This is a genomic window from Aquirufa sp. (genome assembly GCF_044377215.1).
Classification (GTDB): domain Bacteria; phylum Bacteroidota; class Bacteroidia; order Cytophagales; family Spirosomataceae; genus Aquirufa.
In genome coordinates this window covers 172,358-230,028 of sequence record NZ_JBILJM010000001.1, presented here as the reverse complement: position 1 = coordinate 230,028, position 57,671 = coordinate 172,358, and the positions used below count along the sequence as shown (strand labels likewise).

The 57,671-nt window shown below is 37.0% G+C and carries 48 protein-coding genes and 1 tRNA gene (2 of these 49 running past the window's edge); 40 read left to right on the top strand and 9 right to left on the bottom strand.

The window, feature by feature from the left end:
• From ACIQ6T_RS01055 to ACIQ6T_RS00965, 19 genes are all read left to right on the top strand, one after another.
• A protein-coding gene (locus ACIQ6T_RS01055; RefSeq protein ID WP_395783328.1) for a polysaccharide ABC transporter ATP-binding protein crosses the window boundary here: on the top strand, window positions 1–233 show its 3' portion. Its footprint begins 1,033 nt before the window's first position; only the last 233 of its 1,266 coding nucleotides appear in the window; its start codon lies beyond the left edge, outside the window; it ends in the stop codon at window positions 231–233.
• Between the two features lie 155 nt (window positions 234–388).
• Window positions 389–706 carry a hypothetical protein gene (locus tag ACIQ6T_RS01050; protein ID WP_395783326.1) on the top strand — a complete coding sequence of 106 codons (318 nt, stop codon included), beginning with the start codon at window positions 389–391 and terminating at the stop codon, window positions 704–706.
• Window positions 707–1,143: 437 nt separating this feature from the next.
• Complete coding sequence (locus tag ACIQ6T_RS01045) at window positions 1,144–1,917, top strand: FkbM family methyltransferase (protein ID WP_395783324.1); 774 nt, start codon at window positions 1,144–1,146, stop codon at window positions 1,915–1,917.
• Window positions 1,918–2,882: 965 nt separating this feature from the next.
• Window positions 2,883–3,968: a glycosyltransferase family 4 protein gene (locus ACIQ6T_RS01040; RefSeq protein ID WP_395783322.1), complete on the top strand. Its 1,086-nt coding sequence runs from the start codon at window positions 2,883–2,885 to the stop codon at window positions 3,966–3,968.
• A gap of 120 nt (window positions 3,969–4,088) precedes the next feature.
• Window positions 4,089–5,336 (top strand): hypothetical protein, encoded by a 1,248-nt coding sequence (locus tag ACIQ6T_RS01035; RefSeq protein WP_395783320.1) that lies wholly within the window; start codon window positions 4,089–4,091, stop codon window positions 5,334–5,336.
• Window positions 5,337–5,563: 227 nt separating this feature from the next.
• Window positions 5,564–6,382 carry a hypothetical protein gene (locus ACIQ6T_RS01030; RefSeq protein WP_395783318.1) on the top strand — a complete coding sequence of 273 codons (819 nt, stop codon included), beginning with the start codon at window positions 5,564–5,566 and terminating at the stop codon, window positions 6,380–6,382.
• 226 nt (window positions 6,383–6,608) lie between these two features.
• Window positions 6,609–8,228: a glycosyltransferase family 2 protein gene (locus ACIQ6T_RS01025; protein ID WP_395783316.1), complete on the top strand. Its 1,620-nt coding sequence runs from the start codon at window positions 6,609–6,611 to the stop codon at window positions 8,226–8,228.
• Complete coding sequence (gene wecB / locus ACIQ6T_RS01020; protein WP_395783314.1) at window positions 8,225–9,355, top strand: non-hydrolyzing UDP-N-acetylglucosamine 2-epimerase; 1,131 nt, start codon at window positions 8,225–8,227, stop codon at window positions 9,353–9,355. Before ACIQ6T_RS01025 ends, wecB (ACIQ6T_RS01020) begins: the two co-directional genes overlap by 4 nt.
• A complete protein-coding gene (locus ACIQ6T_RS01015; RefSeq protein ID WP_395783312.1) occupies window positions 9,342–10,538 on the top strand; it encodes a glycosyltransferase in 1,197 nt (398 codons plus the stop codon). The genes wecB (ACIQ6T_RS01020) and ACIQ6T_RS01015 overlap by 14 nt, the downstream gene beginning before the upstream one ends.
• Entirely contained in the window at window positions 10,538–11,545 is a 1,008-nt protein-coding gene (locus ACIQ6T_RS01010; RefSeq protein ID WP_395783310.1) for a polysaccharide biosynthesis protein, read from the top strand. Before ACIQ6T_RS01015 ends, ACIQ6T_RS01010 begins: the two co-directional genes overlap by 1 nt.
• Before the next feature lies 1 nt (window position 11,546).
• Window positions 11,547–12,422 carry a dTDP-4-dehydrorhamnose reductase family protein gene (locus ACIQ6T_RS01005; RefSeq protein ID WP_395783308.1) on the top strand — a complete coding sequence of 292 codons (876 nt, stop codon included), beginning with the start codon at window positions 11,547–11,549 and terminating at the stop codon, window positions 12,420–12,422.
• 5 nt (window positions 12,423–12,427) lie between these two features.
• Window positions 12,428–13,549 carry a non-hydrolyzing UDP-N-acetylglucosamine 2-epimerase gene (gene wecB, locus ACIQ6T_RS01000; protein WP_395783306.1) on the top strand — a complete coding sequence of 374 codons (1,122 nt, stop codon included), beginning with the start codon at window positions 12,428–12,430 and terminating at the stop codon, window positions 13,547–13,549.
• Entirely contained in the window at window positions 13,542–14,522 is a 981-nt protein-coding gene (locus ACIQ6T_RS00995; RefSeq protein WP_395783304.1) for a glycosyltransferase family 2 protein, read from the top strand. The genes wecB (ACIQ6T_RS01000) and ACIQ6T_RS00995 overlap by 8 nt, the downstream gene beginning before the upstream one ends.
• Before the next feature lie 64 nt (window positions 14,523–14,586).
• Entirely contained in the window at window positions 14,587–15,627 is a 1,041-nt protein-coding gene (locus ACIQ6T_RS00990) for a glycosyltransferase (protein WP_395783302.1), read from the top strand.
• Window positions 15,624–16,775 (top strand): glycosyltransferase family 4 protein, encoded by a 1,152-nt coding sequence (locus ACIQ6T_RS00985; RefSeq protein ID WP_395783300.1) that lies wholly within the window; start codon window positions 15,624–15,626, stop codon window positions 16,773–16,775. Before ACIQ6T_RS00990 ends, ACIQ6T_RS00985 begins: the two co-directional genes overlap by 4 nt.
• A gap of 76 nt (window positions 16,776–16,851) precedes the next feature.
• Window positions 16,852–17,985, top strand: coding sequence for a hypothetical protein (locus ACIQ6T_RS00980; RefSeq protein WP_395783298.1), 1,134 nt, complete (start codon window positions 16,852–16,854; stop codon window positions 17,983–17,985).
• Entirely contained in the window at window positions 17,986–19,125 is a 1,140-nt protein-coding gene (locus ACIQ6T_RS00975) for a glycosyltransferase family 4 protein (RefSeq protein WP_395783296.1), read from the top strand.
• Between the two features lie 5 nt (window positions 19,126–19,130).
• Window positions 19,131–19,874 (top strand): glycosyltransferase family 2 protein, encoded by a 744-nt coding sequence (locus tag ACIQ6T_RS00970; protein ID WP_395783294.1) that lies wholly within the window; start codon window positions 19,131–19,133, stop codon window positions 19,872–19,874.
• Window positions 19,871–20,776, top strand: a complete 906-nt coding sequence (locus tag ACIQ6T_RS00965) for an NAD-dependent epimerase/dehydratase family protein (RefSeq protein ID WP_395783292.1) — start codon at window positions 19,871–19,873, stop codon at window positions 20,774–20,776. Before ACIQ6T_RS00970 ends, ACIQ6T_RS00965 begins: the two co-directional genes overlap by 4 nt.
• 204 nt (window positions 20,777–20,980) lie before the next feature.
• On the opposite strand, the gene ACIQ6T_RS00960 is transcribed toward ACIQ6T_RS00965, so the two are convergent.
• Window positions 20,981–22,000 carry a hypothetical protein gene (locus ACIQ6T_RS00960; RefSeq protein WP_395783290.1) on the bottom strand — a complete coding sequence of 340 codons (1,020 nt, stop codon included), beginning with the start codon at window positions 21,998–22,000 and terminating at the stop codon, window positions 20,981–20,983.
• Between the two features lie 135 nt (window positions 22,001–22,135).
• Here ACIQ6T_RS00960 and ACIQ6T_RS00955 point away from each other — a divergent pair.
• Together ACIQ6T_RS00955 and ACIQ6T_RS00950 are read left to right on the top strand one after the other, a co-directional pair.
• A tRNA-Phe gene (locus ACIQ6T_RS00955) sits at window positions 22,136–22,208 on the top strand.
• A gap of 229 nt (window positions 22,209–22,437) precedes the next feature.
• Window positions 22,438–23,388, top strand: a complete 951-nt coding sequence (locus tag ACIQ6T_RS00950) for a GDP-mannose 4,6-dehydratase (RefSeq protein ID WP_395783288.1) — start codon at window positions 22,438–22,440, stop codon at window positions 23,386–23,388.
• A 10-nt stretch (window positions 23,389–23,398) separates the two neighbouring features.
• Here ACIQ6T_RS00950 and ACIQ6T_RS00945 read toward each other — a convergent pair whose 3' ends face one another.
• Window positions 23,399–24,205 (bottom strand): class I SAM-dependent methyltransferase, encoded by an 807-nt coding sequence (locus tag ACIQ6T_RS00945; RefSeq protein ID WP_395783286.1) that lies wholly within the window; start codon window positions 24,203–24,205, stop codon window positions 23,399–23,401.
• On the bottom strand, window positions 24,195–25,487 hold the full coding sequence (locus tag ACIQ6T_RS00940) for an ArnT family glycosyltransferase (RefSeq protein WP_395783284.1): 1,293 nt from the start codon (window positions 25,485–25,487) through the stop codon (window positions 24,195–24,197). Before ACIQ6T_RS00940 ends, ACIQ6T_RS00945 begins: the two co-directional genes overlap by 11 nt.
• A gap of 181 nt (window positions 25,488–25,668) precedes the next feature.
• On the opposite strand from ACIQ6T_RS00940, the gene ACIQ6T_RS00935 reads away from it, so the two are divergent.
• The 3 genes from ACIQ6T_RS00935 to asnB are packed head-to-tail and all read left to right on the top strand — an operon-like array spanning window position 25,669 to window position 29,946.
• The gene (locus ACIQ6T_RS00935; protein ID WP_395783282.1) at window positions 25,669–27,138 is read left to right on the top strand and encodes a hypothetical protein; all 1,470 of its coding nucleotides are present in this window, start codon (window positions 25,669–25,671) and stop codon (window positions 27,136–27,138) included.
• Window positions 27,138–28,076: a glycosyltransferase family 2 protein gene (locus tag ACIQ6T_RS00930; protein ID WP_395783280.1), complete on the top strand. Its 939-nt coding sequence runs from the start codon at window positions 27,138–27,140 to the stop codon at window positions 28,074–28,076. Before ACIQ6T_RS00935 ends, ACIQ6T_RS00930 begins: the two co-directional genes overlap by 1 nt.
• 1 nt (window position 28,077) lies before the next feature.
• Window positions 28,078–29,946: an asparagine synthase (glutamine-hydrolyzing) gene (gene asnB, locus ACIQ6T_RS00925; protein ID WP_395783278.1), complete on the top strand. Its 1,869-nt coding sequence runs from the start codon at window positions 28,078–28,080 to the stop codon at window positions 29,944–29,946.
• Here the strand turns inward: asnB and ACIQ6T_RS00920 are convergent.
• The gene (locus tag ACIQ6T_RS00920; protein WP_395783276.1) at window positions 29,938–31,413 is read right to left on the bottom strand and encodes a capsule assembly Wzi family protein; all 1,476 of its coding nucleotides are present in this window, start codon (window positions 31,411–31,413) and stop codon (window positions 29,938–29,940) included. The two genes, asnB and ACIQ6T_RS00920, sit on opposite strands and share 9 nt — an antisense overlap.
• A gap of 101 nt (window positions 31,414–31,514) precedes the next feature.
• Between ACIQ6T_RS00920 and ACIQ6T_RS00915 the strand changes: the two genes are divergently transcribed.
• The 5 genes from ACIQ6T_RS00915 (at window position 31,515) to ACIQ6T_RS00895 (ending at window position 37,791) form a co-directional block, all read left to right on the top strand.
• Window positions 31,515–32,420: a sugar phosphate isomerase/epimerase family protein gene (locus ACIQ6T_RS00915; RefSeq protein WP_395783274.1), complete on the top strand. Its 906-nt coding sequence runs from the start codon at window positions 31,515–31,517 to the stop codon at window positions 32,418–32,420.
• A gap of 122 nt (window positions 32,421–32,542) precedes the next feature.
• Window positions 32,543–33,991, top strand: a complete 1,449-nt coding sequence (locus ACIQ6T_RS00910) for an MBOAT family O-acyltransferase (RefSeq protein WP_395783272.1) — start codon at window positions 32,543–32,545, stop codon at window positions 33,989–33,991.
• 5 nt (window positions 33,992–33,996) lie between these two features.
• Window positions 33,997–34,962, top strand: a complete 966-nt coding sequence (locus tag ACIQ6T_RS00905; RefSeq protein WP_395783270.1) for a hypothetical protein — start codon at window positions 33,997–33,999, stop codon at window positions 34,960–34,962.
• Window positions 34,963–35,049: 87 nt separating this feature from the next.
• Window positions 35,050–37,398 (top strand): glycosyl hydrolase family 95 catalytic domain-containing protein, encoded by a 2,349-nt coding sequence (locus tag ACIQ6T_RS00900; protein WP_395783268.1) that lies wholly within the window; start codon window positions 35,050–35,052, stop codon window positions 37,396–37,398.
• Window positions 37,399–37,608: 210 nt separating this feature from the next.
• Window positions 37,609–37,791, top strand: coding sequence for a hypothetical protein (locus tag ACIQ6T_RS00895; protein WP_395783266.1), 183 nt, complete (start codon window positions 37,609–37,611; stop codon window positions 37,789–37,791).
• A gap of 35 nt (window positions 37,792–37,826) precedes the next feature.
• Here ACIQ6T_RS00895 and ACIQ6T_RS00890 read toward each other — a convergent pair whose 3' ends face one another.
• Complete coding sequence (locus ACIQ6T_RS00890; protein ID WP_395783264.1) at window positions 37,827–38,420, bottom strand: hypothetical protein; 594 nt, start codon at window positions 38,418–38,420, stop codon at window positions 37,827–37,829.
• Window positions 38,421–38,513: 93 nt separating this feature from the next.
• Here ACIQ6T_RS00890 and ACIQ6T_RS00885 point away from each other — a divergent pair, with 93 nt between their 5' ends.
• Entirely contained in the window at window positions 38,514–38,906 is a 393-nt protein-coding gene (locus tag ACIQ6T_RS00885; RefSeq protein ID WP_395783262.1) for a GNAT family N-acetyltransferase, read from the top strand.
• 134 nt (window positions 38,907–39,040) lie between these two features.
• Here the strand turns inward: ACIQ6T_RS00885 and ACIQ6T_RS00880 are convergent, their stop codons facing one another.
• Complete coding sequence (locus tag ACIQ6T_RS00880; protein ID WP_395783260.1) at window positions 39,041–40,780, bottom strand: T9SS type A sorting domain-containing protein; 1,740 nt, start codon at window positions 40,778–40,780, stop codon at window positions 39,041–39,043.
• Between the two features lie 100 nt (window positions 40,781–40,880).
• On the opposite strand from ACIQ6T_RS00880, the gene ACIQ6T_RS00875 reads away from it, so the two are divergent.
• Genes ACIQ6T_RS00875 through ACIQ6T_RS00865 form a run of 3 tightly spaced genes read left to right on the top strand, consistent with a single transcriptional unit; the run spans window position 40,881 to window position 46,398 of the window.
• Complete coding sequence (locus ACIQ6T_RS00875) at window positions 40,881–43,880, top strand: amidohydrolase family protein (RefSeq protein ID WP_395783258.1); 3,000 nt, start codon at window positions 40,881–40,883, stop codon at window positions 43,878–43,880.
• An 11-nt stretch (window positions 43,881–43,891) separates the two neighbouring features.
• On the top strand, window positions 43,892–45,178 hold the full coding sequence (locus tag ACIQ6T_RS00870; protein WP_395783256.1) for an amidohydrolase family protein: 1,287 nt from the start codon (window positions 43,892–43,894) through the stop codon (window positions 45,176–45,178).
• A 50-nt stretch (window positions 45,179–45,228) separates the two neighbouring features.
• On the top strand, window positions 45,229–46,398 hold the full coding sequence (locus ACIQ6T_RS00865) for a glycosyltransferase (protein ID WP_395783254.1): 1,170 nt from the start codon (window positions 45,229–45,231) through the stop codon (window positions 46,396–46,398).
• Here the strand turns inward: ACIQ6T_RS00865 and recF are convergent.
• Window positions 46,373–47,470 carry a DNA replication/repair protein RecF gene (recF, locus tag ACIQ6T_RS00860; RefSeq protein ID WP_395783252.1) on the bottom strand — a complete coding sequence of 366 codons (1,098 nt, stop codon included), beginning with the start codon at window positions 47,468–47,470 and terminating at the stop codon, window positions 46,373–46,375. The genes ACIQ6T_RS00865 and recF overlap by 26 nt on opposite strands.
• Before the next feature lie 111 nt (window positions 47,471–47,581).
• Between recF and pdhA the strand changes: the two genes are divergently transcribed.
• The 5 genes from pdhA to ACIQ6T_RS00835 all read left to right on the top strand — a co-directional run bounded on the left by pdhA (window position 47,582) and on the right by ACIQ6T_RS00835 (window position 52,524).
• Window positions 47,582–48,592: a pyruvate dehydrogenase (acetyl-transferring) E1 component subunit alpha gene (gene pdhA / locus ACIQ6T_RS00855; protein ID WP_395783250.1), complete on the top strand. Its 1,011-nt coding sequence runs from the start codon at window positions 47,582–47,584 to the stop codon at window positions 48,590–48,592.
• Between the two features lie 66 nt (window positions 48,593–48,658).
• Window positions 48,659–49,303, top strand: coding sequence for a DsbA family oxidoreductase (locus ACIQ6T_RS00850; RefSeq protein ID WP_395783248.1), 645 nt, complete (start codon window positions 48,659–48,661; stop codon window positions 49,301–49,303).
• On the top strand, window positions 49,290–50,336 hold the full coding sequence (locus ACIQ6T_RS00845; protein WP_395783246.1) for an NAD(P)-dependent alcohol dehydrogenase: 1,047 nt from the start codon (window positions 49,290–49,292) through the stop codon (window positions 50,334–50,336). The genes ACIQ6T_RS00850 and ACIQ6T_RS00845 overlap by 14 nt, the downstream gene beginning before the upstream one ends.
• A gap of 182 nt (window positions 50,337–50,518) precedes the next feature.
• Complete coding sequence (locus tag ACIQ6T_RS00840) at window positions 50,519–51,943, top strand: DUF2271 domain-containing protein (protein WP_395783244.1); 1,425 nt, start codon at window positions 50,519–50,521, stop codon at window positions 51,941–51,943.
• Window positions 51,944–51,945: 2 nt separating this feature from the next.
• Complete coding sequence (locus tag ACIQ6T_RS00835; protein WP_395783242.1) at window positions 51,946–52,524, top strand: PepSY-associated TM helix domain-containing protein; 579 nt, start codon at window positions 51,946–51,948, stop codon at window positions 52,522–52,524.
• Here ACIQ6T_RS00835 and ACIQ6T_RS00830 read toward each other — a convergent pair.
• Entirely contained in the window at window positions 52,521–53,021 is a 501-nt protein-coding gene (locus ACIQ6T_RS00830; protein WP_395783240.1) for a heme-binding domain-containing protein, read from the bottom strand. The two genes, ACIQ6T_RS00835 and ACIQ6T_RS00830, sit on opposite strands and share 4 nt — an antisense overlap.
• 439 nt (window positions 53,022–53,460) lie before the next feature.
• On the opposite strand from ACIQ6T_RS00830, the gene ACIQ6T_RS00825 reads away from it, so the two are divergent.
• Window positions 53,461–54,279: a sterol desaturase family protein gene (locus ACIQ6T_RS00825; RefSeq protein ID WP_395783238.1), complete on the top strand. Its 819-nt coding sequence runs from the start codon at window positions 53,461–53,463 to the stop codon at window positions 54,277–54,279.
• An 89-nt stretch (window positions 54,280–54,368) separates the two neighbouring features.
• Window positions 54,369–55,850: an NAD(P)/FAD-dependent oxidoreductase gene (locus ACIQ6T_RS00820; protein ID WP_395783236.1), complete on the top strand. Its 1,482-nt coding sequence runs from the start codon at window positions 54,369–54,371 to the stop codon at window positions 55,848–55,850.
• Here the strand turns inward: ACIQ6T_RS00820 and uvrB are convergent.
• A protein-coding gene (gene uvrB / locus ACIQ6T_RS00815; protein WP_395783234.1) for an excinuclease ABC subunit UvrB crosses the window boundary here: on the bottom strand, window positions 55,847–57,671 show its 3' portion. It continues 197 nt past the right edge of the window; the window shows 1,825 of its 2,022 coding nt (coding positions 198–2,022); the start codon falls outside the window, past its right edge; it ends in the stop codon at window positions 55,847–55,849. The two genes, ACIQ6T_RS00820 and uvrB, sit on opposite strands and share 4 nt — an antisense overlap.

The window sequence follows — 57,671 nt, the reverse complement described above, 5'->3', positions numbered from 1 at the left end:
TAAAAATAAAAAAAGGCAAAAATTGTATCACATGTCTTATAGATGAATTTAATTTATGTTCCGGCACTTATCGGTTTGGGTTTGCAATTGATGTGCCATTTGTAAAGTTTTACTTTTTAGAGTTAGATTTATTTTCGTTCGAAGTATTTGAGGTAATGCCTGAATTTGGGGCTTTACCAACATTACCAGCATACGGACATGTTTATCTTGATCATAAATGGATTATTAATTAATATCGAAATGAATGCTTAAGTTTTTTTTACTAAAACATTTGTCGATGTTTTAAAAGTTTTAGATAGGTTAGTCCCTACCTTTAACAAATACAATAGCGATAAATGCCTTTATACATTGTTGTACTAGAATCAGTTATTGAGGTTTTCAGCAATTTTTGAATTCAAACATTTTTTTAAGTGAAGAATTATTTAATAATAAACGTACTTCGGATTCCATTTTTGGATTCAAACTGGGCGATATAAATCTAGAAATAATTAAACTTTCCTTTTGGGAATTAAATCTTTGTGAAAACTATTTTTGCTTGGACTCTGATGGTGAGTTTTCATCAGAGATTTTTTTAACTGATTTTATGTTTGATAATAGCACCCCCTATTCAATACTTTTAGAAGATAATGAACTGAAAGTAGAACCAGCCTACTATAAATCATATTGGGTGCCACCTGAGAAAAAAATTAGGAAAATTCAGGAATGAGTAGGTTTGAAGGAAAAAAAATACTAACCTTTCATGTTGTGGCAATCTTTGAGTTTCTTAGATCCTTTAAATTCGATTCCATGTATGTCAAGAATTTATCCTATGTTGATCTAAATAATTTTCTCCATATGAATTTTCCTGGTGAAACATGTGCCTTTAAAGGTCAAAAGTTATTCCAATTAAAATTTGACTGTTACTATTTAAAGTTTTCATCATGAAAATCAGCTAAGTGATTACATGTGAAAATTAGTGACTCTTTAAAATATTGAAGCGAGCTTTATTGGGATTACAATAAATATAATTTGACGATTAGGTTTGTGGAGTAAAATAAACAATTTTTAAGTGTATAATATTTATGAAAGGAATCTCATACACTAAAGATTTGTTGAATTAGGGTTTAAAATTAAAAATTATTAAATGTAGTAAAAGATAATAACATGAATAATATCGTCAAAAAAGCTATTCTAGCAGGTATTCAGGCGTTCTGTAAACTCACAAATACGAAAATTACTATTCAAAAATTAGATAATAAAAAACATCCATTAGCGGCCTCTTCTGGAGAATCAATGGCAATATTTTGTGACGTTCTTCTTAGTTTGACTACATACAATCCAAAGAATGTTTTTGAAATTGGAGCTAATTTTGGACAGGACTCTGAGTATTTGAGAAAAAGATTTGCCCTTAAACCTTCTGATATATATATATTTGAGCCTCATCCGCAGATTATTAGTGAAGCAAAGCGAATATATAAATTTAATAGTTTTGCTTTAGCCGTATCAGATAAAAATACCAAAATGAAGTTCTTCGCTATTGATCTTATGAAGAATTCCAATTCGGGAATATCTTCATTGAGATCTCATAATTTTAACGATAAGGATGATTATAAAGAAATTGAAGTCAATTGTATCCGGATGGACAAGTTTGTAGTAGAAAATAAAATCCAGGAGATAGATTTTCTTAAAATTGATGTCGAAGGGGCCAATTATGAGGTGATTAGCGGATTTGGTAGTGAATTGTGTAAAGTAAAAGCCATCCAGATAGAGGGCGAAAACATACCTGTCTGGGAAGGACAATTTTTATTTGATGATATATCAGTGTTCTTAAGAAGTAATAATTTTGAGTTGGTATATTTCGAGTTGAAAGACAGTTGCCAGTCTGATTCTTTATTTATAAGGAAGGATTTGATCAAGCAAAGATATATGATTCAATAAAATATGTTCGTTATTTTAAAAGCTTTTCTTCTAATTTAAAAAAGTTATTTATTAAATAAACTCTTATTTACTTATCCCATTGTTCAAAATGCCGACTTTGTTGGAAATAATATTTTGGCTTTCTTGATTCTATTTTATTGGATTTTGGCTTACAATAAATCATATATAAGTTTTGAGCTTATTTATGGAATGAGATTTGCTTCCTTTGAATAGGGAAAATGTATAATTATGGTTCTTAAAAATAAATTTAGATCACTTGAGCATAAACAAAAAGTTTAATCTAGTCTATTAGTTTTGGTCTAAACTAGCCCATGCTTTATGTTTTGTCGTAAAGCACTTGTAAAGTAAATCCATAAATGCGATTCTTCATTCTTCAAAATTATCGGTTTGTCACATTTTTATTTTTCAGAAATTTTAATTCGAGAATTACAATTTATTCGTACTTAATGTAGTTTAGAGAATTACATAGCTTATTTGATTTTAGTTCGGGTAATTAATTAATGGACAAATCTTTTTTGTTCATTATTATATTGCAATTAAACCCATTAAAGAATTTATTAGGGGTGAATTGATTAAAGCTTTAAAGTAAAAATTGAAAAATTTTGTTCTCAAGTGATTATCTTTTCGCTAAATTAGAATTAGACTTTGATTGTTTAAAACCCAGTGATTTAGGTTTTGTAGTTAATAAGTCGATGTATAAATTATTCTTGATACCTTAAATGATTTTAATCTTGTAACTATTATTTGAGCCGCGCTATAAATTTGCCATTTTTCAGATTTTAACACCTCGAATATATAATTTATTTACAATTTCATTTTGAAGAAAGTAATTAGAAGTTCACGTCTAATATCTTCTAGCTTGAATTATCGATATTTATTCTAAATAACTTTAGGAAATAGTTTAATAATTATCTCAATAAATTTTAAGCTTTCAACCTTTTTGAGAAATACACGTTAAATTAATTATGAAAATATTATTAGAATCCTCTGTATTTAATAATGAATTTACAGGTGTTGCAAAATCTACTATTTCTTTATTAAATAGCTGCAGCTCATTAAGAGATATGGAGTTGGATTGTTTCAATCTTGATACAAAAAGAAATTTAGATGTTAAGCATAATAATTTATCTTTTTTTTTAAACTCTAAGTATTCATTTGTTAATAGCTGGAAGTTTAATCAAGGAACAAAAGCAAATTTTTATGATTTAATTTATTTTCCATCAAGTCATATCCCCAATATAAAAATTAAAAATAGTTCATCAATTGGATTAATGATTCACGATGTTTTGCCATTGCAAATTCCAAATTTTTTTAATTCTTATTTTAATGAAAAAAAGTATATTAAAACAATGAACCGCAGTTTGGAGCAGGCGGATTATTTATTTACTGTTTCACATTTTTCAAGAAAATCCATAATTGAATTGTTTGGTATTAAAAAAGAAATTGTCGTTATCCCAAATTCTTCTTCATTACAAAAACCTGATCAAATTGTATTTAAGAAAAAAAAGTACTTTATATATTTTGGAGGTTATCATATGAGAAAAGGTTTTGAAGATATGTTAAAAAGTTTTTTTCTATTTAGGGAAATCTATGATAATAGTTTTCAGCTTTTTATTATAGGTAAGGAGTATTTTGTTTCAAAAGAAACGGATGAATTGATTGCAAAAGGTCGTAATGACGGATCTGTAATTCAAATGGGATATATAAACGATGAGATGTTAGGGAATTTGTTGTTACACTCTCAAGGGTTAATGTATTTATCAAAATATGAAGGATTTGGAATGCCGCCTTTAGAGGCAATGACCTTTGGCTGCCCTGTTATAACAGTAAGCTCTACTTCAATTCCTGAAGTATGTGGTGATTCTGTAGTTTATGTTGATCCTCAGAATTATTATGAGGTTACAAAAAAAATGTTTGAATTGGTAAATGATAATGTTTTAACTTCAAAATTGATATTTAAAGGAGTAGAAAGGACAAAATTATTTACTTCTGTAAATTCAGCAAAATTATTTTTGAAACACATCAGTAAAAAGAGTGAATCTAATAGCTAATTTTAATTTTTTTAATTTAGACAAATTGATTGAAGTTGAGAAGCACACAATTTTTTATTTTAAGCTACAAACCTTTTTTCATTATTTCTTATTTACTAAGCTGATGTTGTTTTATTAGTTATGATAGTACTCATTGAGCCACAGTGCAGGGGATTCGAGCATGAACAGTTTAATGCGGCTTTATTATTTGGCTATAGCTTAGCTTATCCTCAATCTGAAATTATTTTTTTTGCTGAGCGTGGGCATATTGACTGCGTTAAAGCGATTTCACATTCTTCTCAATTATCCATAACTAACGTTCACTTTAAAGAAATTATAATTCCAGAAACAAAGGCACTTGCTAGGCCGAGTGTAATTTTTCAATATTTTAAGTTGTTACAAACTTTATTAGATTTTGCTAAAAGCAATGATTGTAGTAAAATAGCGTTTTTGTCAATTTACACTTATAATTTAATTCCATTAAAGTATTTATTGAGGTATAAATATAAAAATTCATTTAAGGTGCATATTGCAATGCATGGCACATTGGAATTTATCAAAAGGGAAAATTTTGTGATCTGCAGGCAAAATTTTAATAGACTAATTCATTATATAATAAGAAAATTAAATATTAAGACTAAAGTGCTAAAAATTAAGCCTGCAAATAGATTCTTATATGAAAAATTTTTCAAACTTTCTTTAACTTTTATTGGTAATCAGGAAATAACCTATTTCGTATTGAGAAAAGACTCCTTGGCTAAAATTAATAATTATTTACCTAAGGAATTGAAATATTTTAATGCAATTGATCATCCTTATATCTATCGTGAGTTTAACTTTAATAGAGAGGAGACTCCATCAAATAAGTTAACCTTTGCAACTTTTGGTAAATTTAATAAAACCGAACTTCGACAGATAGCAAATTATTTTTCACTCAAAAATTCAAATAATACTGAGATTAAATTGATAATAATTGGAGGTGATGAAAATGATATTTTAGATACTTATGAGAATGTTGAGTATCCAATTAAATTCCGAAGATTTACACGTGAAGAATTTGAGCAGATTTTACGAAGAGTTGATTACTTCATATTTTTATATGAAGAGGATCTTTATGAGCTAACAACTAGTGGCGCTTTTTTTGATGCAATTGCCAATAGCATTCCAATGGTATTTTTAAAGAATTATTGCTTTGATCATTACTACGAAAATTACAATTTTGGATATCAATGTAATGATATTAATGGCATGTTGATGACTTTAGATAAAGTAATTGAGAATCACAAACAGAATTACAAAGGCCTAGTATCAGAGATTAGAAGGATGCAAAATGATACATCAATTAGCCATAATTATTCAAAATTAAATTTTAATAATGTAGGTAGTTAAGTCAATTGTTCACTTTATGTAATATTAATTTTGAAGTTATGTTAACTTATGCCCTCCAATTATAAATTTTATGTGTTATTTCTCTAATTTCATTATTACAATTCTTAATTACCTTTTTAAAATTAATTGCTATAACACGATTTTGAATTAAGTTATTTTTTAATGTAGGATCTATTTACGCCTTACTCCCAATTTTTAAAACCAATTCTTACAATTAAATAAAGTTTATGGATATTAAAAAAACAGTTTTTTATCGTGTATTAAGACAAATATATTTTATTACAAAGCGAGTTATACCTCAAAATTCAGCTTCGGCAGAGGAATATAATCAAGAAAATAAGAAGGATAGAGAAAATAACACATTTTATAATTCGATAACTGAATCTGCAATAAAAGAATTTAAAACTCAAAAGGGAGTGTTTAATGACTTTTCATTAGCTGAGAGCTCTGTAAGAGCTTTCTGCTATCATTTATTAATGCAAAAACAATCATCAGCTTATCATATATGTGAATTTGGAGGGGGGCAATCTACCATTTTTTGGGATATACTTTCGAATTATGTTGGAATAAAAGTTACGACTTATGAGCACGATCCTGAGTGGGCGAAATATTTACAAGAGCGTATCATAAACAAAGATATTTTAATTAGATACTGTAAGTTAATGCAAGTTGAAGATGATTTACGTGAAAGAATGTTTTCAAACCCTAGTGAATCAATTCAAGTTTGGGATAGTTCAAAACATGATATTTCGCCTGATCAATTTAAAAACCCAACTTTAAGAGGGGCTTTTTATAATTTACAACCTTCGGATTTCCCCAAAATTAATATCGATGCTATTGTTCTCGATGGGCCTCATGGAAACGGTCGCTCTATCTGTTTTCCGGTTTTTTTCAAGTATATCAAACCGGGAACATTGATTTTGGTTGACGATTATCATCATTATCCTTTTTTGGATGACTTAAAACGACTTTTTAAATTCGATATTTTAGAAGAAAGGCGTTATCAGAATTCAAATAAGGGCTGGGTAGTTTTGCGAATAGTTTAAATGCTTTAGTTAATCATGCTATGTTAAAAAGATGTTTAGTTAACATTTGCGTAGTTATAAAGTCAAAATAAGGTTTATATTATATAATTAATGGTTCATTACATACATTTTTGTGTACTGATATATTGGTTACATACTTGCTTTGTTGATTAATTTTTTTCGAGTTCACCGTTTTTGAATTTAATTCCTAAAGCTTCTTGTTTAATTTTTTATATAGTATTTTCTGATGATTGGATTCAATTTTAATTCGTTAAAGTCTCTTTTTAATGATTCGAATAAGTATCTTAACAAGGACTTTAATTTCTATTGGAATAAATTGATTAATGGGGAAAATTTCACCTTTTTAAGATATGCCGATGGGGAACGTGCTATAATGACTGGTGTTGCTGTTTCTGCACAGGAAGGGGGCTGGTCATCACCTAACTTTATTTCCAGATTAGGTAAGGATTTATTACAATCGATGACTTTAGTGGACCGTTTAGCACATTATGCTGTGTCTTGTCCTTGCTGTGACGAAGAAGCGTATTACTGGTATAATTCTCGATTGCCGAACAAAGAAAATATCACCTTTGCAAATCTTTGGATCAATAATAATTATGGGAGGTTTGTAAGAGAATTTGATAAATTGACTAGAGACGCGGTAGTAATTACAAACTACCGTGCTTTAAATTCGAAAATTGGTAGTTTAAATATTTTAAAGTTTTACGAGGTAGGTGACGACTGTATAAATTTCTGGGAAGAAAGCGGAGATAAACTAGTGAATCAAATTATTTCGGATTTTGGAGGACGTAATGATTTGTTGTTTGTTGTTTCTGCTGGGCCAATGTCTGAGCCGATAATATATAGATTATTCCAAAATAATCGCAACAATACTTATATTGATTTTGGATCTAGTATAGATAGATATTATAGAGGGGCAAAAACTAGACCTTACGAAAATAGGTGGTCAAAATATGGACGGCGTAATTGTTCTATGCCAAACCCGACGTCGTTTAATATGGATGTCTCATGTGTATTAACCGTTTACAAAAGGCCAGATCAATTGACAGAACAAATTAAAGCCCTAGAAAATCAAACATTAAAACCAAAAGAAATAATTATTTTTCACGATAAAGTAGAGGGGGAGTTGGAGGTTGAAACATCAGTAATAGATTCAGACTTGGTATCTAACCATATTAAAGTAGATCGAAATGTAGGTGTATGGGGACGGTTTGCGGGTGGTTTACTTTCTAAAAGTAAATATGTTTGCTTTTTTGATGATGATACTATTCCTGGCAGTAGATGGTTAGAAAATTGTCATACGCATATTATTAAAAGAAAAGGATTGTACGGGACAATAGGAATCGATTCATGGAATCTAAAAAATTATCCATTTAGAAGTTTCAGGCGTTGGGGATGGGATGGGCCTTCCAAATCTGTCAAAGAAGTTGATCTGGTTGGGCATTCATGGTTTTTAGAAAAAGATTGGCTTGGTGTCATGTGGATAAATTCAAGAAAGTTATATGAGTTTAAATATGTAGGCGAAGATATGTTTTTGTCCTTTTCCTTGAAAAAATGGTTAGGTATAAAAACCTATGTTCCCCCACATCCGCCACAAAAGGTAGAGTATTATGGGTCACAACCAAAAAAAGCATTAGAATATGGGCAACAGAAAGATATTGCCATAGGTTATAATGATGTTCATTTTCGCAAAATGAATAGTGCAATAAATCAAATTCTTAAGATGGGATTTTCTACACGTAATTTTAATTTCATCAATCTTTTTAAACGTGATTCATTTAGTGATTTGATAGCTCCAGATGGATCAATGATTAAGAATTTATTACTTAAAATTTTCAAGTATTGAAGAAGATATTGTTTGTATATGGAACTAGGCCAGAAGCAATAAAAATGGCCCCTTTGATTAAAAAATTTCAAAGTTCAAACAAATTTAATTCAAAGATTTGCGTTACGGCACAGCATCGGGGGATGATGGATTTGGTAAACAATTTTTTTGATATAACTCCAGACTTTGACTTAGATTTGATGAAGGATGGTCAAGATTTATTCAGTTTAACAACTGATATAATTAACCACATTAAACCCGTATTGGAGGAATTTGAACCTGATCTTGTATTTGTACAAGGTGATACAACGTCTGTTTTAGCGGTATCTATAGCTTGTTTTTACAAGAAGATTAAAGTGGCACATTTGGAGGCAGGTCTTCGTTCCGGAAGCCCGTTGGATCCTTTTCCAGAGGAAATGAATCGGAGATTAACTTCGGAAATCTCTACATTGCATTTTGCTCCAACCTCGCTTTCATCAGAAAACTTAAATGCTGAGAATATTGTCAAGAATGTCCACGTAGTAGGCAATACTGTTGTAGATGCATTAATGCTTGGTATAAAAACAATTGAAAATAGGGGGGAAATAGAATTTTTTGAGGGATTTGATTTTTTGGATTTTGGGAAAAAAATAGTGCTTGTCACTTTTCATAGAAGAGAAAGTTTTGGCAAGTCCCTGTTAGATATTTGTAGCGCAATTCGAAAAATAGCAGAAACAAACAAAGAAATACAAATCGTATTTCCAGTACACCCTAACCCAAATGTTAAAATACCCGTTTTTGACAATTTATCTAACATTTCAAATATCTTTTTGATAGAACCATTAGAGTATCCAAAGTTAATATGGATTATGAATAAGTCATATTTCATTATAACCGACTCTGGTGGAATTCAGGAAGAAGCACCCACTTTGGGGAAGCCAGTGCTTGTCTTAAGGAATGTAACTGAAAGACAAGAGGGAGTTGATTCAGGTGTCGCGCAATTAGTGGGAACAAATCCAGATTTAATTATCAATGCGGCTAATTTATTATTGAATGATGTTAAACATTATGATAAAATAGCAAATACAATTAACCCATATGGTACAGGTAATAGTTGTCATTTGATATATGATATTGTGGTAGACTTTTTTGAACATGAGAAAGAATAAAATCTTATTTATTTCTTTTATCAATAGCATACATACGGCTAGATGGATTAACCAACTCAAGGATAACCCGTCAGTTGAACTATTCATTTTCCCTTCAAAATTCGCATTAAAATCACATCCAGATTTAGCACATCTACCTAGTTTGGGCCCATTAAATGGGTTGGGTAAATTACTTTATTTCTTAAAACTTGAAAGACATATTTTTAAGTTTGAGATGGTCATAAATAAGTTATTGGAACTGTATTTCCCCAATTACTTAGCTAATCGACTTTATCGGATGATCAATAGGTATAATCCAGACATTATTCATACGCTAGAGACTCAACATGCAGGGTATTTAATGGAAAGGATTTATTCAAAGCTTGACGCGAAAAAAATAAATTGGTGGCATACAAATTGGGGCTCAGATTTTTATGTATTTCAAAATTTTGATCATCATAAATTATTAATCAAATCGTTATTAAGTCATGTAAATTATTATTCTTGCGAGTGTGAGCGTGATGTTGTGTTGGCTAAAAAACTTGGATATACTGGTATTGTATTTCCGGTTCATCCTAATACAGGTGGATTCGACCTATCAGAACTTGAAATTCTTAACGCAAAATCGTTACGTACTTCAAAAAGGAGAGTTATTTTGTTGAAAGGTTATCAAGGCTGGGCAGGGAGAGCGCTTTTTGGAATAAGAGCCCTTGAAAGATGTAAAGATTTATTAGAAGGATATTCAATTAAACTTTACAGTGTAGCATCGAACGCTGCGGATATTCAAACAGCCGTGGCAATTTTTCGCGCAAATACAGGAATAAGTATAGAAATATTGCCTAATAATCTGTCGCATGATAAAATGATAGAATTACATGCAAGTGCAAGAATTTCAATTGGCTTAAGTATTGGTGATGGAATTAGCACCTCACTTTTAGAAGCCATGGCTGGAGGGTCGTTCCCCATCCAATCAAATTCTAGCTGCTGCTGTGATTGGTTTGAAAATTTCAAGTCTGGCATTTCAGTTCATGCTGAAGATACGGATGAAATTGAAAAAGCGATTCGACATGCCTTGATAAATGATGAAATGGTAGATTTGGCTAGAGAACTAAATTTTGAAAAGATTTCTAAAAGTGCAGAGTATATAATTTTGCAACAAGTAGCGATAGGTAATTATAATAGAATTTTAAATAAAGAAATTTGATGTTCAAGGACAAGACACTTTTAATTACCGGTGGTACAGGGTCATTCGGGAATGCTGTATTGACTCGTTTCTTAAAAACGGATATAGGTGAAGTTCGCATATTTAGTCGCGACGAAAAGAAACAAGACGAGATGCGTCATTTTTATTCCAACGATAAAATCAAGTTTTACATTGGAGATGTTAGAGACTTGTCTTCGTTAAATTCCGCTATGCGAGGAGTTGATTATGTTTTTTCAGCTGCCGCCTTGAAGCAAGTTCCTTCATGTGAGTTTTATCCTTTGGAGGCAGTGCAGACTAATGTAATTGGAACGGGAAATACAATCGATGCCGCAATACAGAATGGTGTTAAAAGGTTAATCGTATTGAGTACCGATAAAGCTGTATATCCTATTAATGCCATGGGAATGTCCAAAGCTATGATGGAAAAAGTTATGGTTGCTAAATCAAGGAATCTATCTGTGGACTTTACTAATTTATCAGGGACTAGATATGGTAATGTGATGGCATCAAGAGGGTCCGTAATCCCACTTTTTGTAGATTTAATTAAAAAGGGATTACCATTAACTGTAACAGATCCAGCAATGACAAGATTCATGATGACCTTAGATGAGGCTGTTGATCTTGTTTTATTTGCATTTGAGAATAGTGAACAAGGAGACATTTTTGTACAGAAAGCTCCTGCTGCGACTATCGGCGATTTAGCTTCAGTTATCAAAGAAATATTTAACGCAGATAATGAGATTAAAATCATTGGCACAAGGCATGGTGAAAAATTATATGAATCGCTCCTGTCTCGTGAGGAAAATGCTAAATCTATTGATTTAGGCAACTATTTTCGTGTCCCTGCGGATACAAGAGATTTGAATTATTCAAAGTATTTTGAGGAAGGAGATTCTAAAATTTCAAATTCTGACGAATATAATTCGCACAATACAACTAGGTTAGATAAATCACAGCTGAAATCATTGTTATTGGGGTTAGATTATATTCAGCAAAATTTAAAGTAATATGCGTATACTTATATTAGGGGCAAGTGGCATGCTTGGATTCCAATTATTAAAATTTGCGAGTAAAATCAGTACGATGTCTGTTTTTGGAACGGTCAGAAATAAGGCATCATTATTTTCGAATCAAAAATATATTAATCTAAATAACATTTTTGAGTTAAATGACATTCAAAATTATTCTGGGCTCAATGAAATTATTCGAAAAATTTCACCTGATGTAATTATTAATGCTATCGGAATAGTTAAACAATCAGATCTGGCTCAAAACTCAATTGCTTCGATAGAGATCAATTCTTTGTTGCCACATAAATTAGCAAAAATCTGCCAAGATAATAGTGCTAAATTCATTCATATTAGTACCGATTGTGTTTTTGATGGACTCAAAGGTAACTACAAACTAACGGATGTTTCTAATGCTAATGATTTATATGGGAGGTCAAAATTTTTAGGGGAAGTCATTTATGGAAATTCGATAACATTGCGCACATCCATAATTGGACATGAAATTAGTGGCCATAATCATGGGTTATTAGATTGGTTTTTGCAGGCAAAATCAACCGTGTTAGGATACAATAAAGCCATATTTTCAGGAGTTACTACATTTGAGCTTGCGCGATTAATTTTCGAAAATATATTGCCCAAAGAAAGCGTTTCGGGGCTTTTTCAAGTCGCATCTTATCCTATAAATAAATTTGATCTCTTAAATATTATAAGAGAAAAATATAATTTAGATATCGAAATTATTGCATCTGATCATGTTCAAATAGATCGATCTTTGGATGGGACATATTTTAATCAAGTTTTCAACTATTCGCCACCTACATGGCCCAAAATGATTGAAGATTTTTATACTGATTGGCATACACAGTCAGATTAATAACTATGAAAGTAATCACACTTATTGGTACTCGTCCGGAAATCATTAAACTTTCTAGAGTTTTAGCCAAATTGGATTCTGCAGTTGAACATCGAATTATTCATACAGGTCAAAATTATGACTTTGAATTGAATAAAATATTTTTTGATGATTTAGGAATACGTAAACCGGACTACTTTTTAGATGCTGCTTCTTCAGGAGCGATTGAGACGATTTCAAATGTATTAGTCAAGGTAGACGAAGTTCTTGAAATTGAAAAACCGGATGCATTTTTACTTTTAGGTGATACCAATAGTGGCTTAGGTGTAATTGCGGCTAAAAAGCGAAAAATTCCTATTTTTCATATGGAAGCAGGGAATCGGTGTTTTGATCAGCGCGTGCCAGAGGAAGTAAATAGAAAGGTTATTGACCACCTCGCAGATATCAATATGCCCTATAGTTCAATTGCGCGAGAATATTTACTTCGGGAGGGTTTATCGCCAGATCAGGTTATTAAAACGGGTAGTCCTATGCTCGAGGTTTTGTCATTTTATAGAGAGAATATTGAAAATTCTAACGTATTAAACATACTAAAGGCTCTGCCAAATCGATATTTTGTCTTAAGTACACATCGGGAGGAAAATGTAGATCAGCCAGAAAAGCTTATAGCGCTAAGTGCTATTTTGCATCAGTTATGCGAATTATATCAATTCCCTATATTTTTTTCATTACACCCGCGAACTCAAAATCGGTTAAAAAGCTTAGGTCTTACACTTCATCCGATGGTACATGTGATGAAGCCTATTGGTTTTTTTGACTATATACATTTACAAAAAAATGCATTTTGTGTCATTTCAGATAGTGGAACAATAACAGAAGAATCTTCTATTTTAGGATTTCCCGCGATTAATATTCGAGATGCACATGAACGACCAGAGGGGATGGAAGAGGGGTCAGTCATTTTGACAGGCATTAATCAAGCTATTATATTGGATTCAATAAGCTATCTCAGAAGTTTGGTAGATTCGGGTATTAAATCCAAAATTGTTTCAGATTATGATGTTGATAATGTTTCGGATAAAGTAGTCAAAATAATTCTCAGTTATACTCATTTTATCGATCGAAAAATCTGGTCAAAAAATGTCTAAACCGTTATTACCATTAGCATCGATCATTATACCTGTGTATAATGGGGCCAATTTTTTAAGAACAGCAATTGAGAGTGCGATTAGCCAAACCTATCCAAATGTTGAAATTATAGTCGTTAATGATGGTTCAACAGATAACGGGGCTTCAGAGGGAATTGCATTAAATTATCCAAATGTTCGATACCTTAAAAAGGAAAATGGAGGAGTTGCCTCTGCCTTAAATTTTGGGGTAATGAATTCTAATGGGCAATGGATATATTGGCTAAGCCATGATGATGTATATAGCCCCACTAGAATTGAGGATGACATGGAATTTGTCTCTCACAATAGAGAAGCTAAAGTTTTATATTCAGATTTTTATAAGATCGACGATTCGGGAGTCATATTCGATGTCGCAAAGTTTAAATTTGATAAAATCGTTTCAGTTAGACAGGTATTGGAACAAAATGGAATGCATTTTTGTGCAATTACACTTCATCGATCAATATTTGAAGAAATTGGGTTTTTTAATGAACGAAATTGGACAATGCAAGATGTTGAAATGGTGATTAAGTTATCGCGAGATTATATTTTCTATAAAGTAGAATCCAAGATAAATACCTCAGTTCGCGCATTACCGTCATTGATGTATGCAAAGTATAATACTAGAATTATTCAAGATATGAATATAATTAGTATGTTATTACTTGAGCCTCAAACGTTGGAGTCCTATTTTTCTTATCATAAAGAGACGCTGTTTGATGAATTTTACGAGTATTATTATCTAGGGAATTATTTTAGATTTTTAGGGGATTCTGAAAGTTCAAAGTTCTTCTTTAAGAAAGCATTTAATGATTTCAATATCCCTCGGTATCAAAAATTTAGTTATTATATCAAGTTTAGAATTTCAAAATTAAAGTCACCTAGGTTAAGGGTATACTTTTATTTCTTTATCTCTCTTTTTTCTAAGTTTAAATTTTTTTTATCAAGATAATTAAATCTTTAACTTAAATCCAATTCAACCTATTTTCTAGAAATATTATATTTTCATATTATCTATGCTTGATTTAGTGATTATAAATAACGTACCGGCATTTTATAAAATTAATTTATATAATGAGTTGTCAAAAAAAATAAATATTCATGTAATCTTTTTAGCATTAACAGATCAAGTTGTTATTAGTGAAAAATTTCGGAGTGAAATAAAGTTTCCATACCATATCATTTCTAACAAGCAGATTGAAAAAAGAAATATAATTATTTCGATGATCAAAGTTGTGGGTTTATTAAACAAGCTTAAGTTTAAAAAAATTATCTTCGGTGGCTATGATAATTTGGAAACCCTATTATTGCCATTTTTTTTATCAAAAAATAAAAATTGCTTGCAATTTGAGTCTTCAATATTTGAAAGTAAGTCAACCGGACCTATTGCTTGGGTTAAAAAAATAATTTTAAGTAGGCATAGAGCCGTTTTGCCTTCTGGAGAAATGCAGTGTCAATTGTTGCGAAAATTAAGTTTTTCTGGTGTTATCATTAAAACATCTGGAGTTGGAATTTTTAATAGAATCCCATTTGATAAAATTGAAAAATCAAATTTCGAAGGAAATTTCAAGTATTTGTACGTTGGCAGATTAATACAAAAAAAAAATCTTTTTATGTTAATCAAGATATTTAATGAGAATAAAAAGCCCTTACTTATTGTTGGTGATGGCATTTTATCAAAAGAACTAAGGTCCAATGCGAATTCGAATATCACATTTGCTAGTTTTGTTGATAATAATCAGATATCAAACATTTATTTAAATAATGATATTTTTATACTTCCTTCTGAAGCTGAACCGTGGGGCTTAGTAGTTGAAGAGTCGGTTTACTATCATTTGCCTGTAATAATTAGTAGTAATGTTGGATGCCAGAACGAAATAGTTGCGAATCCTCAAACAGGCTTAATTTTTGAATCTAGCAATGAGCAAAGTTTGAAGGAATCAATAGATTTAATAGAGTTGAAATTTAATAAATATAGAAATAATTGTTGCTCATTTAATTTTGAATCAAGAGATAATAAGCAAATTCAAGCTTATATCGATTTAGCTAATTTATGAGAATAGTATATTGTATTCCACATTTGCATAAAGCGGGAGGTATGCAGCGAATTTTAACTGAAAAGGTTAATTTTTTTGCTGATATAAAAGAATTTGAGATAACCATAGTTACGACTGATCAGATGGGTAATCTCCCTCATTTTGAACTCAACTCAAAAGTTGATTTAATTCATTTGGATTTAGATTTTGATGGGCATTTTAATTCGAGTCTATTTAATAGAGCGATTCAACATTATATTAAAATTAATAAGTACAGAGTTCAACTAACTAAAATATTAAATGAATTAGATGTTGATATTTGTGTATCATTATGTGGTAAAGAAGTTGATTTTTTATGTAAAATTCCAGGTAGATTTGCAAAAATAGCGGAGTTGCATTTTTCTTCAAATTTTAAAAAACAATTTATTAATGCTAATTATAAGGGTTTAGTTTGGCAGGCTATTGGTAGCTTAGCAAATTTTTTCTTTAAAAGGGCACTCATGAAATTTGACAAAGTTGTTGTTTTAACATTACAAGATTTAATTTCATTAAAAGCTAAACACAAGAATGTAATCAAGATTAACAATTTCACTTCCATTATTCCCACAAAAATGGGGGATTTAAATACAAAGAAAGCTATTAGTATAGGAAAATTGAACTCTCAAAAGGGGTTTGATATCTTAATTGATGTTTGGGAAATTGTTTCTAAATTTTATCCTGAATGGGTACTTGAAATATACGGTGAAGGAGAATGGGAATTATTTTTAATGAACAAAATCGAACAAAAGGGATTAAAAGATCAAATTAAGTTGAAAGGCTTGGCTTCTAATGTAGAGGTAGAACTATTCAGGAGTTCGATATATATTATGAGTTCTAGATTTGAAGGATTCGGTTTAGTATTAATTGAGGCAATGAGTTGTGGAATCCCAGTTGTTTCATTTGATTGTGAAGCTGGTCCTCGTGAGATATTGGAAGATGGTATAAGTGGATTTTTAGTTCAGCCTGGCAATATAGAAGAGTTGGCTGAGCGAATAATTTTTCTAATTGAAAATCCTTCTATTCGGAAGGATATGGGGAAGCGGGCAATTGATAGATCCAAAGATTTTTCAAAGAACAAAATTTTAAATCAATGGTATTCCCTTTTCGTTGATTTACATAATCAATTATAGTAAAATACATATTTAATTATAATTATTACACAGAATTTTGAGGACAAACAAATCAATTGACTTTATTGTAATTCTTATGATTGGATTAACGCCAATCTATACTTTTGGCGAAGTCTTTGCTTTGTTAACTGGATCTATGAAGGATGTAAGCATTGCATTAACTCCAATTTATATTAAGCTTTTGAAAGATTTGTTTTTTGTGATTTTAATTTTAATTGGGGTTTTTCTAAAATTCAAATCTCAAACTATCCCTAGAATTTTTATTTTTTTTATTCCTTTAATTTTATCTTTAATCATAGCTGTATTTTTGACAAAGTTCAATTTATTGCTTTTTCTTGCAGGAATTAGATGGATTTTGCCCATTTTTGCTATGTTTTTTTTAATAGGGCATATTTCAGAAATACTATTATTTAAAATTTCAAAAGTCCTTTTTTTATTATTTATACTAAATTTTATTGTTCAAATTTGGCAATTTCTTTTTATGACTAAATTTTTTGGGCAATCTGCAGATTCCGAATTTAGTTTAAGAAATCCTGGAATTTTTTTTATGCCTGGGCCGAGCTCTTTTTTTGTGGTTATTTGCCTGTTTTTTTCCTATTATTATACGTTTAGTAAAAGCGCTAAAAGTATCGTCGTTATTACTGCTCCAATATCTATATTGTTGACCGCCTCCGGCGCAGGGATTGCTTCTTTTTTTGTGTTAATGTTTTTTCAATATTTCCCTAAATTCATGTTGAAAGCATCTGTATTTGTAATACCATTTATTTTACCTGTTTTTGCGGGATTGATAATTATTGTTAGTGGAAGGGGAGATATTTTTGAAGATTCATTTATGCCGAGAGTTCAAATATTTATTGATTTGTTTTCTGAAATACCTCTTTTTTCAAACAGATTTGGATCAGGTACTTCATCAGCTTATTTAGCATCTAATTTTTCGGGCGAAAACTTAGATGCAATTAGTACGGAGTCCACTTTTGCTACGATTATTGCTAATTTAGGGGTATTGCCATTTTTTATATTTATGTTTTTTTATTTGATTTGGTTGTTTATTGTTTTTTTGAATAATAGAAGAGAATTATGGTTTTTTACGATTATTTTTAGCTTTTTTGGATTGACTACTCAGTTTATGGAAGTCTTCCCTCAATCTATAATCTTTGCCATTCTGATGGCTAAATATCTCCCTTCATATTTTAAATTTGGCGCTAATTAATTGAGAAATTCAGTTAAAATTTTAGTAATTGGCCAGCTACCCCCAGTGATTAACGGGCAATCTTTAGTTACTAAAAGTATATTAGATGTTTTGATTAAGGAAAATTACCATGTGGATTTTCTCCCTTTGACTAGTCTGAATCACAGTAATTCAATTTTATTGCGCCTGAATAAATTTGGATTTTATTTTAAGTCATTTGTAGACTTCATCAGGTTAACTTACTCTGGCAACTACATTGTATATTTAAATGGAGCAAGATCCATTGGTGGAACATTTAGAAATTATCCATTTCTTATGTTTTCCAAGATATTTGGGAATAAAACTGTGTTACATTTTCATTGTGGCGATATTGATGAGTTTTTAGAAAGCCAAAATTTAGTCGTCAGATTTTTACTTAAACTAGTTTATAGACTACCTGATAAAATTATAATTTTAAGTTCGCTTATCAGAAATAATTTTAGGCAAATTGAAAATAGAAATAATATCGTTGTCATAAAGAATGCGGTTGATATAATTGGGAAACCTAAAATACTTTCAGCATCTGAATCGGTCAAATTAATTTACATGTCTAATTTGATCCTTTCAAAAGGTTATTTTGACGTTTTAGCCGCTGTTAATTATATGGTTAATGATTTAGGCCTTAAGAATATTACATGTGATTTCTGTGGTGAATTTTTGACAAGCTTTGATGATCCTAAATCAAATTCTATTGAAAGTATGAAATCAGATTTTTTTGAATTTATACGTAAAAATAATTTAAGTTGTCATGTTAATTACCATAACTTAGTTCTTGATCAACAAAAGGCAGATTTATTGGCTAAAAGTCATTTTTTTATTTTACCTACTAATTATTCAACTGAGGCACAGCCATTATCAATTATTGAAGCTATTGCCAATGGTTGCGTAATCATAACTACAAATTTTAGAGCGATCCCAGATATGGTTATAGACAATTTCAATGGTAAATTTGTTGAGTATGGGAACCCTCTTTCTATAACTCAGAATATTTCGTATTTCGTAAATAATCCATCCGTTTACGAAAGTAGTAGTAGTAACTCTGTATTACATTATCAAAAGTATTTTACTATTGATAATTTTAATAATAAGGTAGTTGAACTTTTCGAACAGATCAGAAATTAATTTGAATGAAAATTTCAATTATAACTGTTACTTACAATTCGGGTCAATATATAGAGAAAACATTGCGTTCTATATTTGCACAGACATACGCTAATATCGAGTGTGTTGTTATTGATGGCAATTCAACTGATGGTACATTAGAAGTACTTAAAAAGTATCAAAATCAATTAACATATATTAGCGAACCTGATTCAGGGATATATGACGCTATGAATAAAGGGGTAGCATTAGCTACAGGCGATATTGTCGGGATACTCAATTCAGATGATGTTTTATATGAATATGATACAATTGAAAAAATTGTAAAATCTTTTTCATTAGATATTGATTGTATTTATGGGAACGTTGTCATTGTTAATAAATTAGATCAAATAGTACGGAAATACAATTCCTCAAATTTCATTTTATCTGATTTCGAATTCGGTCATATGCCTCCCCACCCTAGCTTTTATGTGCGAAAGAATCTATTTCAGAATTTTGGATTTTACAATACATCTTTTAAAATATCAGCTGACTTTGATTTACTTTTAAGGTATTTATATATTCATAAAATCAAGTCTAAGTTTCTAAATCAAAACATTGTTAAAATGCGAGATGGGGGGGTAAGCTCAACGCTTAAAAACAAGTGGCTATTGAATAAAGAAATTTTATGCGCATGTAGGGAGCATAAGATAAGGACAAACCTATTTAAGATATATTTAAAATATTTCTTTAAGTGGAAATCATATATTTCAATTTTGAATAAATGAGGTTTCTTGTAACTGGGTCAAGTGGGTTTGTAGGGAAAAATTTGTTTGTGGAATTTGAAAATCATAAGGATATTGCTTTGACTGCCTATGATAGAGAAAAGGAGATTTGGCCTCAATTAATTTCGGTAGATGGTATAATTCACTTAGCAGGGAAAGCACACGATATTGCCCAAGTAGCAGATCCTAATGCTTATTATGTGTCGAATACAGAATTGACAATTTCCATCTTTGATGCGTACATTAAGTCTTCAGCATCTGTATTTATCTATTTTAGTTCAGTAAAGGCTTGTGCAGATAAAGTTAATGATGAATTAAGCGAATCGGATGTGCCACGACCTCAGACTCATTACGGGAAGAGCAAATTATTAGCAGAGCAATATATTTTAAGTAAACCTCAACCTGAAGGTAAAAGAGTCTATATATTAAGGCCAAGTATGATTCATGGTCCTGGTAATAAAGGGAACTTAAATTTATTATATAATTTTATCAAACGAGGCATTCCATGGCCTTTAGGTTCATTTGAAAATAAAAGGTCATTTTGCAGCATTGACAATGTAGTTTTTGTTTTAAATGAATTGTTAAATCGATCCGACATCCCATCTGGAGTGTATAATTTATGCGACACAAAGCCTCTTTCAACCAATTATGTAGTAAAGGTATTTGGAGAAGTGATTGGAAGGGAAGTGCCCATCTTACGGGTTCCTAAATTTTTGATAAAATTTATGGCCAAAGTCGGGGATTTTTTAGGGTCCTCTTTTAATTCTGAGAGCCTTGAAAAACTTTCAGGCAGTTATATAGTGTCTAATAAAAATTTAATTAATGCCTTAAAAGTACAATTGCCTTGTGATGCAGAGGCAGGTATAAGAAAGACTATGGAACAGCTTAATTTAAAGAAAAATTAATTTTTAAAATTAAATATTGGTAGTGCTTAAATTCCTAGATAAGCATCAATTTTAACTTTGTGTTACCACAATATAGTATATGAATGCCCAGATAATGTCAAAATTTAATGTTTTGATTTGTTCAATTAAATAATCTTAGGGGTCATATATTTTACCAATTGAATCAATAAGCGCTTTATTTTAATCAGGATGGAAGACATTAACTTATGTTTCAATCGTTATTGTAACACCATCAAAATCAATTAGTGCTTCACCGAAACAGCTAAATTTTTCCTTTTTCTGCTGCCCAATTGGAAACCCTATTGCCCCATATTTAAAAAAGTCTAGCGGATAATAATAGTCTTTATCGAATGTTTTAATTGAAGTCCAAGTTTCCGCATCATTTGATGAGATTAATAGATGCGCTTTTTTATGATTCATTGAATAACCATGTTCAACAGTAGTCGCTGCGATATACTGGCCATTTAATAGCCGAGTGCAATACCAAACAGGACCTGGCAATGGGCTTAAAACCTCTATAAGTTCTGATTTTCTATTTAATTTAACCACATAGGATGTTTCAATATGCGAATCCATCAACCAGATAACGGAGTCTTTTTGAAATATCAAATCACAAGTTCGGTAATTTTGGGAACCATCACCAATTACTTTTAGCTTGTTAAATTGCAAATCAAAAATTACTATTTTGCATTCTCCTACTAAATCTCCAGTGCAACACCAGATAGTATCGGTATAATTATCATACTTGAGATTATGAATGTGTTTTATCGCACCCATTGGGAATTCATATGCTACTTCCCAGTTTTGGCCTTCATCTCGTGAAGAATAGATAGGAACAGGAAATCTTTCTTTATTGTTTCCATATTCGCCAAAGCATATCACACCATTAGGTAGCCGGCATATATCTATATGCATTAAATTTCGACAATTTTTCAATTGCAATTTCCCAATTAACCCGGCACCTTTTTTAAAGTAGTATACTATTCCTCTACGAATAATAAGTAAGGTGAGATCTTCTTCATTGATTACGAAGACATTACACTTATCTGTACGAAACAGCCTAGATAAAATGCGAAATTTAGCGGTTATTCTATCTAAAAATGTACTTGGAATTGTTATATTAAATACTGTTCCATTTGAATGCAAAATATAAACATTGTACCCTTTCGAATAAATATTTAATGCTTCAGAATAATAATGATGAATTTCATATTTTGTTTTCATTCACTTTAAGCATTAAAATAAATTTGTTATAAATTTAAACAATAAAGCGTTAAAATTTTATTTATGTCAGCATCAATTTGTGATTAACTAAATTTTCTCCTACTTTTGCATTCCCGTTACACTGCGGGTAATTGAGGTGGATTAGCTCAGTTGGTAGAGCATCGGACTGAAAATCCGTGTGTCCCCGGTTCGAGTCCGGGATCTACCACTTCAATTTTGAAAGGCCCTTGCATTAGCTTGGGCCTTTTGTATTAAATTCATTGTTGCGACCTTGAAGAGTTTTTCATTTTGATATTTAATGGCTAGAAAGTGTTTTTGATTTTTCAAATGTTAATGCCTCTAGATAACTTTTTTAAATCATCCTAAAAACATTATAGATAATTAGTCGTAAATTTCAATCTTGATTTTGTACAATTCTTTTGAAAATGAATTAATTGATGAATACTATTTTAGTAACCGGTGCTGCCGGATTTATCGGAAGTAATCTGTGTGAAAAGTTGGTTAATGATGGCTATCAAGTTATTGGAATAGATAATTTTGATACTTTTTATTCACGCGAAATTAAAAGGAACAATTTGGAGTCATTGATTCCAAATTCTCAATTTCAGTTCATCGAAGGAAATGTTGGAGATATTTCAACACTCCCAATTCAACCAGATATTGATTTGGTTATTCATTTAGCAGCTAAAGCAGGTGTTAGGCCTTCAATTGATTCACCAGCTGACTACATAGAAAATAACATTAATCAATCATATAAATTATATGATTGGATGCAGAGAAAGAGTATTAAAAAACTAATTGTTGCTTCGTCATCTTCTGTTTATGGAAATAGCAGGAAGGTTCCTTTTTCTGAAGAAGATATAGTTGATTTTCCAATTTCACCCTATGCATTTACTAAAAAGTCTGGGGAATTATTGACCCATACATTTCATCATATGTTTAATTTTGATGTGTTGAATTTGCGTTTTTTTACTGTTTATGGTGAACGGCAACGCCCTGACTTAGCTATTCATAAATTTGCGAAATGTATACTACAAGATCTTCCAATCACATTATTTGGCGATGGGTCTACTTCTAGAGATTATACCTATGTTGGTGATATTGTAAATGGCATTTATGGAGCTATCAACTATTTACAAACTAATTCTATTGTTTACGAAACAATTAATTTAGGTTCTAATACACCCATTAAACTTATTGATTTAGTTCGAACATTGGAAAATGTAATAGGGAAAAAGGCTCAAATTAATTGGGGTCCCATGCAAATGGGTGATGTGGAACGCACTTTTGCCGATATACATAAAGCTGAAGAATTACTAGGTTATAAGCCTATAATGAGTTTGGAAATGGGATTAGCTAAATTTATTAATTGGCTCCAAATTCAATAAGTTATAATACTTATTTTAACATTCCCCCGAATTTCCAAGAGTTCCCATTTCTGAAAATAATATAGGTAGTTGATTGATCAATAAGATCACAAGAACTCATCCATTTTTCAATAGTTTTTCTGTCAATATATTTAGTTTGTGGTGTTACTAGCTGATCAAAAGCCACATGCCTAAAAAATAAAAAATCTCGTTTTGAAATCCAGCAACTATATGAATACAAAGGCATAAATGTCAATTTTAGTTTCGTTATCGCATGTGCATACAAAAAATAGATAGCTGATAATGGGGTAGCAATCGCATATTTATTTATCCACCAAGGTAATTTGGAGGCAACTTTTCGGATAGGATCAACTAGTGTTATTATTATTGAATTGCCTTCCTTTGCATATACCCAACAATGAAATTTTCCGCCTTGTTTTGTATTCGTAATGACAGAATCAAAACCATCTTTTGGAGTAAACAAATGATGTATGACACCAATTGAATAGGTTAAATCATACTTATCTTTACTTTGGAATTTTGTAAGATCATCTTTGATAATTTTAAAATTTTCAAATCCCGTACGAATCATATTCGTATTAGCGGATAAAATACTATCACCTAGGTCCACTCCGTGTAAGACAGCAGGTTCCCAATTTGCGACATGAACTAATAAACTTGCATTCCCACAACCAAGTTCTACTATTTTTTTGTTCTTTATGTCCTTTTCAGTTAAGGGAGAAAACCAATCTTCAAACTGATCGAATGTATAAATAGAACCTTCTGGTAAATTGTTCCAGGATGTTGCGAACGCCTGGGCTGTCTTATTATCTTTCATTATTGGAATTGTGAGGGTTGTTACTAGAAGCTATTATGGGTTTCAGATGTAGTTCAATTAATATAATTGAACAGAAGAATATTATCCATGGGACCGCTACTGAAAGTTGTCTTGGTAATGCAGAAACCAATGATGACAACCCCAAGTAAGTCAATAACATTAATGAGATGAAATTTAGATGGGGATTCAGTTTTTGAAAATTTAACGCCCAGTAAACTAAGGAAATTAGGAAAAATGTCAATAGGATTGAATTAAGGAATAATCTAAATACCCCATTGCCACTATGCGGGTATGCTGTTAGCGGGAAATTAAACCAAAGTCTACCGACATTATAAATTATATTTTTAGCGTATTTTAATGGGTTATTTTTAATATTTGTCAATCCAATATGTTTATACAGCGAATCTTGCACAATCCAATTATTTTGCTTCACCTGATTAATTTCAGTTGCATGATTCTTATATAAATTTCCTGAAAGTAGTGATTTGTCTTTGAAAAAATCGTCATTAATCCAATCTCCATATTCATCTTCAAATGGGGTACTCATCCAATATAAATTCATCCCCCCACTATTACCATAATATAGTGGTTTGCTAGTAATTTGATATGTGTAAATCAGGTAAGGTAGGCAAACAATTTGCGCGATTATTAAAATTTTTAACTCTTTAATTGGTCGTTGGATTGTATTGAATTTAAAAATAAAATTGAGCATAAAAACAATCAAATAAAGAAATGCTAACACTATAATGACATAACCAAATATTATTTTGGTTAAAATTAAATAGCCTAAAACGACTCCCGACAGGTATAAATAGCCCTTTCGCAAATGTAGAAAATAAATTTGCGTCAAAAAAAGAAATAGCGCACCAAGAAATATCGTTAAGGATTCTGTAAGAATAAATGGCATTTCTTGAAATGCGATAAAATATCCGCCCCAAAAAATTGAAATAAAGAATGCGATCTTTTCTTTAATTAAATTGGTCAATGTGCAGTATAGTAAGACAACGCTAGCAAAATGCATTATCGCATTAGCAATGGTTATCGATTGCATTGGGAGATTGAAATAAATAAAAGGCATTAAAAAAATCGGGTAGCCTGGTCCATTCCACAAGTAGGCTTCTCCAGTCGGGGAATAAAATCCATTTAACAAATTATTGGTATACTGAATATACCTGGCTTCGTCACCAACAAATTCATCCCTGTGGGCCACTAAGACAAAAGTTAAGTAAAGTATTAAAAATGGGGAAAGTTTTAAAAAGTAAGTCAGTTTATCATTTTTCATTTACAATGATTATTGCTTTTGGAATATCTAACTTATTTATTTCTCCACTAAATTAACTTTAATTGTTTTGAAACTTATTTAATGGTCAAATTATGCAACAATAGTCATTTGGAATTTTTTATAAAATTTATAGGTGTTAAATTGAACAATAATTTTTTTGACGTAATGTATACCATAGTTAATGTCTAGTGCAGCAAAGTCTGTACGAATTGGATTGATTGTAAATATGCTAAAAATGGCATGTTTATATGTATTAATGGTACATGTATTACACCGGCCAGATTACTTCTTGCATTTCCATGGTGATACCAAGAGTTACTTTGATCCAATTGTTCATTTATTAAATTTCGGCGATTATTCTCCAGATTTTAGGATGCCAGGTTATGGTGGGTTGTATTTCGTGTTCTTTACAATCACGCAATCTGATCAAGTTACGTTGTATTTAATTATATTTTTTCAATTCATCTTTTCTGGCATTTCGATAGGGCTTATGGCTCAATTAATTTTTGAATTTACAAACTCGAAAACATTATTCATCCTCAGCTTTTTATTTTTAGAAATAAGTTATTACCTATTATATGATTGCTACCTGAGTTCCGAGTCACTCGCGACTAGTCTATTGGTTTTTATTACCTATATCGTCAGTAAATCTGGTAAATCGCCATTTTTGCTCGGAATATGCTTCATTTGGCTTGTATTCGTTAAGTCTATCTTCATATTATTAATTCTACCTTTAATTGGATATTTAGTTATTCAAAAAACGAGTCTGCGTTTTTGGGTTCTATTTTTTATTCCTATTCTTATCATTGAAGGAGCTTGGATTTCTCGTAATGCTTTAAAGTATAAACAATTTATACCATTAACGCATCAGATGTTTTATCCAGAAGGCACGAACGGAATTATATATGGTTATTTATCCGTTCAGGAACTGATCCGTTCGTATGGTGGCTCTCATCAATTTTGGAGACTAGATTCAGATGCAGCTTGGTATTTTTCAGGTGGTTTTGCTGATCCTTATTTTATTGGAGATACCCCTTTCCCAAATTTTAAGGAAAATGACATGCGCAAACCTCCTGCTGAGATTTATACATCAAAAATGAATTTGGATTCATTAGTTAAAATTAGATATGCCCTAACCTCTATTTATTTAACTTCTATAGATTCAAAAACTAAACATGTCATCGATAAAGAGTGTTCGAACGAAATTCAATATATCCGGGATAGGACTTTAGTTTATGTAAATTCCATAAGGAATGAAAAGCCCATTTTGTATTATTTTAATGCTAATCTTACCCGCTTAAAGTCGATCATTTTTACAACCTATTTTTTTGATAATATTTTACAGAATCCAAGTTTAAATAATAGAATTAACTTTTTTGTCGCAATTTTATTACAAGGATTTATCTATTTGATGAATGGACTCGTTTGGGGTTTTTCCATTTTATCCTTATTAGGGGTATTCCGATTTGGCTTTAAATTAAAATCTCCTACCGTTTTGACATGGGTTGCTTGGTTAAATGCTTATACTTTTATTTTATATATCTTTGTTTTTAAGCAAGCAGAAGAGAGGTATTTTTGTGTATTGTATCCATTTTGGGTTCTTGTAAGTTTGACATTAATTAATCAGTGGATCTTGAAATTTAAAAATTAATGGAATTAACCGTTGTATTACCAATATATAATGAAGCGCCTTCAGTCCCCTTGTTATTTGAGGAGCTTCTAGGCACTTTAAAAGGATATGATTTTGAGATTATAGCAATCAATGATGGTTCAAAAGATAACTCTTGGAATGAGTTATTGAAAGTTTCAGCTAGTAATCCGAGGATTAAACTGTTGAATTTTAGGCGGAATTATGGCCAAACGGCTGCATTAAGTGCTGGAATTCAAGAAGCTTCTGGTGATATCATTGTGTTAATAGATAGCGATTTGGAAAATGATCCGAAAGATATACGCTTGCTGATAGACAAATTGAGAGAGGGCTATGGCGTTGTTTCTGGCTGGCGGAAAGATCGTTGGGAAGGTCAATACCTAACAAGAAAATTACCTTCTTTGTTGGCTAATAAATTAATTTCTAAAATCGGAGGTGTCCCTTTACATGACTACGGATGTACATTAAAGGCATATAAGCGGGAGATCGTTCAAGATCTAAAGCTTTACGGCCAAATGCATCGTTTCATCCCTGTTTTTTGTAAATGGCAAGGAGGGTCTGTTACAGAAATACCTGTAAGCTATCGTTCTAGAGTATATGGTAAATCAAATTATGGACTTTTTCGTATTTACAAGGTGCTTCTTGACCTTGTGTTAATTAGATTTCTAGAGAAATTTATGTCTCGCCCTATTCATTTTTTTGGGGGCGTTGGGATTTTATCCTTTCTATTTAGTTTTGTTTCTTTTGGATTAGCTACCTATTATAAATTGTCTGGACAAAAAGATTTTATCGAAACTCCTTTGCCTGTTTTGAGTGCCATGTTTTTTACTGTTGGCGTTGTTTTAGTGCTACTAGGAGTTATTTCTGAAATTCTCATGAGGACTTACTTTGAAAGTCAAAATACAACTCCATTTTCTGTAAGGGATAGGGTAAATTTTTAATATGTGCGGTATTGCTGGTTTTTGGGGAAATGGGAATGAATCTGTTATTACTAGAATGACTGATTCATTGTCGCATAGGGGGCCAGACTTTTTAGGAACATATTATGATTCAAATGTTTCTTTAGGTTTTGGACATACCCGTTTAAGTATACTTGATCTAAGCTTCAGCGCAAATCAACCCCTTTTTTCAGAAGATAAGCGTTACTGTATTGTATTTAATGGAGAGATCTACAATTTTAAAGAACTTCGCCAAGAGCTTCAAAATAAAGGTTTCGGGCCATTTTTAACAAGTGGAGACACGGAAGTACTATTGAAAGCTTTTCAAGCTTATGGCATTGCTTTTTTGTCTCGGCTCAATGGTATGTTTGCTTTTGCTATTTTTGATTTTGTCAAACAAGAGCTTTTTCTAGCCAAAGATCGCTTGGGGAAAAAGCCTTTGTATTATACTCAATTAGACGATACATTTGTTTTTGCTTCTGAACTTAAGGCTATACTCAAGCATCCGGATTTCAAAAAGGAGCTTAATCTTGATGCTTTAAATCACTATTTAACATTAGACTATGTACCTACACCACTTTCAATCTTTGAGGGTGTAATAAAGTTAGAGGGAGGGCACTATTTAATCGTAAATAAATCCGGCAAAATTACATGTGAGAGCTATTGGTCTCCAGTCTTCGATGTAGAAGAAATGCAATTTAATGATGCAAAAGACCAATTAGATGTTTACTTAAACAATGCTACAGACATTCGTTTGGTTGCAGATGTCCCTGTGGGGGTCTTTCTAAGTGGAGGCCTAGATAGCAGTGCAATTGCCTATTACGCTCAGAAAAATTCAATAAATAAAATTGAAACATTTTCGGTTGGATTTAATGAGAATACGTATGATGAAAGTTCATATGCAAAGCTTGTAGCTCAACAATTAGGGACAAATCATCATGAATTAATTTTATCTGCAAAAGATTCAATGGATTTGATTCCCTCCGTTTATGCATCACTTGATGAGCCTTTTGCAGATCCATCTATTTTGCCAACCTATCTTCTTTCTAATTTCACGAGAAAACATGTTACCGTAGCTCTTGGAGGAGATGGAAGTGATGAATTATTGGCTGGCTATCCAACTTTTATTTCAGAAAAGTTCGCTAAAGCCTTTTCATGGCTACCGGTAAACTTTATAAAGAAATTGTTTGATTTGATTTATCGATTACCTGCAAGTGATGATAATATTTCTTTCGATTTTAAAATTAGACAATTTTTAAAAGGATTTGAGTCAGATTCTAGGCTAAGACATAGTCTTTGGCTTGGGAGTTTTACACCAAACAGTAAAAAGAGTTTATTTAATAAGGATATTCAATCAAAGGTTTCAAATTTTCGTTCATTAGGTGTAATTGACAGCTATTCGTCACGATCTTCTCAAAATGAATTGATTTATATGTATTTAAAAACTTATCTTCAGGATGATATTTTGTTTAAAGTTGACAGAGCATCTATGATGAATGCGTTAGAGGTAAGGGCACCATTCTTAGATTATAGAGTCGTTGAATTTGTTAATAAAATGCCATATAATTTTAAGATGAAGGGGTTCAATGGTAAATATATTTTAAAGGAAACGATGAGGGGTAGACTCCCTGGAGAAATAATTGATAGGCCCAAAAAAGGCTTTGGTATACCCGTATCGCTATGGTTAAAAAATGAATTACGAGATTTATGTTCTGACTTATTATCTAAAAATGAATTAGAAAGGCACGGGATTTTTAATTATAGCTATGTCGAAAGTTTAAAAAATAGTCATTTTTCTGGAATGAGAAATAATCGTAAAGAATTATGGAATCTTATGATTTTTCAGCTTTGGTATAATAATTATTTAAAATAATGTGTACCGAACTCCTAAAAGGAGGCCAATCGTGTTGTTTATTACTTCACCCTGGTCGTATCCAATTTGAGCTTTTAATTCAACTTTCTTATTAATTAATTTTTGCATTGAAAATGCAGATGCAAATTGTGGTTTATCAACTACATAGCGATTTGCAGGGTCTCTTAAGCTACCTACCAAATAGCCGTGGTGTGATTTTGACACTTTAAAATTCCATGTAAAGTCTGGAGTAAACGACCCAGAAAGCCCTAAATAATAGCCTCTTACCGCATTTAAGCTAAATGAAGATGACGAGCCCCCTGCAGCACTTTCTGAATCTAATACAATTAGTGGGGTGCCAATTCCTTTAGACTGGTAAACCCAGCCGCCCCGACCACCGTTATTGAAATAGTTTTCTATTTCGGGATAGTGGGGATCTTTGAATCCTACTAACTTAGCTAAGGGAGCAATGTATAAACCTAGATTTTGGGTATATAAATTTTCAATGACAAGTTTTTCAATGAATCCTCTTTTTTTTCTTTTTATACTTATTCCTGTTAATCCATCATCTGAAGTAGTAAGTGAAAAGACTCTCCCCGTTTCAAATGCGGTTTGTTTATACACGAGCATCTCAATATTCTTTGTTTGAAATTTGAGGGCAAAGTCAATGGATCCCAAGTGATTTCCATATTGATTATTTGTATCATCCTCCGATGATAAATCATCAATTGGAACAAGTGTTCTGTTTTTCGAAACTGTAACTACATAATAATAAGTGTTTATGCTGGATGGATAAAAATCAAATGGGCCTCCATTTTTCACATTTGCTTCCCCGCCCCAAGAAACTTGATGATTTAAACCCCCAAAAATACTTACATGTGAATTTGGCTTGCCAAGTCTACCATATAGTGATTTTTGATGGAGCATAGCTCCGGAAATTGGGCCACTATTATCGAAATAACCGTGCGAATAGGTCATATGTATCCCAGCCCATTTCCAGAAAAAATTCAGATAGTCTTTTGTGCCCAGTTGAATTTTAGGCATCGGTCTTGCATTGCCTGACCATGAATAAAAACCTGATGTTAATGTAGAATCGCCTAATCCATAAACCTCTTTACGGCGTCCTAGCCAAAGTTCCCAATTCCCCCTTCTGCCACTTAAATAAGCTTCATTAATCATAAAATCTGAATTTACACCAGCCCAGCCTGCCATTTCAATGCCATACTTCCAATCATACTTTTTATTCTTGGTATAGTTTTTATGATAATTTAAAAAAGCAATTCCTCCAGGTGTATTCAATGGAATTGAACCATATTGTAAATTTCTGATCCAAAATGGTGTTACTCCATTATCGGAAACAACTGTTTTTAATTCTGCTTTAAAATGGACATTAGTATCAACTGTAATAGCGGGCAATTCTAAATTTAAAGCATTGGTATTAAATGATAATAACGAAAGTAAGATTAAAAATATTGGATATTTAGTCATGTAAATTTATTGTAGCCACCAAAGTAAGTGTAATTTTATGTCAAAATCAACTGAATCCTTTATACCTCACTACTTAACATATTATATTTAATCTTTACAGCATGTTTGATTCATACCGCCGTGACCTGCTCAAAGCAGCTGCGCTTGTGCCCTTTTCCACGTCTGCTTCTGCTTCTGTTTCCGCAGCGCGTGCTGTTAAACCCGAACTATCCCTTAACATGTCTACCATCATGGGCCAAAAGCTCGGATTCATCCGTGAACTCGAAGTGTGCGCCCAAGCCGGTTTTCGCTCGTGTGAGATTTGGATGCCCACCTTAGAAGCCTATTTGAAATCAGGGGGCACCATTTCCGATGCGCGCAAGCGTCTTTCCGATCTAGGATTGCGTATTCAAAACGCCATCGGCTTCGCCCAATGGATAGTGGATGACGCCACCGTTCGTTTAGCCGGCGTCGAGCAATTAAAACGCGAAATGGATTTATTGGCCCAACTAGGTTGTATGCGTACTGCCGCGCCACCTATGGGTGCGACGAAAGAAGCGGGCCTCGATTTGCATCAAGCTGCTGAACGCTACCGGGTTATTTTGGAGCTTGGAGTGAAGATGGGCGTAACGCCCCAACTCGAAATGTGGGGACACTCGAAAAATTTGAATCGCGTCGCAGATATTCTATTTGTAGCCGCCGAAGCTGGCCATCCTTCCGCGCGATTGTTATTGGATGTGTTCCATATTTACAAAGGAGGATCTTCAGTCGACTGCCTCCATACCGTTGGCCAGGATGCCGTCGAGATCTTCCACGTCAATGATTACATGACCTCCTTGGTACCTGATCAAATCACGGATGCCGACCGGATCTACGTAGGAGATGGGGAAGCGCCTATTAGAAAAATTCTTAATCTTCTAAAACCGGAGGTAATTTCTTTGGAATTATTCAATAAAGAGCTTTATAAACAAGATCCTTTGACAGTGGCAAAAATTGGATTCGATAAAATGGCAAAATTAGTTACATAGGACGACTATTGATATTTCGTCATATTGTGGCAATCGATTTTAATTGAAATTAGATATCGAAACTGGTAGAAATTTTCTCCTCCCACGATTTTTTCACTTTTTTAAGAGATACAAGTTTTCAAATGCTATTTAATTCATTTAATTTTTTATTTTTTTTCCCTGTCGTTTTCATAATATATTGGACGCTTGCTAATCGTTCATTGGCGGCTCAAAATAAATTTATTTTGATTGCTAGTTATTTTTTTTACGCCAGTTGGAATTGGAAATTTTTATTTTTGTTGATTTTTTCAACAATGCTTGATTATTTTTTAGCAATTAAAATACATGAGGCACAAGAGCATAGAAAAAGAATTTTTTTATTGTGGCTTAGTATCTGCATTAATTTAGGCTTTTTGGGGTTTTTCAAATACTACAATTTTTTTATAGAGTCATTTATTGATTTGATGACTTTTTTTGGGCTGCAAACTAATATAACCTTGATGAATTTGATTCTTCCGGTTGGTATTTCATTTTATACATTCCATGGGTTGTCATATATTATTGACATTTATAATTTCAAGCTGAAGCCTTCGAGGGATTTTACCGTTTATGCTTTATTTGTAAGTTTTTTCCCTTTACTTGTAGCAGGTCCTATTGAAAGAGCATCTCATTTATTACCACAATTACTTGCAAAAAAAGAATTCAAATATGCACGAGCCGTAGACGGGTCAAGGCAAATTCTTTGGGGACTGTTTAAGAAAATTGTAATAGCTGATAATTGCGCGCATTATGCCAATTTGATTTTTAATAATTCTTTTAATTATTCAGGCAGCACATTGTTTTTGGGCGCTTTTTTTTTTACTTTCCAAATATATTGTGACTTTTCAGGGTATTCAGACATTGCTTCTGGCGTTGCAAGGCTTCTCGGAATTGAATTAGTGAAGAATTTCTCTTTCCCATATTTTTCAAGGAATATGGCAGAATTTTGGAGGAGATGGCACATATCATTATCCTCTTGGTTTAAAGATTATGTATATATTCCACTTGGAGGCAGTATGGGATCAACTTGGCAAAAGATTAGAAATACCTTTATTATTTTTATTCTTAGCGGGTTTTGGCATGGGTCTAATTGGACATATGTAGTTTGGGGGCTATTAAATGCCATTTTCATTTTTCCTTCAATAATAAGTAAAAGCCAATTAAAAAATAAAGAAATTGTAGCGAAAGGGAAATGGTTTCCGTCTTTTAATGAAGCATTTTCGATAGGGATTACCTTTACTCTTACCATTTTTATATGGATCTTTTTTCGCGCTAAAAATGTTTGGCATGCTTTTGATTTCATTTCTTCAATTTTTTCTTCTTCATTTTTTTCAATTCCCAAATTTGAGGGGATGAAAATGGCACTTTTTACCATTATTCTTACTTTTATTTTTGTGGTAATAGAATGGTTTGGAAGGGAGGGTTATTACGCCTTAGATAAGATCGATCATATAAAAAATAAACCGCTTCGCTGGCTCTTTTATTTCGCAATTATTTTTTGCGTATTCCTATTCAAAGGTAAAGAACAACAGTTCGTATATTTTCAATTTTAATTTCAATGAAAAAATTTGTAATAAATCTATTCATTTTCAATTTAATATGTTTTTGCGTCTTCTTAGGGGTTAAATTATTAATTAAACAAAAAGTAAGATCCAATAATGATTACTTGGCTACAATTTCAGATAAACATAAAGCATTATTGAACTTAAAAGGGGCCAAATTAATATTTTCAGGAGGGTCAAATTTGGTATTTGGACTAAATAGTAGGCAGATTCAGTCCAAGTTCGGAATACCCGTAATTAATTTATCCATGCATGCGGGCTTGGGCTCTTTATTTATTTTGAATGAGTTGAAATATTCAATGAAAAGTGGTGATGTAATCTTTTTGTCACTTGAATACCTGCTTGATTCAAATGGAGAATATAAATTGAAGAAGCATGCAACAAAAGGGTTTCCTGAGGCGGCCAATTATTATGATATAGATTTAAGTGAAGAAATTATAAGCGAAATAGACCAATTACGCACAGATTTTTTTAGCAGCTTTAGCGTTGAAAAAGCAATTGAAAATAGAAGAATTGGGCCAGAAATTTATTCTAGAAGTGCTTTTAATAAATTTGGAGATATTAATATAAGATTGTCCACAAGTAAGATAGTTAATGTAATAGAAAGACCTAGATTTAGTTATCGATATTGGGAAGGAATAGCTCTATTGAATGATTTTTATAAATTTGCTCATTCAAAGAATGTTGATGTTTATTTTATTTACCCCTGTTTCCCCTCATCTGCTTATGAATTAAATAAGGAAGTAATTGCTAGAATATCCAGTGATTTAAAAAAAGACCTTTTGATTGAAATTATAGGGAATCCAATTGATTTTGTTTTCCCAGATACCATGTTTTTTGATACAATATATCACCTCAATTCAATTGGTCAAATAAATAGAACAGATAAATTAGTTGGCCTAATGGAATCAAATAGTCAAGTTCAAAATTCAATTTTAAATATTAAAAATAGAATGCATTAGTTTTAAGTAAATAAATTTATAAAGTTTAAATTTCTGAGCTATTTATTGTCAATTAATACCCTCTAATTTTCAATTTAAATTAACTTTATGAAAAATATTTTATTTATACTCATTTGTCTTTCTTGTCAGATTTACGCTCAAACTTCTCAGCCCTTAAAATTATGGTATACCAAACCTGCCGAACACTTCGAAGAAGCACTCGTGCTTGGTAACGGGAAGCAAGGTGCCACGGTTTTTGGTGGGACAAAAACAGACCAAATTTACCTGAACGACCTCACGCTTTGGTCCGGTGAGCCCATGAACCCGCGCATGAACCCAGAAGCCTACAAGCATCTTCCCGCCGTTCGTGCCGCGCTGCAAAAAGAAAATTACCCAGCCGCAGATTCGCTCATGCTTAAAATGCAAGGCAAATTCTCGGAATCCTATGCGCCATTGGGGACGCTGTATCTTGATTTTGATCATGAAAATACAAGCAATTACCTACGCGATCTGAGTCTCGATCAAGCCACCGCGCATGTGTCTTATCAGACACAGGGGCATACGATCCAACGGGAATATTTCGTGTCGCATCCCGACAAGGTTTTTGTCATTCATCTGAAAAGTTCGGAGAAGGGGACATTGGCATTTCGCGTTCGCTTCGACTCAAAACTCAAATTTGCCATTCATTCATCGGTGAATCACCTGCATGCAAATGGCACTGCGCCCGTGCGTGCGGACCCGAATTACATCCGTAAAAAAGACAACCCAATCCTATTTCGTCCGGATCAAGGTACGCGCTTTTCGACCGATGTGCTCATTCAATCCACGGATGGTACCGTAACGCGTACGGATTCGAGCCTTTCGTTCTCCGGTGGGACAGAAGCGGTCGTCTTGGTTTCCATGGCCACGAGCTTCAACGGCTTTGACAAGAGTCCATCTAAAGAGGGGCTCAATGATGATTTGATCGCCCAAAAGCAATTGGAAGCTGCGAGCCAAGTACCACTTAAGGTACTGAAGGCCCGTCATTTGGCAGATTACAAAAAATTCTATCAGCGTGTTTCCTTGACCTTGGGCGGCACACAGGCGCCCGACATGCCTACGGATGAGCGCTTGCGTCGTTATGCCAAAGGGGAATCGGATCCGTATTTGGAGACGCTTTACTTTCAGTTTGGCCGGTATTTGTTGATCAGTTGCTCACGGACGCCTGGTGTGCCGGCTAATTTGCAGGGTCTTTGGAATCCGCACATCGTACCGCGATGGAGTAGTAATTATACGATGAACATCAATGCGGAGGAGAATTACTGGTTGGCCGAAAACACCAACCTCCCCGAGATGCATCATTCGTTTTTGGGCTTTCTCGAGAATCTTGAAAAGACCGGTCGCGTGACGGCGCAGACTTTTTACAACATGCCGGGCTGGGTTGTCCATCACAACTCGGATATTTGGGCGATGACTAATCCGGTGGGGGATTTTGGGAGTGGGAAGCCTAGTTGGGCTAACTGGCCCATGGGTGCCGCTTGGGCGTCCACGCATTTATGGGAGCATTATTTGTTCACGCAGGATGCGAATTTCTTACGTGCGAAGGCGTACCCGTTGATGAAGGGTGCGGCGGAATTTTGTTTGGCATTTTTGATTCCGGATGTGCAGGGGCGTTTGATGACGTCGCCATCGACTTCGCCGGAGAATATGTTTTTGACACCTACTGGTTACGTAGGTCAAACCAGTTACGGGGGCACGGCTGACATGGCCATGATTCGGGAATTGTTTTTGGATGTACTGGCAGCTGAAAAAGTGCTCAAAAATGATCCTGCCTTTGCGGCGCAGGTGAGCGCGGCGTTGGCGAAGCTTTTGCCGTATCAAATCGGCGCGGCGGGACATCTCCAGGAGTGGTATCACGATTGGGCAGATCAGGATCCGAAGCACCGTCACCAAAGCCATTTGTATGGTTTGTACCCGGGGACGCACGTGACTTTGGAGGGGACGCCGGCGATTGCAGCTGCGGCTCGCAAGACGTTGGAGATCAAAGGAGACGAGACGACTGGTTGGTCCAAAGGCTGGCGCATTAATCTGTGGGCGCGTTTGCAGGATGGAGAACATGCGTACAAGATGTACCGTGAATTATTGAAATATGTGGAGCCGGATGGCGTGAAGGTGAATTACCAGCGCGGTGGCGGTACCTACCCGAATTTGTTTGATGCGCACCCACCGTTCCAAATCGATGGGAACTTTGGTGGTGCTGCAGCCGTCGCGGAGATGTTGGTGCAATCCACCCCAGACGCCGTTTATTTATTGCCTGCTTTACCAAAGGCATGGGCATCTGGTTCGGTCTCTGGTTTGAAAACGCGTGGAGGCTATACGCTTTCAATGAACTGGGATAAAGGTAAAGTTATCAAGTATTCATTTACGCGTCCGGGTGGTGGTAAGCCGAAGGTTTTTGTGAATGGGGGCTGGAAGTAGCGTCCCCTACCTTTGGCAAACCTTGGAGGATTGCCAAAGGTAAGGGAATTTCAGTTCTTTTTTGAATGAGAAATGTTTAAATCAGTTAGTTGATAATCAGTTGATTAACTAGCTTTGTTTAAGCTTTTTACCAACCACTAATCTCATGAAAACGAAACTGATTACGCGAGGAAAATCTTCCTATGTTATGCTTCCCAAAGCACTTTGGGAATGTATGAATTTGACACCTCCATTGTCATTCAATTACGTCCAGAAATAATTTTGATCCTAGCAACGAGAAAACCTCGAGCCGACTGGGATGAACGATTTAAACTTGCTTTGAAGCCAACGCTTACTTTAGCGGATGAGTTATGGCTTAATACAGACGACAACACAAACGATTGGACATGGTAATTTGTACTCCCAAGATTAGTGACTTATACTATTAGCTAAGCGATTCTCTCAATCCACTCCTTGAACAATTCTTCCTCAAATCCACAAGCCACAGCAGCATGTTTTTCCCAGTTGGCCGAGAAGGCCTTCAACTGCACAATCATCTCTTCTAAATGTCCTTCCTCTTCCACGATGATGGATTTTACTTGGACTTTAGAGCCAATTTCGGTTAAGATTTTTTGGTAAATCGGGTAGAGCATATCTGCTCGAACCTCGATGGCATAGGTAACCAACAAATAGGCCGCCCATTTCACATCGGCGCCAGCTAGGCCGAGTACCTTTTTGGCATATTGACAAACGCGAACGTCCAACATATCTAAGTAATGACGCGAGTCTTGTGGACTCAGCAACCAGGCATCTGCATACGTTTCAAAACCAGTTGGCCACAACTTACTGATTTGCTTCTTCAAATAATAAGCATGTCGGTGTTCCTCCGCCGCATGTTTCAGCACGATCAAGCTCACCTCCGTTTTTGGTTCAAATTTGGAAATCTTCTTTGCGCCTACATTTTCCATGTAAGACAATGTGTTCAAAAATTGGGCATGCGTAAAGGCATCGGACGTGATTTTGGCGAACTTTTCTGCGATCATGAGGGTAGATTAAGTCACGAATATACCGCGCGATGGAGGCACATGTCCACAAACCTCCTAAATTTGAAAAAGAAACTTTTTTAAATCCTATTCATGGCCATCGAATACCGCATTAACCCTAGTCTCAGCCTAACTGATTTTATCAATATCTTGGATAAATCAACGCTCGGCGAACGTAGACCACTACATGATTTAAACGCGATGCAATTGATGCTCGACCATGCCAATGCGTACATTGGCGCTTACGATGGGGAAAAACTTGTAGGTATTGCCCGCGCTATGACTGATTTCTCCTATACAACCTATCTGGCCGACTTAGCCGTAGACGAAGCCTATCAGCATCAAGGCATCGGAAAAGCATTAATTGACGCAATGAAAGCGCATACTCCCAATGCAAAAATTATTCTAGTTGCTGCCCCGAAAGCCATGGATTATTATCCTAAGATTGGGATGGTGGAGAGGAGGGGGTGTTACACGACTAAGTAGCCAGTCGTCAGTAATCAGTCTTTTAATATAACTCTAGTGGAAATTATTATTCAATGTATTGAGTAAATAAGAATATTACGGCAACTTTTCCACTGACCACTGACCACTGACCACTGACCACTGACCACTGACCACTAATTCACCGCTAACCTCTTCGTCACTTTCCTCCCATCCAAGCCCGTAAACTGTACGAAATAATTACCCCGCGCCCACGAAGAAACAGGGAACTGCGCCGTCTTGACGCCTTCTATTTGTTGGGAATAAATCTTCAGGCCCGACATACTAAATACATCGAGCGTACCGTCTACGAAATTTGACCATTGTATAAACACAACATCTTTCGCCGGATTAGGGTATATGGTATACTCAATAAATTGCTCATCCTTGTAGCCCACAGGAAAGCGCGTAAATCCAAAAGCCCGCATCCCCAATTTGTTCTTTAAAAATGGACCGGGGAAAGGATATGAACTGATATTGGTCACAAAATCACGATGATAATCTGGTAAATATGAAATCACATTGCGATCATACGGTTCTTTAAATGTCAAAATTACTTTTCGGCCATCTACCTCAAATTTTGTTATAAAAGAATCAAAAGATTTGGCATTAAAATCATCCCAAAAGAAATTTTGTCCAAGTTTACGGCTTCTTAAATTTCCTTGTTCATCCCGAACAGTCGTGTCCAATGTCGCCACCATCTCCTGACCCTCCTCAAATTCTAAATATAGTTTGTTCCTTTCTGACCTCGAATTAAAATAAGCCCGCTGGATATTTGGGCTATAAATTTGAGGCGATAGCGTACGGCCATACATTTCCTTCAACATAATCCGGGCAAGTTCTTGCCCCGATTGCCGATATCCTGGATTTGAATAATGTAATCGGTCAAATCCCAGCGTACCCACAGTCGCATAGCCACTTATCAAAGGATCTTGGGAATGTAATTTGCGCTGACTTTCCCGACTAAGTGCCGCCAAGTCATATGGATATTCATACACATTTAACTGGGGTAAATATATTTTCTCTATCGAAGGAAAGTATTTTTCCCATTTTTCCTTTAAGGTTAAAAATTTTGCCCCCCATAAATTCGGAGTGCCAGATTCATACGCGACCTCACCCTCTCCCTGCCTGAAAATAATCCCGCGCACTTTTGAAACCGTCCCCGACTTCAACGCCTTATAATACATAATGTCACCACCCGTGATCGGAGGTGTTACATTTCCACTCAAAATCAAGTGAAAGTCGATGTACGATCCACCCGCTGCCGAATTTATAAATGCCATTGGAATCTTCTCCGACTCATATAACTGCTTCGCTATCTCCGCCGCCCAAGGGCCTATTCTTGCCCTACCCACCGGCAGCGACCACAAGGTGTCCGCTAAAACATAGGGTCCATAATTGTCATTGGCTTGAACCAAACCAAACGAACGAACCCATTCTCCCTGATAGACCAAATCATCAATCGGCCCAATCCACGCATTCGACTGCCCCGAAACATAATACACATCCCCCGCAACGACCGATTTCCTGCGAACCACCAAACTCGAATCCGCCCCTTTAAAGGCATAGACTTCGACATCATATTGGGCCAACTCCGCCCGAATCGAGAAAGAGGCCGAAAACTTTGAAGCTGAAAGCGCAGGTTTGACATAGGCAAATAATGTCCCATTTCGTAACACACGAACGCTCACTCCCGTCACCGCTGGATTCGTCACCGCACCCGTCACCGGGACAGGAGCCAAATTCGTGGACTCACGGGGAACCAACTGGAAATCTTGTGGGAGTTTATTAAACGTGATGTCGCCGATTTTCTGCGCTTGAACAGCGAAGGCGCTGGCCAATAATACCAAAATAATTACTTGTAGTTTCAGACGCATGCGCAGAGAAAATCAGTTTTTTAAAGGCTCAATTTACAATATTTCAGAAAATTAGCCAATTTATATTTATCTTGTTCGCTCAACAAATGAACCTGATTCTATGAACAAATTTACCCTCAGGTGGCTTGCATTTATTTTATTTTGTGCCTCGAGCCCCCTCATTGCCCAACAAACCTATCCGGCGAACGACATCGCAAATCCCCGTTCGGGATATTATGCCTTCACAAACGCAACCATCATTAAAGATGCCAAAACCACGTTGACAAACGCAACGCTTTTGGTTAAACAAGGTAGAATTGAGGCCGTAGGCGCTAACCTGCCCATTCCAAAGGAAGCGGTCATCATCAATTGCCAAGGCAAATTTCTATACCCATCGTTCATCGATGCCTACAGCGATTATGGTTTCGACGCGCCACAAGGCGGCGGCGGATCGTACCGGTCTCCCTCCCAAATGATTAGCAAAACGCAAGGTCCCTACAGCTGGAACCAAGCACTGAAGTCGGAGCTCAATCACGCAAAACTATTTAATGTAGACGATGCGAAAGCAAAGGACCTACGTAAAATCGGATTCGGTTCCGTAGCCTCCCACCAAATGGACGGCATCTCACGTGGGACATCAGTTTTTGTTTCGTTGGCAAACCAAAAAGAAAATTTGGTCATCCTGAAAGAACAAGCTGCCGCTCAGTTTTCATTCGACAAAGGATCCTCGACGCAAGACTATCCTAGCTCCCTGATGGGAAGCATCGCTTTATTGCGCCAGCAATACTTAGATGCCAAATGGTACCAAAGCAAGCCCGTACAAGAAGGACTAAATCTCAGTCTTCAAGGATTTAACGCGAATAGTAGCTTGCCACAAATTTTTGAAACCAACGATAAGTGGTCGGCGCTTCGTGCGGATAAAATCGGCGATGAATTTGGCGTGCAATACATCATTAAAGGAAGTGGAAATGAATATCAGCGCATCGACGAAATGAAGTCGACCAAAGCGACATTTATCCTCCCGCTTAATTTCCCACAAGCGATGGATTTAGACGATCCCACAGACGCACGTTTTGTGAATGTCGCAGATTTGAAACACTGGGAATTAGCACCTACCAACCTAGGCGCTTTTGAAAAAGCAGGTATTTCATTTGCCTTAACATCAAATGGTTTGAAAGATCAATCGAGCTTTTTGGCAAACATACGTAAAGCCATGCAATTTGGCTTAACAGAACAAAAAGCACTCGAAGCATTAACCCAAACACCTGCGCAAATCTTACAAGTGGCAGATCAAGTGGGTACACTAGATGCAGGCAAATGGGCGAACTTCTTAATTACCAGTGGCCCGATTTTTGACGAAAAATCAGTCGTGATCGAAAACTGGATCCAAGGAGCCGGTTATGCGATCCAATCAGAAAACTGGAAAACGTTGGCTGGGAATTACCGCTTGCAATTGGGCAAAGACGAGAAAACCTTAGTGATCAAAGGCAACCCAGGAAGCTATAAAGTGACCATGATGGCCAAAGACACGATGCAAGTTGACATGTCACAAAAAGAGGCCCTTGTGAATTTATCGTTAACCAATAAAGTCGGCAAATCACGTTTATCCGGAACGTTTAATGGAACAGAAATCGGCGGAACAGGCCAGCTCGCTTCGGGCGAATGGGTTTCTTGGAAAGCCGTACGCACCTCCGCTGCTGCAGTAGATACAGCCGCAAAAGCTAAACCAGCCAAGCCAGAGGTAATCGGGGATGTGGTATATCCATTTACCGGTCTGGGTAAAAAGACGATTGCCAAACAAGAAACTATTTTGATTAAAAATGCAACGGTTTGGACCAACGAGAAATCAGGTGTTCTCGCGGGAACAGACGTCCTGTTAAAGGGAGGTAAAATTACCGCAATCGGAAAAGGCTTAAAAGATGCGTCTGCCCGCGTGATCGACGGAACGGGTAAGCACGTAACGGCCGGCATCATCGACGAGCATTCACACGTGGGAGCTTCGGGAGGCATCAACGAATGTTCACAATCCGTAACAGCAGAAGCGCGCATCGCCGACGTGATCGACCCAGAAGATGTTGATATCTACCGTCAATTATCAGGCGGTGTTACAGCTAGTCACATCTTGCATGGTTCATGTAACACGATCGGTGGCCAAACGCAATTATTGAAATTCCGTTGGGGTAAAAATGCCGAAGACCTGAAGTTTGGGAATTGGGATCCATTCATCAAATTCGCTTTAGGTGAAAACGTAAAACGTTCGTACAATACAGCCAATAATCGCTTCCCAGATACCCGCATGGGCGTGGAGCAAGTATTAATGGACGCATTTACGCGTGCACGTGACTATGAAAAATTAGGACCGGGCAAGCGCATCGATTTAGAATTGGAGACGCTTTTGGAAATTCTGAATAAGAAGCGCTTTATCACATGCCACTCGTACGTACAAAGTGAAATCAACCAGATTTTGAAGGTGGCTGACAAATTTGGCTTTACCGTAAATACGTTGACACATATTTTGGAAGGCTATAAAGTGGCTGATAAAATGAAGGCGCATGGTGCGAATGCTTCTACGTTCGCCGACTGGTGGAATTACAAAATGGAGGTATTGGATGCGATTCCGCAAAATGCTTATTTGATGCAAAAGAATGGCGTGAACGTAGCGATTAATTCAGATGATGCTGAAATGGCGCGTCGCCTAAACCATGAAGCTGCGAAAAGCGTGAAGTACGCTGGGATGTCAGAGGAAGATGCCTTGAAAATGGTGACCTTGAACCCTGCGAAAATGCTTCACGTAGCAGATCGCGTAGGTAGTATCAAAGAAGGTAAAGACGCAGACGTAGTTGTTTGGTCGGCAAATCCATTAAGTATCTATGCCAAATCCGAGCAAACAATCGTAGACGGAACCATCGTTTTTGACCGCGCTGAAGATGCCAAATTACAAGAGGCATTGAAAGCGGAAAAGCAGCGTTTGGTGATGAAAATGTTAGGTGCGAAAAAAGGGGGTGCGGCGACTCGCCCAGCAACTCCTTCGTACAAACCGGAAAACATGTGCGAAGAGGATCACAACCACGAGCGCAGTTTATGGGAGCGTATTTCACACCGTTTTGTTAACATCGACTAAAAGACACACATATGAAAACGAATATATTCGCATTATTGATGTTGGCCAGCTTGGGACTAAACGCCCAAGAAACCATGCATCCATCGCCAGCCCAAACCAAAAAGATTGTTATCTCGGGCGGCACGCTACACATTGGCAATGGCCAAGTGATCGAAAATGGAACCCTGAGTATTGAAAAGGGTAAAATTAAAATTGAAACGGCTGCTGTTACCGGCGACGTTGAGCGCATTGATGCCACAGGCAAGCACGTGTACCCGGGGATTATTGCCCCAAATACCAACATGGGTTTGGTGGAGGTTGCTTCAACTAAATCAACAGCTGATTTTGATGAGTTAGGCGACATGAACCCAAGCGTTCGTTCAATCGTGGCCTACAATACCGACAGTAAAGTAATCAATACCGTTCGTTCGAATGGGGTTTTATTGGCGCAAATCGTACCGCAAGGTGGATTGATTTCGGGTTCTTCTACGGTTGTACAATTGGATGCTTGGAACTGGGAAGATGCCGCGTATGCACTTGATAATGGCATACACATGACGTTTCCTGCGTTGATTAATCGTCCAATGCAAATGCGCAGAAGAGGTGGAGATTCGGATCCGGTTAAATTAGGCTTGGAGCGGATTGAGCAAGGTCGCGTATTTTTCCGTGAGGCGAAGGCTTATTTACAGGAGAAAACACATGCAGCCACCAACTTGAAATTCGAGGCGACGCGCGGATTATTTGACCGTTCAAAAACACTTTATGTGCATTGTGATTTAGTGAAAGAAATGTTAGTGGCGATTGATTTTGCCAAAGAATTTAATTTCAAATTGGTTATTGCAGGCGGTGCAGACAGCTACATGATTGCGGATATTTTAGCAGCAAATAACGTGGCTGTAATCTTGCATGAGCCACATGCGCTTCCTGCAACGGATGACGATGCGGTGGATCAGCCGTACAAAACAGGTGCTCAGCTCCAAAAAGCAGGTGTTTTATTCTCAATTTGCCAAGATTCAGGAGACGGGTACACGCAAATTCGGAATTTGCCATTTTTAGCGGGAACGATGTCGGCCTATGGTTTAACGAAAGAAGAAGCTTTGGCTGCGATCACGTTGAATCCAGCTAAAATTATGGGGATTGCGGATCGGACTGGAAGTTTAGAAAATGGGAAGGATGCCAATATCGTGATTTCAACGGGCGACATCTTGGATATGAAATCGAGCGTTGTAACGCACGCGTTTATTCAAGGACGTGCGATCAATTTGGACAACAAGCACACGCAGTTGTTCAATCGCTACAAATATAAATACGGTCTGTAAGACTATTTTTGCAGAGGCGCTTTTAGCGTCTCTGCTTTTTTCTATACCCTGTGAAACACCGCATACTTCTTTTTGACACCATTTTGGACGGGCACCACCCGGATTATTTGCTGTATGCCGTCGAATACTTTAGCGGTCGGCAGGATGTCGAGATCGTGGTCGTATCTGGGGAGAAATTCCGCACGGATGTGGAGTCGCGCCGCATCGCCGACCAGCTTGTGTGGGGTTCGAATGTGATATTTGCCGGGATCCCGATGGATCAAATCACACGCCTGCACGCGATGAATATTTACCGCCGCTCGTTTGTGGAATGGAATTTAATGTTGGACTATGCTTCTGCGCATCAAGCCACACATGCCCTATTTATGTATTTCGATTATTTTCCATTAGCTGCTTGGCTCGGAAAGCGCAGTCCCATACCTGTTTCTGGGATCAGTTTCCGGACTGACTTTTTTGAGGACGCTACTGGTTTTTATCCTTTGCTAAAAAAATGGCTATTAGGCCGCGCCCTTCAATCCGGCCAAATCCACAGTCTCTTTTGCCTCGTTCAATCCTTGGTTCCTACAATCCGTTCGATCGCGGGTCCTGCGCGCGTTGAGCCTTTGAGCGATCCGATTAAATCGTATGCGATTTCTTTTGATGTGCGTGAGGCATTTCGGGTGAAGCATGGTATACCTTCGGATAAAAAGGTGTATTTGAATTTTGGGTTTTTGGATGAGCGCAAGGGAATAGAGGTGTTTTTAAAGGCTTGTGGTCAATTGCCACCTTCGGAGCATGCGCATATGTGTTTGGTGTTAGCTGGCCCGATTGCCCCGGAATATTTACCGCAGATTCAAGCGGCGATTGCACGCGTTCCTTCGCTTCAAGTGATCACGTTATTTGGATACTTGCCGGCGCAAGAGGTGCAGATTTGTTTCGAATTGGCGGATGTGGTGCTGATGTTATATCAAGGACATACGGGCATGAGTTCGGTTCTTGTGCGTGGTGCGATGGCGGGGAAGGCGATGTTGGGAACTGAGCTCGGGGTGATTGGCGAACTGATTCGTGCGCGTGGTTTGGGTCGCGTGGTTGATGCGACGGATTCGTTGGCCGTGGGGAATGTGCTGCAATTGATTCAAACAGAAGGATTGCAGGTGGATGCGGAGGCGTGCCAAAAAGTCGCTGCGGAAAATTCCATTCAGACCTTTGGGGATACTATAGCGCGATGTATTGAATCTTAGTGCGCAGATTTTTTAATAATGATTTGGTCCGTTCAGGACGGGCATCGGTAATGAAAACCTGCCCAAAATGGTCTTCAGCCATCATTTCAATCAATCGCTGAATCCGGCGGTCATCTAGTTTATCAAAAATATCATCTAATAATAGGAGCGGTTTTCGTGGTTTAGCTGCAGTCAGCGCGTCGAATTGTGCGAGCTTGAGGGCTACAACAAAGCTTTTTGTTTGGCCTTGTGAACCGTATTTTTTGAGCGGAAACTCGTTAATATCAAAGTCAAAATCATCGCGGTGTATTCCGACAGTGGTCCGTTGGGCCGCCAAATCCTGCCTTTCTGAATTTAGCAATGCCTCATCTAATTTTCCTGCTTCAAACGTGGAGATGAGTCTTATTGTCACCTGCTCTCGATCGTCGGAAAGCGTGGCGTAATGCGCTTGGAATCTAGGTAAGAAATCTGCTAAAAAAATAATCCGTGCTTGGTTGATGGCTTCGCCTAGAATCACGAGTGGCTCGTGGTAGCTGGCCAACATCACCGAATCGATTTGGCCGGAATCAGCGAATTGTTTGAGTAGACTGTTGCGCTGCTGGACGATGCGATTATACCTAATTAAATTCTCTAGAAAGGTGCGGTCGAGTTGCGCCATGACGCCATCAAAAAATCTCCTTCGGGTATCACTCGAGTCACGAACTAAGTCCGTATCATGTGGGTCCATCAGTACAATGGGGAAATTTCCGATGTGATCGGCGAGGCGCGTATAAGGTTTTTGATCGCGAAGCAGGCTTTTCTTTTGACCTTTCTGAACGGCGCAGGTGATTTGCGTTTCAGATTCGGGGATGTGTTCGGCTTTTTGAAAGATGAAAGAACCTTGAACCATGAAAAAGGAATCGCCATGGCGGATGCAAAGGGGATCGGCTACGCCGCGGGCGCTTTTGGTTAGGGAAAGAAAATGAATCGCGTCGAGCAGGTTGGTTTTTCCGATTCCGTTTTCGCCTACGATGCAATTGATATTTGAAATGAATTCAAATTGCGCTTCTTCGTAAGACTTAAACTGTTTGACCTGTAACGATTTTAGGTACATAGGGCGAATCCGAATGGCGGAAAGCTGTAAAAATAAAGAATAATACGCGATTTTTTGGCTGCGTGGCGCTTTTGTTTTAATTTCGCATCGATTTTAAATACAATCAATAAGATGGCGAAGAAAGAAACGCAAGCACTAAAGTATTCCAAAGAGACCTACATGTACTGGTATGAGTCGATGCAATTGCAACGCAAGTTCGAAGAGAAATGCGGTCAGTTGTACGGGATGCAAAAAATCAAAGGTTTTTGTCACTTATATATCGGACAAGAAGCGTGTTCATCAGGTGCAAAATCTGCTTTGATTGAGGGCGATAAATACATCACTGCCTACCGTGACCACGGCATTCCTTTGGCATTAGGTACATCACCTAACGCAATCATGGCCGAGTTATATGGTAAGATTACAGGTGCTTCCAAGGGCAAAGGTGGTTCAATGCACATTTTCGATAAGGAAGTTGGTTTTGTAGGTGGTCATGGAATCGTAGGTGCGCAGATTCCGTTAGGAGCGGGTTTGGCATTTGCTGAAAAATATAAGAAAACTGGTAATGTTTCGATCACCTACTTCGGTGATGGTGCCGTGCGTCAAGGTGCTTTGCACGAGGCCTTTAACATGGCGATGACATGGAAATTGCCTGCGATATTTGTCGTAGAAAACAACGGTTACGCGATGGGAACGTCAGTAGCGCGTACGTCCAATGTGACGGAATTATATACCATCGGTGAGGCATACGATATGCCGTCTGAGCCGGTAGATGCCATGGATGTGGAGGCGGTTCACGAGGCAGTATCTCGTGCTGCGGCACGTGCACGTGCCGGTGAAGGTCCTACATTTTTAGAGTTTAGAACGTATCGTTACCGGGGTCACTCGATGTCGGATCCACAAAAATACCGTTCGAAAGAAGAGGTTGAAACCTACAAGGATCGTGATCCAATCGAGCAAGTGAAGGCCCGTATTTTGGAAAATGGGTTAGCAACGCAAGCAGATTTAGATGCGATCGATGCGAAGATTAAGATTCAAGTACAGGAGTCGGTGGATTTTGCGGAGGCATCTCCATTCCCTACGCCGGATGAGGCGTACAAAGATGTGTATATGCAAGAAGATTACCCATTCGTTGTGGAGTAAGATTTAATTGTTTTTTTAAGAAACCCTAGGTCAGTCGCCTAGGGTTTTTTTGTAAATTTGCCTCTTATGAAAATAGAAATCTGGAGTGATATTATGTGTCCGTTTTGTTATATCGGCAAGCGGCATTTGGAGCAGGCGCTTTTGGCATTTGAGGGGCGTGATGCGGTTGAAATATCATGGAAAAGTTACCAGTTGGACCCTGAAATTCCGATGGATTTTGATTCTCCTGTGGGCGTTTATGAATATTTAGCGGAGCGGAAGGGCTGGTCGATGGAGCAGTCGGTGCAAATGCATGATCGTGTGGTAGCGATGGCTGCTGCGGTGGGGTTGGATTTTCAGTTTGACAAGGCGGTTGTCGCTAATTCATTGTATGCACATCGGGTGATTCAATTAGCCAAAGAAAAAGGATTAGATAACGAAATAGAAGAGGTGTTTTTTAAGGCCTATTTTACGGAGGGTCGAGATTTGGCTTCGGTTGATGAGCTTGTTTCGCTGGGAGTATCGGTTGGGTTGCAGGCTGCGGATGTACGTGCAGCGATTGCAAGTGAGGAGCTAGCGTATCGGGTCAGTCAAGATATTCAAGAAGGAGTCAATTTAGGGGTTCGTGGAGTGCCATTTTTCGTGTTTGATCGAAAATTTGGCATATCTGGCGCGGAACCTGTTCAAGTATTTATAGACACATTAAACCAAACATTACATGATGCAAGTTAAAGGGTATGGCGCTACGAGCGCGGAGGCACTGGTGGCGCCGATTACATTTGAACGTCGCGAGGTTGGACCGCATGATGTAAAGATTGATATTATGTATTGTGGGGTTTGCCATTCGGATATTCACATGGTGCGTAGTGAGTGGGGGCCGTCGATTTATCCGATTGTTCCGGGGCATGAAATTGTGGGGAAAGTTGTGGAGGTTGGTTCGCATGTAACGAAGTTTAAAGTAGGCCAAACAGCGGGAGTCGGCGTTTTCGTTGATTCTTGTCGGACTTGTCCATCGTGTGAAAAGGGTCAGGAGCAGTATTGCGATGAGGACATGACGGCGACGTATAATGATTTTTATCGGGATGGAAAGACCCAGACTTTTGGGGGGTATTCGGCCAATTATGTGGTAGATGAGCATTATGCCTTGCATGTCAATTTTGAAGAAGCGGATTTAGCGCGTGTGGCTCCATTGTTATGTGCGGGCATCACGACGTATTCGCCTTTACGATTTGCAGGTGTGGGTAAGGGTCATAAAGTGGCTGTTTTAGGGCTAGGTGGCTTGGGACACATGGCGGTAAAATTTGCGGCTTCTTTTGGGGCGGAGGTTACGATGTTGTCGACTTCGCCGTCGAAGGAGGCGGATGCACGGGCTTTGGGAGCGCATCATTTTGCTTTATCTACTGATCCTGCGCAAATGAAGGCGCTGGCGGGGTCCTTTGATTTTATCTTAAATACGGTCGCTGCGAAGCATGATTTAAATAAGTTTCTTGATTTATTAACGGTGGAAGGCAAGATGTTGTTGGTGGGAATTCCGCCGGAGGACAATGCGTTTGGGGCGGCGAAATTGATTTCGAAGCGTCGGAGTATTATCGGTTCGATGATTGGTGGTATAGCGGAGACACAGGAAATGTTGGATTACTGCGCGGAGCATGGTATTTTATCTGATGTGGAGATGATATCGATGGTGGATGTGAATGCGGCGTATGAGCGGGTGATTCATTCGGATGTGAAGTATCGTTTCGTAATAGATATGAAGACCTTGTAAATTATCAGGATACTTATAGGGATTTTTCGGAGCTTGCGGTAGACGCTGCCGGGGTTGAAGACCCCGGCAGCGTCACTTTTTCGCTCAACAAGTCGTAGACGAAAATTAGTATTTGGTCTAAAAATGGACTGACTTGAATCTTGAAATTCTAGTTTTGGGCTTTCTCATTTTAAATGCCTAGTATGAATCCGATAACAAGTTCTTTGGCAGCTGTTCTTGCTGCTGTTCCAAACGCAAATGCTACCGCTTCCGGTGTTTTGTCTACTCAATTAGAAAATATTCTAGGGACTTCGCTCGATATGAAAATTGCGGCTCAGACGTTTGAGATGGCCGAAAAGGCGGAGGCGCAAGTTTTAGCGGAAATCAGTCGGCTCCAACAAATTTTAGGTAGCGCGGGATCGCACAATGAATTTGCGCTTTGGATGGCTAGTTCAAAAGGCGAGGTTATAGCTGTATCTGCGGAGATATCTGAGGTATTGAATTTGTTTGATGATTGGAATGCGAAAACGGATGGAGCCATTAATGCGGCTTCGGAGGAAATTGCGCGTCATTGGAAAGAAGGAAAAGTAGATGTGAATGAGGCACATTGGACTTTAGGTGAGGGGACGGCGACGCGTTTGACAGATGCTGAATTACGTTTACACACATTTACGAAGGGCTATGTGATGGAAAAAGCTGCAGCTGTGGCTATGGCTTCTCCAGGTGTACATGGTCTTGTGTTGAACGTAGGAGGTGATATATTGGTAAAAGGAGATTGGACGGAACCGGTTCGCGTGAGTGATCCACATTTGGATGCGGAAAATGGCGCTTCGCTTGGAGTTGTTTCTTTGGAGAATAAATCAATTGCAACGAGTGGAAATTACCGTCGGGGAGAGGCATTCGATGGCCAATGGATTTCACATATCATGGATCCGCGAACAGGAATGCCAGCTCAAGAAATTGTTTCGGCAACGGTTATTCATGCAAACGCGGTGACGGCGGGAGCTTTGGCAACGGCATTTAATGTGTTGTCAGTTGCTGAGTCGTCAGCTTTAGCCACAAATTATCAAGATCTTGAATATTTAATTGTCACCAAAAATGGCGAAAAGATAGCGAGTGAATCATGGTCTGGTGTCCGCTCCGAGGTTGCGACATCTATTTCATTGGTTAATTTGAAGGAGAAATTATGGGCAGCAAATCAAGAATTATTGATCAATATTCAAGTAGCGGATTTGGGAGGGGGAGCGCGCCGACCGTACGTCGCGGTGTGGGTAGAAGATGCGAATCATAAGCCGGTGCGTCGATTGGCACTTTGGTACAGAAAACCGCGCTGGCTACCGGATTTACGTTCGTTCTCTGAAGCGCAACGAGAGTCACCAATTGACTTAATGTCCATTACATCGGCCACGCGTTCAGCGGGAAATTACTCGTTGGTGTGGGATGGGAAAAACGATCAGGGCCAATTTGTCGAGCAAGGAAATTATACGATTTACATCGAAGCGGCACGTGAGCACGGTTCATATCAGTTGATGAAACAGCCCATGAAATTTGATGGTAAAGCCAAAACGCAAGCCATCGCTGGCAACGAGGAGCTGTCTGCAGCCAGTTTAGTTTATCGAACCAAATAAATATGAAAAGAACAGTTGCCGAATGGTCGAGGTGGTTGCACATCTATTTGTCCATGTTCAGTTTTGTTATTGTGCTGTTTTTCTCAGTGACGGGATTGACGCTCAATCACTTGGATTGGTTTCCAGAGAAGGAGGTTTTGAATGAATTGGATGGGCGTTTAAATCCTGCTTGGGTAAATGCTACGGATACGGCCAAGGTAAAAAAGCTGGAAATTGTCGAATTTTTGCGGGCTTCGCATCAGGTAAAGGGCCAACTAAATGATTTCCGGATAGATGAATCAGAATTTTCTATTTCTTTTCAAGGCCCAGGATATACGGCGGATGTTTTTGTGGATCGAACGAAAGGAAGCTATCATTTATCAGAGCGATCGCTTGGCGTTATAGCTTGGGCAAATGATTTACACAAAGGTCGAGATACGGGTCAGGGCTGGAAGTGGGTGATTGATTTTTCGGCTATTTTTATGACGGTAATTTCGATTACGGGCTTGATTCTTTTGTTATTTATAAAGAAAAAACGAGCCAATGGGTTGCTTTGGCTCGTTTTAGGAATTGGGGCGATCGCCTTGTTTTATTTTATTTAGTCTCGTTTCGGACGAGGTTTCATTTTAAGGCTGTCGGCCGGATACGTTGCTTTTAACGTGTCCATCTGCGCTTTTGCCCAAGCGATTAATTGCCCTCTTTCTTCTTCACTTAAATTTGCCTTCGAGTGTAACCCCAAATAAGTATACGAGGGCATCGGCATTTCGCCTTCTTCCACGGTCTCGATGACTTCTTCTAATTTATGGTTTTGAACAGCGATAGGTAATTTCAAAAAGGTAGAAAAGTTCAAGTGCTCTTTGCCTTCTTCGATGTGATGATTTAGCCAAAAGCCAACCGGTTGAATATTTGAATACCAAGGATAGGTTGATTGATTTGAATGGCAGTCGGTGCATGCATTCGTCAAAATAGTATTCACATGATCTGGGATGAGGTATTTTTTCGAAATTGCGTAGGTGTTGTCGTTGCTCGTATTCCTTTCTGGATGGATGAACTGAATGATAATGAGTAGTCCGATAAGGCTTAGTGCGATTTTTTTCATAGGGTTAACATGTTTAAGGCTTCAATTTATCATGTTTTTGATAAAATGAGGTGCGGTTTGTGAAATATCATACAAATTTTTCATTTGCGATATACGCTGCCGGGGTATGAGATCCCTGTAGCGGATTTTAAAAGGGGATATCATGTTTTATTTTGGCAAATAAGATACACGTCAGGTGTGTCTTTATGGCGAAAAACATGGGTGCAGTTTATCAGTTTAAGCATAAAGCAGGTATAATTTATGCCCATATAGCCTAATAGAGGCCGATTTTTCCCTGCAAATTGTATCTATCAAGAAACTTATCAAAAAACCCTTTAATTTAGACGCTGCCGGGGTCGCAGACCCCGGCAGCGTCAACCCAAACGAAATTTTTATGAAAAATCTCACCCATCTTCCATATTTTATTTTTATCATTGAGAACAATTACCCCTTTAATCTTATGCTTGAATCATTAACCCATTATTTTGATACAATACCCAGCTCACACAGAGCCCTTATTTTAGCCGGCGGAATCGCTTTTTTCTGGATTATCGAAGGGATTATCCCCCTATTCCAGTTCAAATACGTCAAATGGAAACATGCGAAAATTAACCTATTATTCACCCTTACCACCGTCATCATCAATTTCGCTTTCGCTTTCGCCCTAGTTAAGGCGAGTGATTGGGCTGTGGAAAATCAGTTTGGCATACTTTACTGGTTCCCAATGCCCTTGTGGCTTTTTGCACTTGTTGGCCTACTTTTATTGGATCTTGTAGGCGCCTACCTGATCCACTTTATTGAGCATAAGGTTAAAGTACTTTGGAAATTTCACATGATTCACCACGCAGACACCATGGTGGATACGACCACAGCAAATCGTCATCATCCCGGAGAAAGTGTGTTTCGAGCCATTTTTGCCATCATCGGTATTTTTGTTTGTGGCGCACCCATGTGGCTTGTTATGGCTTACCAAAGCGCCAGTGCCTTATTATCCCAATTTAATCATGCGAACATCAACTTGCCCACATGGCTAGATCGAGGGATTACCTGGTTGATTGTATCCCCTAATATGCATAAGATTCACCACCACTATGTGCGGCCACAGACCGATACAAATTATGGAAATATCTTTTCGATTTGGGATCGTATTTTTGGTACATACCACGATATGCCTGCCGATCAAATTCAATACGGCCTAGATGTTTTACCGTTAAATAATGATTCTGATTTAAAATTTCAAGTAGGCATCCCGTTTAATAAATCAATCAAGACAGATTGAAAATTCAACATTTGAAGTATTCTTGTTCAGCGGCTATTCAAATTTTAATTGCCACATAAATTGCATACTTTTGTCATCATATTTTCAAATTGGTAAATCTTAGAATGAAAAAAGTAGCGATTATCGGGGCAGGTCCAGCTGGTTTAACTGCGGCCTACTTATTAGGAAAAAGTGGCGTATCAGTTCAAGTTTTTGAAAAGGACCCAACTTATGTAGGCGGAATTTCCCGTACCGAATCATACAAAGGCTACCATTTTGACATCGGTGGGCACCGATTTTTTTCTAAATCACAAGAAGTTGAAGATTTTTGGACAGAAATTTTAGGTGACGAGTTGCTTGAACGTCCCCGTAGTTCTCGGATTTTTTACAATAAAAATTTCTTTTCATACCCACTTGTGGCTATGGAGGCGCTGTTCAAATTAGGCGTTTTCGAAAGCATATTATGTGTTTTGAGTTATTTGCAGTCTAAGGTTTTCCCAATTAAGAATCCTCAAAATTTTGAAGATTGGGTGACTAACCAATTTGGCAAAAGACTTTTCAATATCTTTTTTAAGACCTATACAGAGAAGGTTTGGGGTATTCCTTGTAACCAAATTTCGGCTGATTGGGCAGCGCAACGAATTAAAGGACTTTCTTTAAGCAGTGCCATTTGGAACGCATTATTTGCCAGCCAAAATAAGAAAAAGAAAGGGGACGCTCTAATCAAAACCTTAATCGACTCATTTAGATATCCCAAAACCGGCCCTGGCCGCATGTGGGAAGTATGTGCCGAAAAAAGTATAGCCCTAGGCGTTGAAATTACGATGAACACCGGCGTGCAAAAAATTGAAAAATCCGGAGACACCTGGCAAATACACACGAGCGATGGTAAACAAGTGGGCGATTTCTCTCACGTGTTATCCACTGCGCCCATGCGCGAGTTAATCCCCAATATTTTGCCACTAATGCCAGCCAAATCCCTGGAAGCCGCGCAGAAATTAAACTACCGAGATTTCTTAACAGTAGTGCTCATCTGCCGCGATAAAGATGCTTTCACCGACAACTGGATCTATATTCACGACCCAAGCGTTCAAGTAGGCCGTATCCAAAACTTCAAATCTTGGAGCCCTTTCATGGTTCCAGATCCTTCCATGGCTTGTTATGGCTTAGAATATTTCTGCTTTGAAGGTGACGGTTTATGGGCAAGTTCAAATGAAGATTTGATCGCCTTAGGTAAGAAGGAAATAGCCCAAATTGGCCTGACAGATCCTAGTTCGGTACTAGATGGGTATGTGGTTCGCCAACCGAAAGCTTATCCGGTTTATGACCACGAATACAAAGATCATTTGGCAACGATTCGTGAAGACTTAGAAGCCTATAAAGGTCTTAGTTTGATCGGACGTAACGGCATGCACAAGTACAATAACCAAGATCACAGTATGATGACGGCTATGCTGGCGACAAAAAATATAGTTGCAGGGAAGGAATTGTACAACTTGTGGGATGTGAACGAAGACGCCGAATACCACGAAGGCGGCGATCGCGGGGCTGAAAATAAACTTGTTGGGAGAGCTGTACCTAAAAAGATTTAGACGGCAAGTAGTTTATCAATCGCCAGCAATTCATCTCGGAACTTAGCCGCTAGTGGGAAATCCAACTCGCGCGCAGCAAGCTCCATTTCTTTTTGTACGGCCTCTTTTTGCTTCTTCAATTCCGGCTTAGACAGATACGCTAAAAGCGGATCAGCCGCTTGTAAACGCTCTTTTGGCGTAATTCCATAGGCCTTCATTGGCTTAGCCATCTTATCCGCAATCGACGTTTGCTCCATAATCTCGTCATGACTCCGCCAAATAGTCTTTGGCGTAATTCCATGTTCCGTATTGTACGCACGTTGGCGCTCTCTTCGGCGATTCGTTTCATTAATCGCCTTTTCCATCGACCCTGTCATCCGGTCCGCATACATGACAACTTTTCCATTTTCATTTCGCGCAGCCCGACCAATCGTCTGAATCAATGAGCGTATATCACGTAAAAATCCTTCTTTGTCAGCATCCATGATGGCCACAAACGATACCTCAGGCAAATCAAGCCCTTCACGAAGCAAGTTGACGCCTACTAAAACATCAATCACACCCAATCGCAATTCACGTAAAATCTCTACCCGCTCGAGCGTCTTAATTTCCGAGTGAATGTAACGGCACTTGATTCCCACTCGATCCATGTATTTGGAAAGCTCCTCCGCCATGCGTTTTGTCAGCGTAGTAATCAACGTTCGCTCTTGTTTTTTGATGCGATCATAGACCTCATCCATTAAATCATCTATCTGATTTTTGGTTGGCCTTACATCAATCAACGGATCCAAAAGTCCAGTTGGCCGTATTATTTGCTCAACCACCACACCTTCTGAAAGTTGTAATTCATAATCGGAAGGGGTGGCTGAAACGAAAATCGTTTGGCCTACTAAGTCCTCAAACTCTTGGAATTTTAAAGGCCGATTATCCATCGCGGAAGGTAAACGGAATCCATATTCAACCAAGGCCTCTTTCCGGGAGCGGTCGCCGCCATACATCGCCCGAATTTGGGGCATGGAGGCGTGGCTTTCGTCAACGACCATCAAAAAATCATCTGGGAAAAAGTCGAGTAAGCAAAACGGACGCTGCCCCGGCTTGCGCTGATCAAAATAACGCGAGTAATTTTCAATACCCGAGCAATAACCTAATTCGCGCATCATTTCTAAATCAAACTCAGTTCGTTGCTTGATTCGCTCCGCCTCTTGAAGTCGGCCATCTTTTCCAAAGTAGGAAATCTGATTCACCAAATCTGCCTGAATATCCGAAATCGCATTGTTCAACGTCTCACGTCCCGTGACAAATAAATTGGCCGGGAAAATGGCTACCATTGTTTCCTTCGAAATCTTTTTGCCAGTCCACGGATCAATGCGGTGAATTTCTTCAATCTCATCTCCAAAAAATATGACCCGATACCCAAAATCAGCATAGGCCAAAAAGATATCAACTGTATCGCCTTTGACCCGAAACGTGCCGCGCAAAAACTCGCCTTCCGTACGGGCATACAGAATTTCAACCAAACGAAACAAAAATTGATTTCGAGAAATCGTTTCACCTACACCAATCCGCATGATGGAATTCTTGTATTCATCCGGATTACCCATACCATAAATACATGAAACGGAGGCGATGACAATGACGTCTCGCCGACCAGACATCAGGGCTGCCGTCGTGGCTAAACGTAATTTTTCAATCTCCTGATTAATCGAAAGATCTTTTTCAATGTAGGTACCCGTTGACGCAATGAACGCTTCCGGTTGGTAATAATCGTAATAGGAAATGAAATATTCAACGGCATTTTCTGGAAAGAACGATTTGAATTCGCCGTACAACTGCGCCGCCAGA

What these genes read in the sequence shown, in the direction of transcription:
- ACIQ6T_RS01025 (WP_395783316.1), top strand. Translation starts at nt 6,609, where the DNA reads ATGATTGGATTCAATTTTAATTCGTTAAAGTCTCTTTTTAATGATTCG.
- ACIQ6T_RS01010 (WP_395783310.1), top strand. Translation starts at nt 10,538, where the DNA reads ATGTTCAAGGACAAGACACTTTTAATTACCGGTGGTACAGGGTCATTC.
- wecB (WP_395783306.1), top strand. Translation starts at nt 12,428, where the DNA reads ATGAAAGTAATCACACTTATTGGTACTCGTCCGGAAATCATTAAACTT.
- ACIQ6T_RS01015 (WP_395783312.1), top strand. Translation starts at nt 9,342, where the DNA reads ATGAGAAAGAATAAAATCTTATTTATTTCTTTTATCAATAGCATACAT.
- ACIQ6T_RS00930 (WP_395783280.1), top strand. Translation starts at nt 27,138, where the DNA reads ATGGAATTAACCGTTGTATTACCAATATATAATGAAGCGCCTTCAGTC.
- ACIQ6T_RS00980 (WP_395783298.1), top strand. Translation starts at nt 16,852, where the DNA reads ATGATTGGATTAACGCCAATCTATACTTTTGGCGAAGTCTTTGCTTTG.
- ACIQ6T_RS00850 (WP_395783248.1), top strand. Translation starts at nt 48,659, where the DNA reads ATGAAAATAGAAATCTGGAGTGATATTATGTGTCCGTTTTGTTATATC.
- ACIQ6T_RS00990 (WP_395783302.1), top strand. Translation starts at nt 14,587, where the DNA reads ATGCTTGATTTAGTGATTATAAATAACGTACCGGCATTTTATAAAATT.
- ACIQ6T_RS00910 (WP_395783272.1), top strand. Translation starts at nt 32,543, where the DNA reads ATGCTATTTAATTCATTTAATTTTTTATTTTTTTTCCCTGTCGTTTTC.
- asnB (WP_395783278.1), top strand. Translation starts at nt 28,078, where the DNA reads ATGTGCGGTATTGCTGGTTTTTGGGGAAATGGGAATGAATCTGTTATT.
- recF (WP_395783252.1), bottom strand. Translation starts at nt 47,470, where the DNA reads ATGTACCTAAAATCGTTACAGGTCAAACAGTTTAAGTCTTACGAAGAA.
- ACIQ6T_RS00840 (WP_395783244.1), top strand. Translation starts at nt 50,519, where the DNA reads ATGAATCCGATAACAAGTTCTTTGGCAGCTGTTCTTGCTGCTGTTCCA.
- ACIQ6T_RS00870 (WP_395783256.1), top strand. Translation starts at nt 43,892, where the DNA reads ATGAAAACGAATATATTCGCATTATTGATGTTGGCCAGCTTGGGACTA.
- ACIQ6T_RS00935 (WP_395783282.1), top strand. Translation starts at nt 25,669, where the DNA reads ATGTCTAGTGCAGCAAAGTCTGTACGAATTGGATTGATTGTAAATATG.
- ACIQ6T_RS01040 (WP_395783322.1), top strand. Translation starts at nt 2,883, where the DNA reads ATGAAAATATTATTAGAATCCTCTGTATTTAATAATGAATTTACAGGT.
- ACIQ6T_RS00845 (WP_395783246.1), top strand. Translation starts at nt 49,290, where the DNA reads ATGATGCAAGTTAAAGGGTATGGCGCTACGAGCGCGGAGGCACTGGTG.
- ACIQ6T_RS00950 (WP_395783288.1), top strand. Translation starts at nt 22,438, where the DNA reads ATGAATACTATTTTAGTAACCGGTGCTGCCGGATTTATCGGAAGTAAT.
- ACIQ6T_RS01030 (WP_395783318.1), top strand. Translation starts at nt 5,564, where the DNA reads ATGGATATTAAAAAAACAGTTTTTTATCGTGTATTAAGACAAATATAT.
- ACIQ6T_RS00915 (WP_395783274.1), top strand. Translation starts at nt 31,515, where the DNA reads ATGTTTGATTCATACCGCCGTGACCTGCTCAAAGCAGCTGCGCTTGTG.
- ACIQ6T_RS00945 (WP_395783286.1), bottom strand. Translation starts at nt 24,205, where the DNA reads ATGAAAGATAATAAGACAGCCCAGGCGTTCGCAACATCCTGGAACAAT.
- ACIQ6T_RS01005 (WP_395783308.1), top strand. Translation starts at nt 11,547, where the DNA reads ATGCGTATACTTATATTAGGGGCAAGTGGCATGCTTGGATTCCAATTA.
- ACIQ6T_RS00825 (WP_395783238.1), top strand. Translation starts at nt 53,461, where the DNA reads ATGCTTGAATCATTAACCCATTATTTTGATACAATACCCAGCTCACAC.
- ACIQ6T_RS00885 (WP_395783262.1), top strand. Translation starts at nt 38,514, where the DNA reads ATGGCCATCGAATACCGCATTAACCCTAGTCTCAGCCTAACTGATTTT.
- ACIQ6T_RS00830 (WP_395783240.1), bottom strand. Translation starts at nt 53,021, where the DNA reads ATGAAAAAAATCGCACTAAGCCTTATCGGACTACTCATTATCATTCAG.
- ACIQ6T_RS00995 (WP_395783304.1), top strand. Translation starts at nt 13,542, where the DNA reads ATGTCTAAACCGTTATTACCATTAGCATCGATCATTATACCTGTGTAT.
- ACIQ6T_RS01045 (WP_395783324.1), top strand. Translation starts at nt 1,144, where the DNA reads ATGAATAATATCGTCAAAAAAGCTATTCTAGCAGGTATTCAGGCGTTC.
- ACIQ6T_RS00970 (WP_395783294.1), top strand. Translation starts at nt 19,131, where the DNA reads ATGAAAATTTCAATTATAACTGTTACTTACAATTCGGGTCAATATATA.
- ACIQ6T_RS00960 (WP_395783290.1), bottom strand. Translation starts at nt 22,000, where the DNA reads ATGAAAACAAAATATGAAATTCATCATTATTATTCTGAAGCATTAAAT.
- ACIQ6T_RS00890 (WP_395783264.1), bottom strand. Translation starts at nt 38,420, where the DNA reads ATGATCGCAGAAAAGTTCGCCAAAATCACGTCCGATGCCTTTACGCAT.
- ACIQ6T_RS00895 (WP_395783266.1), top strand. Translation starts at nt 37,609, where the DNA reads ATGTATGAATTTGACACCTCCATTGTCATTCAATTACGTCCAGAAATA.
- ACIQ6T_RS00905 (WP_395783270.1), top strand. Translation starts at nt 33,997, where the DNA reads ATGAAAAAATTTGTAATAAATCTATTCATTTTCAATTTAATATGTTTT.
- ACIQ6T_RS00875 (WP_395783258.1), top strand. Translation starts at nt 40,881, where the DNA reads ATGAACAAATTTACCCTCAGGTGGCTTGCATTTATTTTATTTTGTGCC.
- ACIQ6T_RS00835 (WP_395783242.1), top strand. Translation starts at nt 51,946, where the DNA reads ATGAAAAGAACAGTTGCCGAATGGTCGAGGTGGTTGCACATCTATTTG.
- ACIQ6T_RS00920 (WP_395783276.1), bottom strand. Translation starts at nt 31,413, where the DNA reads ATGACTAAATATCCAATATTTTTAATCTTACTTTCGTTATTATCATTT.
- ACIQ6T_RS01035 (WP_395783320.1), top strand. Translation starts at nt 4,089, where the DNA reads ATGATAGTACTCATTGAGCCACAGTGCAGGGGATTCGAGCATGAACAG.
- ACIQ6T_RS00965 (WP_395783292.1), top strand. Translation starts at nt 19,871, where the DNA reads ATGAGGTTTCTTGTAACTGGGTCAAGTGGGTTTGTAGGGAAAAATTTG.
- ACIQ6T_RS00940 (WP_395783284.1), bottom strand. Translation starts at nt 25,487, where the DNA reads ATGAAAAATGATAAACTGACTTACTTTTTAAAACTTTCCCCATTTTTA.
- ACIQ6T_RS00900 (WP_395783268.1), top strand. Translation starts at nt 35,050, where the DNA reads ATGAAAAATATTTTATTTATACTCATTTGTCTTTCTTGTCAGATTTAC.
- ACIQ6T_RS00880 (WP_395783260.1), bottom strand. Translation starts at nt 40,780, where the DNA reads ATGCGTCTGAAACTACAAGTAATTATTTTGGTATTATTGGCCAGCGCC.
- ACIQ6T_RS00985 (WP_395783300.1), top strand. Translation starts at nt 15,624, where the DNA reads ATGAGAATAGTATATTGTATTCCACATTTGCATAAAGCGGGAGGTATG.
- pdhA (WP_395783250.1), top strand. Translation starts at nt 47,582, where the DNA reads ATGGCGAAGAAAGAAACGCAAGCACTAAAGTATTCCAAAGAGACCTAC.